A 57671-nucleotide genomic window follows, 5' to 3' on the forward strand; every position below is an offset into this window, starting at 1 on the left:
GGCCTCGATTATTCCTTCGCCGACCCGGCGGATGGACCGGCCTTCTTCGTGATGATGTTCGTCTGCATCCCGGCCGCGGCCTTTCCGCTTTGGCTGGAGCTGACCTACAACCCGCCGACCTGGGTGCATCTCGTCACCACGCTGCCGCTGATCCTGCTGACTTGCATTCCGCCGCTCCAGCCGCTGAAGGGCTGGCTCGTCGCCTCGCAATTCTTCCACAAGGCCGAGGAAGGCCGGCTCGCCCGCCCGACGCCGCAGGACAAGCCGGCGGCCTGATCCTGACAAGGCTGTTTCAACAGCTGCTGATCTGCGACGGAACCACGGCGTCATCCCCGGCTTGACCCGGGATCCATGCCGGAGCGCTTCCGGTCGAGGTTCAGGCATGGATCCCGGCTCTCCGCTTCGCTCCGGCCGGGACGACCCGCGTTTCCGCAAAAAGGCAACGCCTCTACCCGGTTTCAGAGTGTTCGGCGCGCCTCTTGTCGCTCCATTTCATTGCCTGCGATGAGCTTCGCTAGAAGCCGGAGCGCTTCGGCCAGCCGCGCCCGTTCCGGTATCGCCCCCAGTGCGATCCGGATCGCGTCCGGAGCCTGGCCCCCCGTGCTGAACGCATCTGCCGCCATGACGCCGAGCCCGGCCATCCGGGCACGCTCGATCAGGCGGCTGCGCTCCCAATGCGCGGGCAGCGGCTGCCAGACATGCAGCGCATAGGGATGGCCCTGCATCGTCTCGGGCAAAATCCCTCTCGCCAGTATTTGCCGCTCGACCGCTTCGCGCCGCACGCCCTCCAGCAAATCCTTGGCCACGCCGATCCTGATCCAGTGCGCGGCAAGTGCCGTCATCAATGGCGCGGGCATCAGGGCTGTCGCGCGCAGTGCGGCGAGGAAGGGCGCATCGTCGGCTCCCTCGGGCATGACGATGAAGGCCGTGCGCAGGCCGGGCGTCAGCACCTTCGACAAGGTCGCGACATGCCAGGTCCGCTCCCGCGCCAGCGCAGCGAGCGGCGGGGGCGCATCCCCGGCGAGCAGGCTGTAGGGATCGTCCTCGATCAGGATGAGGTCGCGCCGCCGGGCGACGGCGACGAGTTCGCGGCGGCGCTGTTCGCTGATCGTGATGCAGGTCGGATTCTGCAGCGTCGGTGTCAGCGCGAACAGCCGCGCTCCGAAGCGGATGGCAGCCTCGTCGAGCGCGTTCGGGAGCGGGCCGTCGGCATCGCTCGCGACAGGAGCCATGGTAAGCCCATGTTGCCGGGCCGCGCCGATCAGGCCGGGATAGGTCAGCGGTTCCGTCAGGATCGTATCGCCGGGGCGGGCCAGCAGAGAGAGGAGGGCGTTCAGCCCCGTCTGCGCTCCCGGCACGACGGCGATGCGCTGCGGCGCAAGCACGCCCATCAGCGGCGCGAGCCAGGCGGCTCCGGCAGCGCGTTCGGCCAATGATCCGGCCCCGCCATGATAGTTCATCAGCTGGTCGGCATCGCTGCGCGCCAGGATCTCGGCGATGCCGCGCTGCATCAGCTCGCCCAGTCGCAGCCCCTTCGGCGCCGGCGGGATCGTCATGCTGAGGTCGAGCGCCGGCCCCTCCTGCTCCTGCCGGACCGAGATGAAGGAGCCGCGCCCGGTCACGGCGTCGATCAGCCCGCGTTCGCGGGCTTCGCCGAAGGCGCGGGTCACCGTGGTGAGATCGACCGCGAGATGATCGGCCAGCTTGCGCTGCGGCGGCAGCCGGTCGCCGGGCCGGAGTAGCCCCTTGGTCACGGCCTGTTCGAGCTGCGCGACGATCTGCAGGTAGCGCGGCCCTGCCGCCGGATCGAGCCGGCCGATCCAGCGGATCGCTTCATCGCCTTCGACCATCGCAGCGCGGGTTTCCATACATTCGCAGGATTGTAGGTATCGCTTAGCTCGACCGGCGCCTTCGCGCCAGTTATATCGTGTTGCTCCCTTCCACGGTGATGCCCATGGCGATCAACGGCGGCTCCTGTAAAAGGGCGATGTCAGCCGGGACGGAGACAGGGAATGGCACGCCTGCGCCTCGATGCGCTCGACCGCAAGATCATCGCGGAACTGCAGATCAATTCGCGCCTTTCGGTGCAGGACCTCGCCCAGCGCATCGGCCTCTCCGCCTCGCCCTGCGCGCGCCGCATCCGCATGCTGGAGGAGGCCGGCGTCATCCAGGGCTATGCCGCGATCATCGACCAGACCAAGGTCGGCCTGCCGATCAGCGTCTTCGCCTCGGTCAAGCTGGAGCGCCAGCGCGAGGACGAGCTAGACCGTTTCTCGCAGGCCGTGGCGCGCTGGCCCGAAGTGGTCGACTGTTATCTGATGACCGGGCAGCGCGACTATCTCCTGCGCATCGTCGTGCGCGACCTGCCGGCCTATGAGCGCTTCCTCAAGGACAAGCTCACCCGCCTAGACGGCGTCGCCTCGATCGAATCGAGCTTCGCGTTGGGCCAGGTGAAGCGCTCCAGCGCCCTGCCGATCGCGGCAGTGGCGGAGGAGGATTGAGGGGAGTCGGACGGGCGGAGAAACACATCGTCATCCCGGGGCATGCCATCGGCATGAGCCCGGAACTCAGAACCGATACCGGATCTAAATGAAGCGGCGCGACTGCTGCGCTCTCGATAAGATGCATCGGTTCTGGGTTCCGGGCTCTTCGCTGCGCGAAGCCCCGGAATGACGATGGCAGCTGTTCTAACGCTCCGCCGAAGCCGCCCAGATGTTGATGCCGCCATCGACCGCATGCTTGTCGATCGCCGCCAGCTCGTCGGCGGAAAATTCCGGGTTCTTCAGCGCCGCGACGCAATCGGTCACTTGCTCCGGCCGGCTCGCGCCGATCAGGGCCGAGGTGACGCGTCCGCCGCGCAGCACCCAGGCGATCGCCATCTGGGCGAGGCTCTGGCCGCGCGCGCTGGCGATCTCGTTCAGCGCCGCGATGCTCCTGAGATTGTCCTCGCTCAGGAAACCTTCGCGGAAGGAAGGCGCCTTCTTGTCGGCACGGCTGCCGGCCGGCACGCCCTTGAGGTACTTGTCGGTCAGCATGCCCTGCGCCAGCGGCGAGAACACGATCGAGCCGATCCCCTCCGCATCGAGCGTGTCGAGCAGCCCGTCCTGCTCGATCCAGCGGTTGAGCATCGAATAGCTCGGCTGGTGGATCAGGCAGGGCGTGCCGAGCCGGCGCAGGATCGCGACCGCTTCCTGCGTGCGCTTCGAATTGTAGGAGGAGAGCCCGACATAGAGCGCCTTGCCCTGGCGGACGATGGCGTCGAGCGCACCCATCGTCTCTTCCAGCGGCGTGTTCGGGTCGAAGCGGTGCGAATAGAAGATGTCGACATAGTCGAGCTTCATCCGCTTCAGGCTCTGGTCGAGGCTGGAGATCAGGTATTTGCGGCTGCCCCATTCGCCATAGGGGCCGGGCCACATCCGGTAGCCGGCCTTGGTCGAGATCAACAGCTCGTCGCGATAATCAGCGAAATCTTGGGCGAGGATCTCGCCGAAGGCGGTTTCGGCCGAGCCGGGCGGGGGGCCGTAATTATTGGCGAGGTCGAAATGGGTGATGCCGAGGTCGAAGGCCGTGCGGCAGATCTCGCGCATATTGGTGCGGCTGCCGGTCTCGCCGAAATTCTGCCAGAGGCCGAGCGAGAGCGCCGGCAACTGCAGCCCGCTGCGGCCGCAGCGATTGTAGCGCATCGCGTCATAGCGGTTCGGATTGGCCATGGCCTGTCTCTCTCAATCGATTGAATGGTCGATAAGATGAAGGCCCGGTGGCTTTGCGTCCACCGGGCCTTGCGTCTGTCAGGTCGCTATCCGATCAGGCTGCGGCGTAGCCGACCGTGCCCTTGATCTCAAGGAACTCCTCGAGGCCGAAATCGGCGTATTCGCGGCCGTTGCCGGACTGCTTGTAGCCGCCGAAGGGCGCGCCCGCGTCCCAGGCCGGATAGTTGATATAGACGTTGCCCGAGCGCATCTGCGCCGCGATCTTGCGGGCGCGATCCTGCGAGCCAGACTGGACATAGGAAGCGAGGCCGTAGGGCGTGTCGTTGGCGCGCTCCACCACCTCGTCGTCGCTCTTGTAGGGCAGGATCGAGAGCACGGGTCCGAAGATCTCTTCGCGCGCGATCGTCATCTCGTCGGTGACGCCGCCGAAGACCGTCGGGCGGACATAGTAGCCGCGGTTCAGACCTTCCGGCCGGCCGGGGCCGCCGGTGACCAGCGTTGCGCCTTCCTTGATGCCGGCCTCGATCAGGCGCTGGATCTTCTCGTACTGCACCTCGCTGACGACCGGGCCGAGGAAGACGCCGTCCGCCGAGGGAGCGCCGACCTTGAGCGGCTCGGCGACCTGCTTGGCGATGGCGAGCGCTTCCTCATGCAGCTTCTCGGGCACGAACATCCGGGTCGGCGCGTTGCAGGACTGGCCGGAGTTGCGCATCACGCTCTCGACGCCGAGCTTCACCGATTTCTTCAGGTCGGCATCGTCGAGGATGATGTTGGCCGATTTGCCGCCGAGCTCCTGATGCACGCGCTTGACTGTGTCCGCCGCCGCCTTGGCGACGAGGATGCCGGCGCGGGTCGAGCCGGTGAAGGAGACCATGTCGACGCCCGGATGGCGCGAGATCGCCTCGCCGACCGTCGGGCCATCGCCGTTGACGAGGTTGAACACGCCCTTCGGCACGCCGGCCTCATGCATGGCTTCCGCGAAGATGATGGCGTTGAGCGGTGCGATCTCGGAGGGCTTCAGCACCATGGTGCAGCCGGCGGCCAGCGCCGGCGCGACCTTGCACATGATCTGGTTGAGCGGCCAGTTCCACGGCGTGATCATGCCGACGACGCCGATCGCCTCCTTGGCGATCAGGGTGGTGCCGCGCAACTCCTCGAACTCGAAATTCTCGAGCGTCTCGATCATCTTGGCGAGATGGGCGGTGCCCATCGCGGCCTGCGCGCGATGCGCCAGCTCCTTCGGCGCGCCCATTTCGCGCGAGAGCGCGTCGGCGATGTCGTCGTAGCGCTTCTTGTAGGCCTCTGCGAGGCGGCGCATCAGCGCGAGGCGCTCGGCCTTCGAGGTCGCGGCGAAGGCCGGGAATGCGGCGCGGGCTGCGGCGACGGCCTTGTCGACATCGGCCTGCTCGCCGAGGGCGATGGTGGCGAAAACCTCCTCGTTGGACGGATCGACGACGCCCAGCGTGCGCTTGCCGGAGGGCTGCACCCACTGGCCATCGATGTAGAATTCGAGCTCATGCGACATGGTCTGGTCTCCCTGATCGTGTCTTGGCTCAAAGGCGCGCGAACCCGGCCGGGAAGCGGCCGTTCGTCCATGCCCTGAGCAAGGAACTGTCGATGCCGGACGCGAACGGGCGGCCTTGCGCGATCATGCATCGCCGGCCGCCATCGACGCCTTCGTCTGACAGGTGGCACGTTAGGGGGGCGGCGCGCGCCTGTCACGGGGCGCCGTGTCGCATTTGCGGATGGCGGCCATGCAGCGGCGATCCTTGTCGAAAGTGCTGGGTGGTGTGGGCAGCTTCCAGAGATGATGTTGCCGGAGCCTCAGCCGTCATTCCGGGGCAGGCCGCAGGCCTGAGACCGGAACCCAGAACCGATGCCGTTATTCATTTGATCGGTGACCCAACAGCGCCTTCGTGGAGACCGTATCGGTTCTGGGTTCCGGGCTCTTCGCTGGCGCGACGCCCCGGAATGACGGGGGAGCCACGACAGGCCGGCGACGAACTGCCCATAGCGCCTACAGCCGCGCCTTGACGCTGCGCGGCGTCGCCAGCAGCAGGCTGGTCTCGCTGTTGGTGACGCCGGGGATCAAGCGGATGCGCCTGAGCACTTGGTCGAAGGCGATCAGGTCGGAGGTGCCGAGCTCGACCACGAGGTCCCAGTTGCCGTTGGTGGTGTGGATGCTGGAGACCTCGCTGAAGCCGCTCAGCGCTGTGGTGACCGCGTCCGCCGCCTGGCCGGCGATCTCGATCATGGTGATGCCGCGCACCGGCAGGTCGATCGCGTCCGATCGCAGGATCACTGTGAACCCGATGATCTCGCCCGACTGTTCCAGCTTCTCCAGCCGCGAGCGCACCGTCGCCCGCGTCAGGCCGAGATCGGCCGCGAGGTCCGAGATGCTGCGGCGCCCGTCATGGCGCAGCAGGGTGATGAGGCGCTGATCGATATCGTCCATTGTCCATATTGGATAATCACCTTTGCCGATCCGATCAATCTTGGCATCGATCAGGTCAATCTGGCTTCTATCGCCTGCCGCTCAAAACGCGGATAATGGGTCTTTCATAAGAACAGCGCGGGGACCCATGATTCAGCAGCTCAACGTCGTGCCTTTCGTCAGCGTCGACCACATGATGAAGCTGGTCCATGCGATCGGCATCGAACGCGTGCTGTCCGATATCGCCGGCTATATCGAGGACGATTTCCGGCGCTGGGAGATCTTCGACAAGACGCCGCGCATCGCCTCGCACAGCCTCGAAGGCGTGATCGAGTTGATGCCGACCAGCGACGGCAAGCTCTACGGCTTCAAATACGTCAACGGCCACCCCAAGAACATGAAGGCCGGGCTGCAGACCGTCACCGCCTTCGGCCTGCTCTCCGACGTCGCGACCGGCTATCCCGTGCTGCTCTCGGAGATGACCCTGCTGACGGCGCTGCGCACGGCGGCGATGTCGGCGGTGGCGGCGAAGCACCTCGCGCCGAAGAACGCCGCGACGATGGCGATCATTGGCAATGGCGCGCAGTCCGAGTTCCAGGCCTTCGCCTTCCGGGCGCTGCTCGGCATCGACGATCTGCGCCTTTACGACGTCGACCCGGCCGCGACCGAGAAATGCGCCCGCAATCTCGCGCGCCACGGCTTCAGGATCACCCGCTGCGCCACCGCCATGGAGGCGGTCGAGGGCGCGGAGATCGTCACCACCGTCACGGCCGACAAGCAGTATGCGACGATCCTGACCGACAACATGGTCGGTGCCGGCGTCCATATCAACGCGGTCGGCGGCGACTGCCCGGGCAAGACCGAGATCCACCGCGATGTGCTGCTGCGCTCCTCGATCTTCGTCGAATACCCGCCGCAGACCCGCATCGAGGGCGATATCCAGCAGCTCGATGCCGATCACCCAGTCGAGGAACTCTGGAAGGTCATCGCCGGTGTCGCGCCGGGCCGCAGCGACGCCCGGCAGATCACGATGTTCGACTCGGTCGGCTTCGCCATCGAGGATTTCTCGGCGCTGCGCTACGTCTATGAGCGCATCCGCGAGGCCGGCACCTATATCGACCTCGACCTGATCGCGGATCCCGACGATCCGCGCGATCTCTTCGGCATGCTGATGCGCGCCGCGCCGAGCGCCGTGGTCGCGGCCTGAGAGCGAGGTTCAGAACTTCGCGCTCAGGAAGGCCCTGACCCCGCGGCCCGGCAGCACCACCTCGTCCTTGCGGAACGAGACGGCGTCGCGGATCGTCTCGTTGAGCAGATTGGTGCCGTTGACGCCGGCCGTCAGCTCCACAGGGCCAAGCGGACTCTCCTTGATCTTGAAGCGATAGCTCAGCTCGGCGTTCAGCAGGTTGTAGCCGTCGGTCGTGGTTTCCTCGGGAGCGGTGCGCTTCTGCGAGAAGGCGTGCAGCAGGGTGACGCGCGCCTGCCAGTTTTCTCCGCCGCGCCAGAACAGGCCGCCACCGAGCCGCTGCGGCGGAATGCGCGGCACGTTCTCGCCGCCGGAGAACTTCGCGCGCACGATGTCGTATTGTCCTTCGATGCCGAAGACGTGTGGGCCGATCGCGAAGAGGTCGTACTGCGTCTTCAGTTCGCCGCCGAGGAAGGTCGCGTTGCGCTGGCTGTAGACGACCTGGGTCAGCTCGTCGCCGGTGCCGCAACTAGCGAACTCGTCGTCGCAGCGAATGCCGGTGACATGCCGGTAGATGAAGCCCTCATAGCGCGTCGCATAGAGGGAGGCGTCGAAGCGCCACGGGCCGGCGCTGCGGCGCAAGCCGAGTTCCACCGTCTTGGCGGCCTCCTTCCTCAGGTTGGGATCGCCGATCTCGAAGGTGCCGGGCGCATCATGGGCGCCGCGCGAGAACAGCTCGGCGGCCTTCGGTGCCCGCTCGATATAGGAGCCGGTGAGGCTCGCCACGAAACCGTAGGGCAGGTCCTGCAGCAGGCCGATGCTGGCGCTGAGCGGCACGAAACGGCGCGTGCGCGGATCGTCCGTCGGGTCGCCGGAAGCACCGAGCAGATCGGCGGGGAAGATCGCGCCGGTGCCCGAGACGCGGGCATAGTCGATGCGCCCGGCTGCCTGCAGCTTGGTGCCCGGCAGAAGCTGAAGCTCGTTGAAGTTGTAGAGCGCGGCGGTCTGCGTCGTAGCCGGCAGCAGCAGGCCGCCGGCCTCGCCCGCCGTGCCGATCTCCTGCCGGCCGAATTGCACGCCGAAGGCGGAGGTCAGGCGGCCGATCCCGATATCGACCGGCTTGAGCTGCGCCTCGACGCGGCCTTCGACCTCGCGGTTCTTGAAGGTCGCGGCGGTCTCGAACAGGCCATCGCCGTTCAGGCCTTTCTCGTCATGGCGATAGACCGAGCCGCCGACCCAGTAGCGGATGGTGTCGATGAAGCCGCCGTCGATTTGGAACTCGCCCTTGCTGGCCAGCCTCGTCTGCTCGAGATCGATGCGGGTGCGGCTCTGCGCGGCGTCGTTGCCGGGAATGCCGTAGAGGCTGGTGAAATGCGAAAGCGAGAAGCCGATGAAGCCGTTCGGCAGGAAATATGTGCCGCCGATCGCCTGCCCGTCCGAGCGGGAGAAGCTGTTGAACTGCCGGCCGCCGGGAATGCGGTAGTCCTCGGCATTGCGGTGATAGATGTCGCCATGGATGACGAACTGGCCGGAGCGGGCATCGATCAGCACCGAATTCTCGAAGCCGTTGTCGACGGAGGAGACCGATGAGCGCGTCTCGGCATGGAAGCCCGGAGCGATCAGCATGGAGGGAATGCGGTTGTTCTCGACGCTCACGACGCCGCCGATCGCCTGCGAGCCGTAGCGCAGCGTGCCCGGACCGCGGATCACCTCGATGCGCTGTGCCGCCAGCGGGTCGATCGGCACGCCATGATCCTCGCCGAGGTCGGAGACGTCCTGCGAGCCGATGCCGTTTTCCTGGATGCGCACCCGGACATTATCGAGGCCGCGGATCACCGGCCGGTCGGCGCCACCCGGCGCGAAGCCGGAATTGGTGATGCCGGGCTCGTTGGCGAGCTGGTCGCCGAGCGTGCGCCCGCCATTGCGCAGGATGTCCGGCGCGGTCAGCACCGTCACCGACGAGAAGCTGCGGTTGAGGGGCACGGTGTCCCCGCCTGCCTGCGCGGCCTCCGGCAACACGCGCGGCTGGATCGGGCTCGGCGCGGTGACGGTGATTTCCGGGAGAATGATCGCGCCTTGTGCCAGCGCGCCCGAGGACAGGAGAGAGCCGAGGGCCGTGCCGGCTGCAAGGTGGGCGACAAGGCGAGTGTCAAGGCGCGCGGCATGGCGCGGCCGGAAGCGAGGCTGGGTCATCTGATATCTCGATTGGGCAGGGAGGGCGCCGGCTTTGCGGCGATGACGGAACGGTCAGGCCGCCTGGCGGTCCCAGCTCGGGAAGGGGTCTTCCAGCCTCAGCATTGACTGCGTCAGCCCCGTTGACGTGTTCCCGGTCAGGCAGGCGTCGAGCTCGGCGCGTATCGCCGCCTCGTCCATCTCCGGCCCGCCGATGAAGACCATCTCCTGGCGCCGATCGCCCCAGGCCGTCGACCAATGCTTGCGCATCATCGACAGGAACTCCTCCGAACCCGGCCAGCGCTCCCTGGGCACGGCGGCCCACCAGCGCCCCATGCCCTCGGTGCGGGTGATGCGGCCGGCAAGCGAATATTCGCCGACCCAGTATGGCCGGCTCGCCAGCCAGAAATGCCCCTTGGCCCGGATCACGCCGGACAGGCGCTTGCCCATGAAATCGTGGAGCTTCAGCGGGTGGAACGGCCTGCGTGCCCGGTAGACGAAGGAGCGGATGCCGTATTCCTCGGTCTCCGGTACATGGTCGCGGAAGCCGTAGAGCTCCTTGTGCCAGAGCGGGTGGGTCTGTGACTTCTCCTCGCTGTAGAGCTTGGTATCCAGCACCTCGTCGAGCGGCACGCGGCCGAAATCGGCCTCGACGATGCGGGCGTCGGCATTGAGCCCGCGCACCACCTGCCTGACCTTCTCGAGCTTCTGCGGCGAGACCTCGCCCGCCTTGTTGACGACCACGACATCGGCGAACTCGATCTGCTCGACCAGTAGGTCGACCAGCGTGCGCGCATCGCCTTCGCCGGCAGTCTCGCCGCGATCGCCGAGGAAGTCGCGGCTGTCGTAATCATCGAGCAGATTGAGCGCGTCGACGACTGTGACCATCGTGTCCAGCCGCGCGACATCGTCGAGCGAGCGGTCCTCTTCGTCGCGGAACGAGAAGGTCGCGGCGATTGGCAGCGGCTCGGCGATGCCGGTGCCCTCGATCAGCAGGTAGTCGAACTTCCTCTCCTCGGCGAGGCGGCGCACCTCGGTCAGAAGGTCGTCGCGCAACGTGCAGCAGATGCAGCCATTGCTCATCTCGACGAGGCTTTCCTCGGTCTTGGAGAGGTTGGCGCCGCCTTCGCGCACGAGATCGGCGTCGATGTTGACCTCGCTCATGTCGTTGACGATCACGGCGACGCGCTTGCCCTCGCGGTTGTTGAGGATGTGGTTGAGCAGCGTGGTCTTGCCGGCGCCGAGGAAGCCCGCGAGGACCGTGACCGGCAGGCGCCGATCGACGAGGAGGGAGGGGTTGGCCATCGGAAAGGTCCGGTCCGATGAAAGGTAATTTGTTACATTATAACATTACTTGAATGTCAACCGCCGTTCGTCTGGCAGCTCTCTGCCGATGCATCGTGGTTGAGGGGGTGTCAGGCCGGTATGTGCTGCGCCGCCGTCAGCGCCAGGAATGCCGCGGCCGCCTTGGCCAGGTAGCGCTCCTTGTGGCGCAGCGCGAGGAAGCGGCGCTTCGGCAGCGGCAAGGCGACAGTGGCGAGCCGCCCGGCCGCGATGGCGTTGGCGGCGACGAGGCGGGAGATCGCGGTGGCGCCTGCACCGGCGGCGACCGCGGCGCAGATCGCCTCGTTCGACGGCAGTTCGAGCGCCACAGCGAGATCGGCAGGCACGAGCCCGAGCCGGGGCAGCGCCGCCTCGAACATGGCGCGCGTACCAGAGCCGGGTTCGCGCAGCACCCACGCCGCCTGCTTCAGCGCGGAGGGGATCGGCGGTGCGCCCGTCCAGGGATGGCCGGTCTGCACGATAATCACGAGTTCGTCCTCGGCGACGGCGGTGATGGCAAGGGCGGGATCGTCGATCTCGCCCTCGATGAAACCGAGATCGGCCGCTCCGTCATGGATGGCGGCGCTGACCGTCTCGGTGTTGCCGATGGAAAGCGTGATCGCGATGCCGGGATGGGCGTGGCGGAATTGCTGGATCAGCGGCGGCAGCCAGTAATTCGCCACCGTCTGGCTCGCCATCAGCGCCAGCGAGCCGCGCGCCAGCCCGGAAAGATCGGAGAGCACCGCTTCCGCCGCCGCCGCGCGCGCCAGCACGGCGCGGGCTTCGGTCAGAAACAGCCGGCCCGCCTCGGTCAGCGCGATCCGCCGTCCGATGCGGTCGAACAGCCGGGTCGCATAGCGCGCCTCCAGCGCCGCGATCGCCGAGCTCACCGCCGACTGGGTGAGGTTGAGCGCGCGGGCGCCCTGCGTCAGGTGCTCGCGCTCGGCGACGGCGACGAAGATGCGGAGCTGTTCGAGCGTCATGCGCCGCAGCTTACGCGGCGAGCTTCACCAGCAGAAGGCTGAAGCAGGCGATGAACAGGAAGGCGGCGAGCCCAAGAAGGAGCGGGCGCAGGCCCTTGGCCTTGAGCTTGCGGATATCGGTTTCCAGCCCCATCGCGGCCAGCGCCATCGAGAGCAGGAAGGTGGTCGCCGTCACGATGCCGGTTTTTACGTCGCCGGGAACCGCGATCAGGCTGTTGAGGCCGACCATCGCTATGAAGCCGAGCACGAACCAGGGCATCGGCGCTTTGGCCTGCGTGCCGGCATCGCCGCCGCGGCGCGCCCGACGGGTGGCCATCAGGCCGAGCGTGATCACGACGGGGGCGAGCATCATCACCCGCGAGAGCTTGGCGACGGTCCCGAATTCGCCCGCCTGCTGCCCACCCTGGAAGGCGGCGGCGACGACCTGCGCGATCTCGTGGATCGAGGCGCCCGTCCACAAGCCGTAGGCGTGGGCATCGAGATGCAGCAGCCCGGGCAGCAGCGGATAGGCGAACATCGCGATCGAGCCGAAGACGGTGACGCAAGCCACCGCATAGGCGACGTCCTCGTCGGGCGCCCGCGTCACGGTGTTGGTCGCGATCACGGCCGAGGCGCCGCAGATCGAGGTTCCCGCCGCGATCAGCTCGGTCAGCTTCGGCTCGACGCCGATCCGCCGCCCGAGCCAGGTGGTGAACAGGAAGGTCGAAACCAGAGTCAGCCCGATCACGGCGATGCCGCTCAGCCCGACATCGAGCACCTGCGTCACGGTGAGCTGCAGCCCGAGCAGGATGATGGCGAAGCGCAGCACCTTGCGCATGGCGAAGGCGACGCCGGCCTTGGCGATTGCCGGCGTTCCCACAAGATTGTGGAAGCCGATGCCGATCAGGATGGCGAGGATCATCGGGCTGAAGCTGCCGACGCCCGGAAGCTGGCGCAGCGCGAAGCCCGCCCCAGCAATCACGGCGGCGAGCAACAGGCCGGGGCCGATGGCGAGCCAGGACGCGCCGGCCGTTGCCGGGACCGGCTGCGCGAGGCGTTGCGAGGCGTAAGAGGACATTGACCAGCTCTCCGATGCTGATCATGGAATAATTTTCTACCTTCGATCGATCCAACTCATAATATCGAATGAATCGTTCGATAAGGTCGAACGGATACATTTACTCGCTGAGATACGGGTGTTCGCTGATTATGCGCAGAACCACCCCGTCATCCCGGGCTTGACCCGGGATCCATCGTAGGGCTCCGGAGCTTTGCGATGGATCCCGGATCTCCGCTGCGCTGCGTCCGGGATGACCGCGCTTCTATGAAAACGTAATGCGCTCTACGCCTCCGCCAGAAACGACAGATAGGCCGGATTCTCGCTCTCGCTCCAATAGGGATAGCCGAGCGCATCGAGGCGCTTGGCGAGCTGGCCGCGCTCGGCTTGCGGAATCTGGATGCCGGCGAGCACGCGGCCGTAATCGGCGCCGTGGTTGCGATAATGGAAGAGGGAGATGTTCCAGTCGGCCGAGAGACTGTTCAGGAACTTCAATAGCGCGCCCGGCCGCTCCGGGAACTGGAAGCGGAAGATCAGTTCGTCACCAAGCCCCGGCGCCTTTCCGCCGACCATGTAGCGGATATGCAGTTTGGCGAGCTCGTTGTCGCTCATGTCGAGGACCGGATAGCCGTGCTCGGCCAGCATCGCGATGATCTGGCGCTTCTCGGCCTCGCCCTCGTTGAGCTGCACGCCGACGAAGATGCGCGCGGCCTTCGCGTCGGAGTAGCGGTAGTTGAACTCCGTGATGGCGCGCCGGCCGAGCAGATGGATGAAGGCGCGGTAGCTGCCGGGCTTTTCGGGGATCGTCACCGCCAGCAGCGCCTCGCGCTGCTCGCCGATCTCGGCCCGCTCCGCGATATGGCGCAAACGGTCGAAATTCATGTTGGCGCCGCTGTTGATCGCGATCAGCGCGCCCGTCCGCTCGGCATGGCGCGCGGCATAGGCCTTCAAGCCGGCGAGGCTGACGGCGCCGGAGGGCTCGGCGATGGCACGGGTGTCCTCGAAGATGTCCTTCACCGCCGCGCAGATCTCGTCGGTCGAGACGGTGACGACCTCGTCGAGCAGCTCGCGGCAGAGCCGGAAGGTCTCCTCGCCCGCCTGCCGCACCGCGACGCCGTCGGCGAAGAGGCCGACCTGGTCGAGCACGATGCGTTCCCCCGCCGCGATGGCGCCGGCCATGGAGGCGGCGTCCACAGGCTCGACGCCGATCACCTTGATCTCCGGCCGTAGGAACTTCGCGTAGACCGCGACGCCAGCGGCGAGCCCGCCGCCGCCGATCGGCACGAAGATCGCCTCGATCGGGTCGGGGTGCTGGCGCAATATCTCCATGCCGACAGTGCCTTGCCCCGCGATAACGTCGGGATCGTCATAGGGGTGGACGAAGGTCAGGCCCTTCTCGGCCTCGAGCTTGCGGGCATGGCCGTAAGCCTCGTCGAAATTCTCGCCATGGAGCACGACGCGCCCGCCGAGGCTGCGCACCGCCTGCACCTTGATGTCGGGCGTAGTGCGCGGCATCACGATGGTGGCCTTGATGCCGAGCTTGCGCGCCGCCAGCGCCACGCCCTGTGCATGGTTGCCGGCCGAGGCGCAGATCACGCCGCGCTCGGTCGCCTCTGGCGCGAGCCCGGCGATCTTGTTGTAGGCGCCGCGCAGCTTGAACGAGAAGACCGGCTGCAGATCCTCGCGCTTCAGCAGGGCGCCGCCACCGATGCGGGCCGAAAGTCGCGGCAGCGCGTCGAGCGGGCTCTCGATCGCGACGTCGTAGACGCGCGCCCCGATGATCTTGCGGATGTAGTCTTGCATGGCAGTCCGTCCTTCCAGCCGGCGATAATTCGCCCGGCCGGGATGTCAATCGCCGATACGGCGTGCGGCGCGGGGCTGCTCATGCGGGTCATGCGCCCGGCGGGATTGCCAAGCCTCCGGCAGGCGGCGAAACCGTTGCGCGAAACAAGGCGCCGCGAAGCGACGGCGTCACAGAGGTGGAGACGACGGATGAGCTGGGGCAATCGCGATTTCATGGTGCCGGGCCGCCCGGTGGCGGTCGGTGATCGCGGCATGGCGGCGACCTCGCATCCCGCCTCGACGCTGGCCGCCGTCGATATCCTGCGCGCCGGCGGCAACGCCATCGATGCCGCCATCGCCGCCGTCGCGGTCCAGGCGGTGGTCGACCCGCATATGACCGGCATCGGCGGCGACTGCTTCGCCATCTACGCGCCGGCCGGCGGCAAGATGGTCGCGCTCAACGGCTCGGGCCGCGCCCCGGCCAAGGCCGAACTCGGCTGGTTCCTCGGCCAGGGCCTGACCGCGATCGCGCCGGATTCGCCCCATGCGGTCACCGTGCCCGGCGCCATCGACGCCTGGTGCCGTCTCGTCGAGGACCATGGCAGCAAGAGCCTGGACGAGATCTTCGCCGCGGCGATCCGCGCCGCCGAGGAGGGCTTCGTGGTGACGCCGCGCGTCGCGCTCGACTGGAACCGCTACAAGGGCCGCATCGAGAAGCATGGGCTCGGCAACGCCGTCTACCTGCCGGGCGGCAAGGCCCCGGCCATCGGCGACAGGATGGTCCATCCGGCGCTCGGCAAGACGCTGCGCCGCATCGCTCGCGAGGGCCGCGCCGCCTTCTACGAGGGCGAGATCGCCGAGGAGATTGTCGCGGTCCTGAACACGGCCGGCAGCGTGATGGCGGCGGAGGACCTCGCCGCCGCGAAGCCGGATTATGTCGACCCGATCGGCGCCGACTTCCGCGGCCATCGCCTGTGGGAATGCCCGCCGAACGGCCAGGGCATCGCAGCGCTGCTGATCGCGCGCATCCTCGACGGCTACGACTTCAAGGGCGACAAGCTCAGCGAGGCTGACCGCATCCATCTCCTCGCCGAGGCGAGCAAGGCCGCCTATCGCCAGCGCGATGCTCTGATCGCCGATCCCGCCATGAGCCCCTTCGATACGCAGGCTTTCCTCTCGGATGAGTTCGTCGGCCGCATCCGCAGCCGGATCAGCCTGGAGAAGGCGGCGGCGCCGGACATCTTCGACATGCCGCTGCACAAGGACACGATCTATCTCTGCGTCGTCGACCGCGACGGCAACATGGTGTCCTTCATCAACTCGCTGTTTTCCGCCTTCGGCAGCGGCATCTATGCGGCGAAGGCCGGCGTCATGCTGCAGAACCGCGGCTCCGGCTTCCGCCTGATCGAAGGGCATCCGAACGCCATCGCGCCGCGCAAGCGGCCCTTCCACACCATCATTCCGGGCATGCTGGCCAAGGATGGCAAGGCGGTGATGCCGATGGGCGTGATGGGCGGCCAGTATCAGGCGACCGGCCATGTCCATTTTCTCTCCGGCATCCTAGATCGCGGCCTCGACCCGCAGCAGGCTTCGGACGCGCCGCGCAGCTTCGCCTTCGACGGCAAGCTCTCGCTGGAGCCGACGATCGCAGCCGATGTCGCTGCCGATCTGAAGGCGCGCGGCCATGATGTGGTCTGGGCCGAGGAGCCGCTCGGCGGTTGCCAGGCGATCTGGGTCGACCATGCGCGCGGCGTGATGTTCGGCGCCTCCGACCACCGCAAGGACGGCTTCGCGCTGGCGGTCTGACGGCCGCTGAGCCTCAACCGCCGCATGCCCTGAAACCCCGTGCGCCCGCCGAGGCGCACGGTGTTTTTTTGGGCTCAGGCGGCGCCGATCGCGTTCGACGGCGTCTGGCGGTCGGTGATCTGCTGGCCGAACAGGCTGCCCGCCAGCTCGACGGCAAGCCGCGCCGTCTGGCCACGATCGTCGAGGAAGGGGTTGAGTTCGACGATGTCCATCGAGCGCACCAGCCCGGAATCGTGCAGCAGCTCCATCACGAGATGCGCCTCGCGATAGGTCGCGCCGCCCGGCACGGTGGTGCCGACGCCCGGCGCCAGCGGCGGGTCGAGGAAATCGACGTCGAAGGAGACATGCAGCACACCGTTCGCCGCGCGCACCTTCTCGATCACCTGGCGGATCAGGATGCCGACGCCATGCTCGTCGATGGCGCGCATGTCGGCGATGTCGACACCGCGGGCCTTCACCGCCGCCTTCTCGAGCGGGTCGATCGAGCGGATGCCGAACAGGCTGAGCTGCTCCGGCGTGATCGAGGCGCGCGGCTCGGCGCCGAGCAGGTCGTCGAGGCCGGCTTCGCCGCAGAGGAAGGCCGAGGACATGCCGTGCATGTTCCCGGAGGGTGAGATCGCAGGCATGTTGAAATCCGCGTGCGCGTCGAGCCAGAGCACGAAGAGCTTGCGGCCCTGCTCCTGCCAATGCCTCGCGACGCCGTTGACCGAGCCCATCGACAGGCTGTGGTCGCCGCCGAGGAAGATCGGGGTGGCACCGGTGCGGGCGAGTTCATAGGCGCGGGCGCTCAGCGCGCGCATCCAGGCGGCGATCTCGTGGTAGAAGCGGGCATTCTCGGGCGCCGGGCCGTCGACGGCTCTGAGGTCGCGCGGCAGGATGTCCCCATGGTCCTCGACCGCATAGCCGAGCTCTTCCAGCACCGGCACGAGGCCGGCCGTGCGCAGGCCGGCCGGGCCCATCAGCGCGCCGCGGCGCGAGGCGCCGACCTCGATCGGGGCGCCGAGCAGGGCGATGCGGCCCTGGGAAGCGGGAGCGTTCGCGGAAGTGGCGGTCATGCTGGCGGTCCGTGAGTATGGTCTTGAAAGAGCGCTGCGCGCTGAATGCCCCGTCATTGGCGCATCGGGGCCTGCCTGTCGAGGCTCGCGCCTGCCTGACGATCTCGCCGTCATTCCAGGCTTACCCGAAATCCATCGTAGAGCGCGGTGTCCCGTGATGGATTCCGGATCGGCGCCGCTTGCGGCTTGTCCGGAATGACGGAGTCTTTCCGATGAAGGACGTATGCCCTAGCCGAGGCCGAGGACGCCGCGCAGCTTAGACAGGTCTTCGGCCAGCGTCGTGATCATCGCCGCGAGCGCCTTGCGGTCGGCCTCGCTCAGCTTGTCATAGGTCTCGAAGCCGCCATCCCCGAGCTTGTATTTCGCCAGCGTCTTGTCGACGGTCGCGAAATTCGCGTCGATCTTGGCCGCGAGCGCCTTGTCTTCCTTGGCGACGAGAGGGCGCAGCAGGTCGACGATGGTCTTGGCGCCGTCGACATTGGCCTGGAAGTCCCAGAGGTCGGTGTGGCTGTAGCGGTCCTCCTCACCGGAGATTTTGGTCGCCGCGACCTCCTCGATCAGCGCCGCCGCGCCGCCGACCATCTTGTCCGGCGGAACCGTCAGCCCCTTGATCCGGCCCTGCAGCTCGGTGACGTCAGCCAGCAGCTTGTCCGCGAAGGGGGCGAGGCCCTCCGTGCTGTTCCTGGCGAAGAGCCCGTATTCGATGCGGTGAAAGCCGGTGAACTCCGGGTCCTCCTCCTTCTTCTCATGGTCGTCGGCGCGCGAGTCGATGCTGCCGTCGAGATCGCTGAAGAGTTCGGCAATCGGCTCGATCTTCTCGTAGGAGACCCGCGTCGGCGCGTAGAGCGCCCTGGCCTTGGCGAGGTCGCCGGCCTTGACCGCATCGGTGAAGGTCTTGGTGTCCTTCACGAGCTGGTCGACGCCCTTCGAGACATAGATCTTGTACTCGGAGACCGGTGCCACGAGGTCGAGCGGCGAGGCAGCGAAGGCCGGTGCCGCCACGACGGTGGCGATCATGCCGGCGCCTGCCAGCCATGCGAAACGCAAGCTCATCCTAGTCTCCTGTCTTGCGGGGGGAAGTCGAAACCGATGCCGGGGCGATGCCGCGCGCGGCCGCGATCAGCCCGGCGCCGAGATGGCTGGCGGCATCGGGCACACCGGGCAGGGCGAAGAAATAGCCGCCGCCGACCGGCTTGATGTATTCCTCCAGCGGCTCGCCATCGAGCCGCTTCTGCACGGCGATGAAGCTGCGCTCCAGATCCTGCTGGAAGCAGATGAAGAGCAGCCCCATGTCGAGCTGGCCGGCGCGGGTGACGCCGTTGGAGTAATTGAACGGACGCCGCAGCATCCGGCTGCCTTCCGTCTCCGGCCGGCGCGGATTGGCGAGCCGGATATGGGCGTCGAGCTTCGTGCGCTTGCCCTCGGGATCGTCGGCATAGGCGGGTTCGTCGTATTCGCGCCTGCCGCCGAAGGGCGCGCCGCTCGCCTTCTCGCGGCCCATGATCGCTTCCTGCTCGCCAAGCGGCGTACGGTCCCAGCGCTCGACGAAATTGCGGATGATCCGCACCGCCTGGTAGCTGCCGTCATGGGCCCATTCCGGCTCGCCGGAGCCCGGCCGCACCCAGACGAGATAGTCCATCAGCGCCTTGTCGGTGGCGTCGGGGTTGGCGGTGCCGTCGCGGAAGCCCAGCAGGTTGCGCGCGCTTTCCGCCGGCTCGCCCGGTTTGGATTGGCGCACCGGCACCGTGCCCTCCTGCTTCCAGCGTAGCAGGAGCAGATCCGGGGCGTTCTTCAGGATGTCGCGGAGCGCATGGATGTTGGTGTCGACCGTGTTGGCGCAGAACTGCAGCAGCAGGTCGCCATGGCAGAGCGCGCCGTCGAGCGCGTCGTTGCGGAAGCGCTTCATCCGCTGCAGGTGCTTCGGCCTGAGCGGGCCGAGGCCGAAGCGCTCGTCGAAGAGCGAAGCGCCGAGCGCCACGGTCACGGTGAGATTGTCCGGCGCGATGACGGGGCCGAGGATGCCGCTATCCGGCGGCGGGAAGCCCGGATCGGCTGTTGGAGCCGGCCCGCCCTGCATCAGGAAGGCGATGCGCTCGGTCAGGAGGCGCAGGAGCCGTTCGAGCTCGTCGAGCGAGGTCGCGGTGACGTCGAAGGCCGCGATGAGCCCGGTCGCCGGGCGCGGCGTGACGATGCCGGATTGATGGACGCCGTGGAAGGGCTGGCGCTGGGCGGTGGCGTCGCTCTCGGGGGCCGTCGCCGGGTTCTGTGCCGGTTCGGTCGCCGCCTGCGCCAGCGAGGCGCCGCCGAGCGCTGCCGCGCCGCCGGTCAGCAGCGATCGCCGCGAGGGCGTGAATCCTTTGTCAGGCCGGGTCACGATTTGCGCTCCGTTTCAGGCAGCGCGAGCGCCCGACGCATGGCCGCGAGATTTTCGGAGAGGGAGAGGATCGCGCCGCGCGGCCTGGCATCGCCGGCAAGCGCGGCGAGTTCGACCTTCGTCCGCGCCGCCAGATCGGGGTCGATGCGCGCCGTCAGCGGCAAAAGCAGCCGCGCGATGTCCCTTGCCGCGCTGATGCCCTCGGGCGAGACCGTGTCCGCGTCCTGAGGCGACAGGAGGGCGATCGCGCCGGCCAGCATCGTGTCCGGCAGGATCGTTCGCTGGCCGAGTGCGGCGCGAAACGCCTCGGCGGCTTGCCCGATCTCCGCAGGAGCCGTCGCCGTATCGCCGGCGAGGGCGTCCTGCACCTTTCCGTGGAGCGTTTCGAGTTCGGCATCGCCCGCTGTCGCCGGCCGCAAGCCGGGCAGTAGCGCGACGGCATCCCGGCGAGCCCTGTCGGCGCCCTGTGCATCGCCCGCGCTCTCAGCCTTATCGAGAGCGTCGAGTGCCGATCCGAGAGCGGCCGAGCGCTCGCTCAGGAAGGCGCGGTATTCGGCGGCGGGGCCGACCATGTCCATCAACGTCAGGGCCGGGCGTGGCTGCGCCGTCGAGGCTTGCACGATCAATCGGCCGCGCGGCGCGCTCAGCAAACCGCAGGTGATGGCGTATTCGCCTGGATGCAATTGCGTCGTCAGCCGGCGCGATTGGCCCGGCGCGATGTTCTCGCGCTCCTCCAGCACCATGACGCCGTCCAAAATCTCCCATTCCAGCACGCGCTCGCCGCGATTGGTCACGACGAAGCTCGCCTTGCCGGCGGGAATGGCCAGCGTCGCCGGCTCGCAAGTCCGGTCGGTGATCGCCACCGCGATGTCGGTGGTTCCCGCTTCGGCCGCACGCCGGCTGCCGGTGGCCGCCGCATAGACGAAAGCGGTGACGCCGCCGCCGACCATCAGCAAGGTGACGGTGCCGGCCAGCCTCAGGCGCGGCGAACGCCGGATTTCGGGGCGCGGCGCGGCGGCTGCCGTCTGCTCCCGTCGGCCGCCGGCGAGGAACAGGACGAGCATCGGGATCAGGAAGGCGAAATAGGCGATCACTTCGCCGAGCGCAGCGCGCTCCTGGTAGCCGAAGAAGCCCGACAGAACCGCGCCGAGAGCGCTGTCGGCCGGCAGCACCGTGCCGAGGTCGTAGAGGGGCTGCTGGAGTTGATTCCAGATGCCGGCCTCGTGCAGGGAGCGCACGGCATTTGCCACGAGCCCGGCTGCGACGAACAGGATCAGGATGCCGGTCCAGCGGAAGAAGACGCGCAGGTTGAGCTTCACGCCGAGCGCATAGATGGCATAGCCGGCGGCAAGTGCGAGCAGGATGCCGAGCCCCGCGCCGAGCGCAGGCGCCCAGCCGCCGTTCTGCTGGAAGATCGCGAGCAGGAAGAAGACCGATTCCAGCCCCTCGCGCACCACGGCGAGGAAGGCGAGGCCGACCAGCGCGAGCCCCTGGTGTTCCCCGGAAAGCGCCGCGTCGACCCCGGCCTGCAGCTCGCCCTTGATCGAGCGCGCCGCCTTGCGCATCCAGAAAACCATCGAGGTCAGCAGCGCCGCCGCGATGAGCCCGACGATCGCCTCGAACAGCTCCTGCCCGCGCTGGGGCAGTTCGCCCGCGACGATGTCGAGCGCAGCACCCGCCGCGAGGCTCACCGCGCAGGCGAGGCCGACGCCCAGCCAGAGCGCCGGCAGCCATTCGCGCCGTCCGGTCCGGACCAGATAGCTCGCGACGATGCCGACGATCAGCGCGGCCTCGATGCCTTCGCGGAGCATGATGAGAAACGGTACGATCACGGCGAGCCAGGCCCGGTTGCGCGTCGCGATCAGGCTATTCGCGGCGCAGACGTCTTGTGCCTAGGCAGCGATGGCGCCAGGGTCAATCAAATCCTATCAGTTTAGAATTATCGTAAACTTGTGAGATGGCGCGGATACTTGCATTTTCCTTGAGCGGAACGCTTCGGCTGCTTGCGAGAAGGCGGAACGCGGCGCAGCGCCGCGTTCCGCCGAAGGCTCAGCGCCGCTTCAGCAGGATCATCTTCTCCTGCGTCATGTCATGCATGGTGTAGGGGATGCCGCCCGTGCCGTAGCCCGAACTGCGCCGCCCGGCGAAGGGCATCCAGTCGGTGCGGAAGGTGGTGGGGTCGTTGACCATCACTGCCGAGGCGTCGAGCCGGTTCGCGGCCCGCAGCGCGACGTCGATATCCTGCGCGAAGATGCTGGCCTGGAAAGCGACGGGCAGCGAGTTTGCCCGCGCGATGGCGTCGTCGAGCTTGCCGTAGCGATAGATCGCGACGACCGGGCCGAAGACCTCCTCGGTGGAGATGCGGGCTTCCGCCGCCGGGTCGATCAGCACGGCCGGCTCCAATGTCGTCTCCGACAGGCGCTTGCCGCCGGTCGCGAGCCTGGCCCCGCCCTTCACCGCCTCGTCGATCCAGGACGCCACGCGGTCGGCCTCCTTCGGGATGATCAGCGGGCCGACTTCGGTGTCCTTCAGCGTCGGGTCGCCGGTGCGCAGCTTCCTGACGCGCGCGACGAGCCGCTCGGTGAAGTCGTTGACGATGGCGTCGTGCACATAGATGCGCTGCGTCGACACGCAGACCTGGCCGGCATGGTAGTAGCCGCCCTTCACGATCGGCTCGATGATCGCGTCGAGATCGGCGCTCTTGTCGACGATCGCCGGCGCGACGCCGCCATGCTCAAGCGCCGAGCGGGCGCCATGAGCGAGCTTGGAGTGCAGATACCAGCCGACCTTGGCAGAGCCGATGAAGCTGAGGAAGGCGATGCGCGGATCGGTGGCGAGCTTTTCCGCCAGCGCCGTCTCGGTCGGGACGAAGGTCTGGCACCAGGCTTCCGGCAGTCCGGCCTCATGCACCAGCTTGACGAAGTCGATGCAGGAGAGCGGCGTCGTGCCGGCCGGCTTGATGATGACCGGGCAGCCCACCGCGATAGCCGGCGCGACCTGGTGGACGATCAGGTTAAGCGGATGGTTGAAGGCCGAGATCGCCGCGACGATGCCGATCGGCTCCTTGGTGGTGAAGGCCCAGCGGTCAGCCGCGGCGGCGGAGAGCCCCATCGGAATCTCGCGCCCGGCGAAGTTGCGCAGTTCGTCGGCGGCATTGTTGACGCCGTCGACGGCGCGGTTCGCCTCGACGATCGCGTCGGGCAGCGGCTTGCCGCCCTCGCGCGCGATCTGCATGGCGAAATGGTCGCGCTTGGCCTCAAGCAGACCCGCCAGCTTGCGCAGGATCGCGATGCGCTGATGCGGTTTCAGCCAATTGTCGCGGTCCTTGAAGACCTCTTGCGCCGCCTTGAGCTTGCGTTCGAGCGCGGCTTCGTCGTCGGTCTCGATCTCGGTGATCGGGGCGCGGTCATAGGCTTGAACAACCTGAAGCATGGTTCTTTCTCCAGAATAAGACGTCTTGGCTTCTTCCTGCGAGCCCTCATCCTGAGGAGCCATTCCGACGGAATGGCGTCTCGAAGGATGCTCCATGAAGCTCCGGAACCGGCTGGAGCATCCTTCGAGACGCCGCGTGCCGCGGGTTCTCAGGATGAGGGCTGCCAGTTGGAGAAGGGCGTTTAGGCCAGATCGACGTCCGGCACCTTGTTGCGCAGTTCCTCGACGAGGACGCGCGTGTTTTCGGAATAGTCGATGGGGCAGTCGACGAGATGGACGCCGCCGCCTTTGAACGCGGCTTCCAGCGTCGGCACCAGCGCCTCGGCAGAGGTCACGCGCGAGCCCTTGGCCCCATACGCCTCGGCATAGCGCACGAAATCGGGGTTGCCGAAGGTCATGCCGTAATCGGGGAATTTGTCGACCGCCTGCTTCCAGCGGATCATGCCGTAGGCACCGTCGTTGAGCACGAGCACGATGAGGTTGAGGCCGAGCCTCACCGCTGTCTCCATCTCCTGCGAGTTCATCATGAAGCCGCCGTCGCCGCAGACGGCCATGACGCGCCGGCGCGGATGCAGCATGGCCGCCATCATCGCCGAGGGCAGGCCGGCGCCCATCGTCGCCAGCGCGTTGTCGAGCAGCAGCGTGTTGGCGACATGGGTGCGGTAGTTCCGCGCGAACCAGATCTTGTACATGCCGTTGTCGAGGCAGACGACGCCGTCCTCAGGCATCACCGCGCGCACGTCATGGACGAGCCGCTGCGGCGTCACGGGGAAGCGGTCCTCCTCGGCGCGGGCGTTGATCTTGGCCAGGATCTTCTGTCGCAGTTCCAGCATCTGCTTCTGCTCGGGCAGCTTGCCCTCGAGTCTGTCCGCCAGCGCGGTCACCGTGGCGCCGATATCGCCGATGACCTCGGCGTCGGGATGATAGACCTGTTCGACATTGGCCGACTGGTAGCCGACATGGATCACCTTCGGCCCTCCGGCATTGCGCATCAGGAAGGGCGGCTTCTCGATCGTGTCGTGGCCAACGGCGATGATAAGGTCGGCCAGCGCCACCGCCTCGTGGACATAGTCGCCCTCGGAGAGCGCGGCGGTGCCGATATAGAGGTTCGAGCCGCCGGTGACGGCGCCCTTGCCCATCTGGGTGTTGAAGAAGGGCAGGCCGGTCCGGCGCACGAAGGCGGAGAGGGGCTCGACGAGGCGCGGCCGGTTGCCGGCGGCGCCGATCATCACCAGCGGCCGCTTGGCGGCGAGGATCATCTCGGCCGCGCGGTCGAGCGGCACCGCAGAAGCGACCGGTTGGTCGAGCGGGTGCACCGGGATCAGCGGGATGTCCTCGATCTCCTCGGCGGCCACGTCCTCGGGCAGTTCGAGATGGACCGGCCCCGGCCGCTCCTCCATCGCGACGCGGAAGGCGTCACGTACCACCGAGGGAATGCTGGCAGGGCTGACGATCTGGCGCGTCATCTTGGTCAGCGGGCGCATCGAAGCGACGACGTCGACGATCTGGAAGCGCGCCTGCTTGGCGGTCATGATCGCCTTCTGCCCGGTGATCAGGATCATCGGCATCGCGCCGAGATGGGCATAGGCCGCCCCGGTCGAGAAGTTGAGGGCGCCGGGGCCGAGCGTCGCGATGCAGACGCCGGGCTTGCCGGTCAGCCGGCCATGCGTGGCGGCCATGAAGGCGGCAGCCTGCTCGTGCCGCGTCAGCACCAGCTCGATCTTCGATTTGCGCAGCGATTCGACGACGTCGAGATTCTCCTCGCCGGGAACGCCGAAGACGCGATCGACGCCCTCGTTCTCGAGCGCCTCGACCAGAAGATCGGAACCCTTCTTCATTGTCCGTCGCCTTTCCGTGGAAGCGGCCTCGCCTGAACGGCAAGGCTAGGCGTTCGACGTAGGAAGGCAACAGCGCAGCCGTCAGGCCGCCCAGCGCATGGCTGTTCTGCCGGGTGGTTTCAGGCCGCTTGCCGCAAGCCGACGAGGAACGGCGAGAGCGCGACGTCGCGGCCCTGCACCGTGACCAGCGTGTTGCAGGGCAGGGCCTGCCAGCATTCGCGGGCGGCATCGACCGGCTCCGAGGCGACGACGACGCTATCGGGCCGTGCGCAGACATAGAGGCTCGGCGGCTTGCTGTCGGAGGACCAGCGCACGGCATGGATCATCTCGCCATCCGCCAGTGCAGCCGCGCAGCGCAGCGGCTCGCGCGTTCCGGCTTGTTCCATCAGGGCGAGCACGTCGGAGAGCGCGGCGGCGAGCGCCTCGCCCGGTGCCATGCCGCCGGCGATATGGGCCAGGACAAGCAGGAAAAGCGCTTCGGAATCGGTCGTGCCGGCGCGGACGCTGTAGAGGGAATCCGGGATCAGGGCCTCGAGCCGCCTGCGGATCAGGCCGTAGCCGCCGATCTGGCCGTTATGCATGAAGAGGTAGCGGTCATGGACGAAGGGGTGGCAGTTCGCGCGCGTCGTCGCGGTGCCCGTGGCAGCCCTGACATGGGCGAAGAACAGGTGCGAGCGCACCTGCCGGGCGATCGAAAGCAGGTTCTCGTCCGACCAGGCCGGCCTGACCTCGCGGTACTGCCCGGGCTCGGGCCGCTCGCCATACCAGCCGACGCCGAAGCCGTCGCCATTCGTTCCGGTCTTGGCTTCCTCGGCGTGGAGCGACTGGTGGATCAGCGAATGGCAAGGCGAGGCGACGAAGTCCTCGAGAAAGACGGGGGCGCCTGAATAGGCGAGGAAACGGCACATCTCGGCCTCGAATCAGCCGGGTGGAAACGATCGAAGGGAATATTGTTCTCTGAATATGAATGCAGACATAACGAATTTTCTAGCGGCCGTTGGCCCGGACGACGAATGCGCCGCATTCTGTGGCGCGAAAATGGGCAGCCGCGCGGGTCCGCCTTTCGTCCAAGGGATAAGAGCCGCATAGTCTTGCGTGGCACGCACCGCTCCTATACCGATCCTGCCCGTAAACAGCGCATAATCACTGCCCCGGAACGATGTATCCGGCGCGTAGCGCCTCTCGACGGGAGCGGGAATGTGAAGGGCCTCCTTGCAGTCAGCCGGGTCATCGACGCGGTCAATGGCTTCATCGGCAGAAAAGTCGCCTGGCTGATCCTTGCGGCAGTGATCGTCGCGACGGTCAACGCGATCATCCGCAAGGTCTTTAACGTCTCGTCGAACGCCTGGCTCGAACTGCAATGGATGCTGTTCGGCGCGGTCTTCCTGATGTGTGCCTCCTGGACGCTGCAGGTGAAGGAGCACATCCGCATCGACATCGTGAACAGCATGCTGCCGCAGCGCGTCCGCCAGTGGATCGAGCTGCTCGGCCACATCTTCTTCCTGATGCCGTTCTGCCTGCTGATCGTCTACCATTCCTGGCCGTTCTTCCTGCGTTCCTACGCCATCAACGAGCAGTCGCTCTCGGCCGGCGGCCTGCCGCAATGGCCGGCCAAGGGGCTCGTCCTCGTCGGCTTCGTGATGCTGACCTTCCAGGGCATCTCCGAGATCATCAAGCAGGTCGCGATCATCCGCGGCGATCTTGAGGATGCCGAGGTCGCCCTGGGCCACGCTGCGGCGGCCGAGGCGGAAGCCCAGCGTCTGCTCGAACAAGCCAAGGAACAGGGCCTCGCTTCGTGAGAGGCCCGCAAGAAGTCCGGAACCGTCCCATGCTCGCTCATCGCCTCTCGCGCGCCGCCGGCCTGCTGCTCGCGCTCACGATCCTCGCCTTCTTCAGCCTCCACACCGGCGACGCCTATGCGGCGGGCGGCGGCATCGGCGACTTCCTGCGCGTCAACATGGCGCCGGTGATGTTCGCCGCCCTCGTGGTCTTCCTGCTGCTCGGCTATCCCGTCGCCTTCGCGCTGGCCGCCAACGGCCTGCTCTTCGCGCTGGTCGGCATCGAGCTCGGCCTGTTCCAGGAGAACTTCCTGCAGGCGCTGCCGGAACGCATCTACGGCACGATGAACAACGACGTGCTGCTGGCGATCCCGTTCTTCACCTTCATGGGCCTGATCCTCGAGCGCTCCGGCATGGCGGAAGACCTGCTCGACACCATCGGCCAGCTCTTCGGGCCCGTGCGCGGTGGCCTCGCCTATGCGGTGATCTTCGTCGGCGCGCTGCTGGCGGCCACCACCGGCGTCGTCGCGGCGTCCGTGATCTCGATGGGCCTGATCTCGCTGCCGATCATGCTGCGCTACGGCTACGACCGGCGCCTTGCCTCCGGCGTCATCGCGGCCTCGGGCACACTCGCCCAGATCATTCCGCCCTCGCTCGTCCTGATCGTGTTGGCCGACCAGCTCGGCCGCTCCGTCGGCGACATGTATGAGGGCGCCTTCATCCCCGGCCTCGTGCTGGCCGGTCTCTATGCCGGCTATGTCTTCATCATCACCATGATCGCGCCTTCGCGCGCGCCGGGCCTGCCGCCCGAGGCGCAGACGCTGCGTGACGCCGATGGCCAGACGCGCCGGCTCTCGCTGCTCGTCATCACCATCCTCTCCTTCGCCATCGCCTACGCCTATATGAAGCTGTTCACCAAGGTGACGGCGGGCTCGGACTTCGTTGTGCTGACGATGTCGATCGCGGTCGGCGTGTCCTTCGTTATCGCGCTGCTCAACAAGCTTCTCGGCCTCAAGCTGCTCTCGCGCATGGCCGAGCAGGTGGTGTTCGTGATGGTGCCGCCGCTGGCGCTGATCTTCCTCGTGCTCGGCACGATCTTCATCGGCGTCGCCACGCCGACTGAAGGCGGCGCCATGGGCGCGGCGGGCGCGATCCTGCTCGCCTGGGGCAAGAAGCGGATGACCTTCGACCTGCTCCGGCAGGCGGTCGAATCGACGGCCAAGCTCTCGTCCTTCGTGCTCTTCATCCTGGTCGGCGCGCGCGTCTTCTCGCTGACCTTCTACGGCGTCAACGGCCATGTCTGGGTCGAGCATCTGCTAGTCGGGCTGCCCGGCGGCGCGACGGGCTTCCTGATCGTCGTCAACGTGATGGTCTTCCTGCTCGCCTTCTTCCTCGACTTCTTCGAACTCGCCTTCATCATCGTGCCGCTGCTCGGCCCCGCGGCGGAGAAGCTCGGCATCGACCTGATCTGGTTCGGCGTCATCCTCGGCGTGAACATGCAGACCTCGTTCATGCACCCGCCCTTCGGCTTCGCCCTGTTCTTCCTGCGCTCGGTCGCGCCGAAGAACCCCTACAAGGACAAGGTTACCGGCAAGATGATGGAGCCCGTCACCACCGGCCAGATCTATTGGGGCGCCGTGCCTTTCGTGGTGATCCAGTGCATCATGGTCGCGCTGGTCGTGCTCTTCCCGCAGATGGTCATGCACTATAAGGCCTCCGCCATTCAGCTCGACCAGAAGGCGATCGACAAGCAGTTCGACTCGATCCAGATCCCCGGTCTCGGCGGTCCGGGTGGCTTCGACTTCAACGCGCCGCCGTCGATCGGCGCGCCGCCCAAGCCGTAAGGCAGGCTGCGCCATGGGGGCTGTCGTCGGTCGAGGGGTCGCCGCGATCCTGGTCGCCGCCTCGGCGATGGCGCCTGCCAGTGCCTGGGCGGCGGGCGATATCGGCGGGGCGACGATGGGCGGCGGCTGGGCACTGCCCTTCGCCGGCATGCTGCTCTCGATCGCGCTCGGTCCCGTGCTGTTCCCGCATCTCTGGGAGCTGCACTACGGCAAGTTCGCGGCCTTCTGGGCCCTGCTCACGCTGGTGCCGCTGGTGTTGCTGCGGGGGCTCGATCCTGCTCTCGGGGCGCTGCTCCATACCGCGCTGCTCGACTACGTTCCCTTTATCATCCTGCTCTTCGCGCTGTTCACGATCGCGGGCGGCATCCTGATCTCCGGCAATTTGCACGGCACGCCGCTGACCAACACGGTGCTGCTCGCGATCGGCACCGTGCTGGCGAGCTTCGTCGGCACGACGGGCGCCTCGATCATCATGATCCGGCCGGTGCTGCGCGCCAATGACGCCCGGCGCTTCAACGTCCATGTCGTCGTCTTCTTCATCTTCCTCGTCTCGAACATCGGCGGCTCGCTGACGCCGCTCGGCGACCCGCCGCTCTTCCTCGGCTTCCTGCGCGGCGTCGACTTCTTCTGGACGACGACGCATCTGTTCCCCGGGACCGGCTTCGCGGTCCTCGTGCTGCTGGCGCTGTTCTACGCGCTCGACAGCTGGTTCTTTCGCAAGGAGGAAGGTGCTCCGAAGCTCAAGGACCCGACGCCGGACCGGGCCATCAAGCTCTGGGGCAAGGTCAATATCCTGCTGCTGGGCGGCGTCATCGCCGCGATCCTGATATCGGCCAACTGGAAGCCGGGCGTCGCCTTCACCGCGCATGGCGTGCCGGTCGAGGGGCAGAACCTGCTCCGCGATGTGATCCTGCTCGTTCTCGCAGGCCTCTCGCTCCGGCTGACGCCGAAGCCGGTCCGCGCCGGCAACGAGTTCAGCTGGGGGCCGATCAAGGAGGTCGCCAAGCTCTTCGCCGGCATCTTCGTCTGCATCATCCCGGTGCTGGCGATGCTGCAGGCGGGCCGCGAGGGCGCCTTCGCGCCACTGGTCGGCCTCGTCACCAACGCCGACGGCAGCGCCAATACCACCGCCTATTTCTGGCTGACCGGTGCGCTCTCCTCGTTTCTCGACAACGCGCCTACCTATCTCGTCTTCTTCGAACTGGCGGGCGGCGATGCCAGGGAGCTGATGACCAGCGGCGCTCTGACCTTGGCGGCGATCTCGGCCGGTGCCGTCTTCATGGGCGCGAACAGCTATATCGGCAATGCGCCGAACTTCATGGTCTACGCCATCGCCAAGGACCGCAAGGTCGCGATGCCCAGCTTCTTCGGCTACATGCTCTGGTCGGGCGCGATCCTGATCCCGCTGTTCGTGGTGCTGACGCTGCTGTTCTTCCACTAGGCGAGGGGCGTCATCCCGCACGCGCCGCAGCATGCAATGCTGCTGCGCAGATGCGGGACCGTCCTACGGAAAGGGGCGCCTCTTTCTGCGCGCGGTCCCGTGTCTGCGCGCCGCAGCGCGCACGGGAAGACAGCGGCGTTATGGCCGCCCGGCCGGAACGCCTTCCCTGATCTTCGCGGAGAACAGCGGGTCGTCGAGCGAGAGCGTGCGCGCGTGGTCGCCGATGCGGGCAAGGCGCACGAGCTCGTCGAGCGGGATGTCCTGCCGGATCGCGCCGATCTGCTGGAGATAGCCCGGCAGATATCCGGAGAGCAGGACACGCGGATCGAGCGGCAGCGAGAATTTCCAGCCCGGCGCGACGCTGCCGACGAGGTGGTAGACCACGGTCGTGCAGTTGGTCGTCAGCGTATTGTACCAGCGCGGCTTGGCCGCGAGGTCGTTGATATCCGCGATATAGGCGAGCAGCAGGTCGCGTGCCTGTGTAGCAGAGGCGCTGAGGCGGAAGAGGCGGGCATCCTCGCGCCGGGCATGGGTGCGCAGCCCGACGATGTCGCGCTCGTCTGCGGCCACATAGGCCATCTCGTAGCTGCGGAAGAAGCCGGCGAGAGCGGACCAGTCCTCGCCCCTCTCGCGGCGCACCTCGATCGAGAAGGTCAGCGGCACCGAATCCGAGAAGGTGAAGCTGACCAGGAGATGCGCGATCGCCTCGCCCGACCAATAGGTCAGGAAGACGTCGGCGCCGGTGATCGCTGCGAAGTTGTAGCGGCGCGTCTCCCAGCGCTGGTCGTAGTCCTCCTCCGTGCGCCAGCGGAAATGGCGCAGGTTCGAGACGGTCAGCGCATCGCCCTCGCGCGCGATTGTCGGTAAACGCGCGAGTTCGGGAATCCAGTCGCGGTCATGCGAGGGCTGGAAGCTGTTCCACCAGGAGAGCAGGCCGACGAAGACCATGACGAAGCCGAGCGGCAGGCGCGCGTCGCTCGTCCAGACGCCGATGAGGCCGGCCAGTGCCGCGATGCCGAAGCCGATCGCCGCGACGATCGCCATCGCGCCCGAAAGGCGGAACAGCAGGAAGCCCGCGCCCCAAAGCGCTGCGGCGAGGATGGCGAGGGTCAGGAGGAGCTTCAGCACAATGAAAAAGAGGCGGCCCATGGCCGCCTCTCGTAGCACAGGTCGGACGCCTTGGCGTCAGGCCGCGAGGTAATTCGTCGGTGCCGCCGCCTTCACCGCATCGTCGACATGGTCCTCGAACTTGGCGAAGTTCTTGGCGAACATGCCGACGAGGTTTTTAGCGGTCTCAGCGAAGGCGGCTTTGTCGGCCCAGGTCTTCACCGGGTAGAGGATGTGCGGCTCGACGCCGGGCACCGAGCTCGGCACCGCGAAGCCGAAATACGGATCGCGGCGGAAATCGGCGCGGTTGAGCGAGCCGTCGAGCGCAGCCGAGAGCAGGCGGCGCGTCACGCGGATCGGCATGCGCCGGCCGGTGCCGTATTGGCCGCCGGTCCAGCCGGTATTCACCAGCCAGCAATCGACATGGTGCTTGTCGATGAAGTCGCGCAGCAGATTGGCGTATTCGGAAGGGTGCCGCGGCAGGAAGGGCGAGCCGAAGCAGGTGGAGAACTCGGGCTCGACGCCGGTGAGGCCGCGCTCGGTGCCGGCAACCTTGGCGGTGTAGCCGGAGAGGAAGTGATACATCGCCTCGGCCGGGGTCAGCTTGGCGATCGGCGGCATCACGCCGAAGGCGTCGGCCGTGAGCATCACGATGTTCTTCGGGATGCCGGCGCGGCCGGTGCGAGAGGCGTTGGGGATGAAGTCGAGCGGATAGGCCGAGCGGGTGTTCTCGGTCTTCGACTGGTCGTCGAAATCGACCTCGCGCGTCACCTTATCGAGCACGACGTTCTCCAGCACCGTGCCGAAGCGCAGCGAGGCGGCGTGAATCTGCGGCTCGGCCTCGGCCGAGAGGCGGATCGTCTTGGCGTAGCAGCCGCCCTCGAAGTTGAAGATGCCTTCCTTCGACCAGCCATGCTCGTCGTCGCCGATCAGGGTGCGGTCGGGATCGGCGGAGAGCGTCGTCTTGCCGGTGCCGGAGAGGCCGAAGAAGATCGCGGAATCGTCCTTGGGGCCGACATTGGCCGAGCAGTGCATCGGCACCACGCCCTTGGTCGGCAGCACGTAGTTCAGATAGGTGAAGACCGATTTCTTCATCTCGCCGGCATAGGCGGAGCCGCCGATCAGCACGATCTTGCGGGTGAAGTCGATGGCGATCACGGTCTCGCTGCGGCAGCCATGGCGCTTCGGATCGGCCCGGAAGCTCGGCAGATCGACGATCGTCATCTCCGGAACGTAGGCGGCGATCTCGTCGCGCGCCGGGCGGATCAGCAGGTTGCGGATGAAGAGCGAGTGCCAGGCCATCTCGGTATAGACCCGCGCCTTGACGCGGTGAACCGGGTCGGCGCCGCCATAGAGATCCTGCGCGAACAGCTCCTTGCCCTCGGCATGGGCCAGGAAGTCGGCGAGCAGGGTCTCGAAATGCTCGGGGCTCAGCGCATTGTTGTTGTCCCACCAGACGGTGTTCTCGGTCAGCGCGTCGCGCACCGTGAACTTGTCCTTGGGCGAGCGGCCGGTATGCGTGCCGGTGTCGGCGCAGAGCGCCCCGCCGCGTGCGAGCCGGGATTCGCTCCGGCTCAGCGACTCCTCGTAGAGCTGTGGCGCTTCGAGATTCCAGTGCACGGCCTTGAGCTTGCGGAAGCCGAAGCCCTCGGCACCATGGGCGGCATTGAACTGACCGATCGTGTCCACTGAATTCCTCCAAGGCCGGCCGTTGCTGTGGGCGGCCCATTGTCGAAACGAATACGCCGGGCCGGCGGAAGGCCCGGGCGTCGAGGCGGAGGCCATGAGGCCTTGCCCGGTCTTTAGAGCCATGATGCCTCAGGCTCAAGTCATTGGAAAAGCCCGGCCTCTTCGGATGTTTTGCTAAATCGATTGAAAGTCGACTGTGGTAAATCCCCGGATCGTGCCGGGCGGGCATGATACGGTCGGCGACCCGCCTTGGCCCACGGCACCGTCAGGCGGCCTGCGCCCGCGCCTTGCCTGCGAGTTCTCCGAGAATCCGGCGCAGGGCCCCAGGGCCGTCGACGGAGGCAGGGAAGGGCAGGCGCAGCGCGGCGCTGCCCAGCGCCATGTCGAGTCCGTCCGGGTCGAGGCCGATGGCGCGCCAGTTGCCCGCCTTCGCGCCGAGAAGCCGCGTCGCATAGAGCCCTATCGCATCCTTGTGATCCTCGTTCATGTGCTCGACCGCGCCTTCCTCGACATCGGCGAGGGCGGCCGCATGGGCCGGATCGCTCATGAGATCGGCGGGGGAGGGCGCATAGGCCCGGGCGAAGCCGCCATTGAGACTGACGCCCTCGATCGCCAGGGCAAAGAAGCTGAAATCGGGGAAATCGGCGTAAAGCGCGGATTTCGGCTGGCGCGCCAGATAGCGGCGGCGAATGCGGACGCCCTCCGGTGCCTCGCGGTCGATCTTGCGGGCGCTGACCTTCAGGGTGAGGCGGGCATGGGCGAGCGGGTCGCCCTTGCCGCCGGGCGAGATCAGCAGCGAGGCGCGGGGATCGGCGGCGAGGTTGCGGGTATGGGCGGCGAGGCCTGAGATCAGGATGACGGGCGCGCCGTCGATGTCGGTGGCGAGCCCGACCAGGCTCGCCGAGGGGTAGCCGTCCGGCCCGATCGTGGCCAGCGCGGCCGAGCGCGCACCGCGCAAGAGCCCCTTGGCCTCGCCGCGAACGGCATCGTCCATCGGCTGGATCACGTCTTTGGCCATGGAACCTCTCTTCGGTTTTCGGCTTGTGATACGGGGACATAGGCAAATCGCCACGCTCGGGCTAGATTGCCGCCACGCTTTGGCCTCTCTCGCACGAGAGTGAGCAGATTTATTGCAACGAGCCGAAGAGGCCTTTGACTTATGCCAACGATTGCGCTGGTCGACGACGACCGCAACATCCTGACGTCGGTTTCCATCGCCCTCGAAGCGGAGGGCTATCGCATCATGACCTATACGGACGGCGCCTCCGCTCTCGACGGGCTGAAGCAGAACCCGCCCGACCTCGCGATTTTCGACATCAAGATGCCGCGCATGGACGGCATGGAGCTGCTGCGCCGCCTGCGCCAGAAGTCAGACCTGCCCGTGATCTTCCTGACGTCGAAGGACGAGGAGATCGACGAGTTATTCGGCCTGAAGATGGGCGCCGACGACTTTATCCGGAAGCCGTTCTCGCAGCGCCTGCTGGTCGAGCGCGTCAAGGCCATCCTGCGCCGCGCCGGCGCCAAGGACGCGACCGCGACCCCACGGGCCGAGGACGCCAAGGCGCTGGAGCGCGGCCTGCTGCGTATGGACCCCGAGCGCCATACCTGCACCTGGAAGGGCGAGCCGGTCACGCTCACCGTCACCGAGTTCCTGATCCTGCAGTCGCTGGCGCAGCGCCCCGGCGTGGTGAAGAGCCGCAACGCCCTGATGGATGCGGCTTATGACGACGAGGTCTATGTCGACGACCGCACCATCGACAGCCACATCAAGCGCCTGCGCAAGAAGTTCAATCAGGTCGATGTCGATTTCGACATGATCGAGACGCTCTACGGCGTGGGCTATCGCTTCAAGGAAGTCTGAGGCAAGGAAGGCTGGGGATTCGCACCGCACCAGGTGCGTGACAGCTCTCGAGCGGGAAGCAAGCCGCAGCCATGGCAACCGTCGACAACGAGGCTCGTGTGTCATCGCCCGCCGCCGGCTGGCGCGGGGCGATGCGCCGCCGCTTCGGCCTGGCGTGGCGGCGCATGGCGCGCGCGGTCTCGGCGCGGGCCGCCTCGAGCCTGACCCGGCGCATCCTCGTCCTCAATCTCGGCGGCCTCGTCGCGCTGCTGCTCGGCTTCCTCTATCTCAACCAGTTCCGTGAGGGCCTGATCGAGGCCCGCGTCCAGAGCCTGCTGACCCAGGGCGAGATCATCGCCGGCGCGATCGCCTCCTCCGCCACCGTCGAGATCGACTCGATCGCCATCGATCCCGACAAGCTGCTGCAGCTCCAGGCCGGCGAGAGCGCCGGCATCGCCGAGGATCCGCTCGATTTCTCGATCAACCCGGAGAAGGTCGCGCCGCTGCTCCGCCGGCTGGTGACGCCGACCAAGACCCGCGCGCGGGTCTACGACAAGGACGGGCTGCTCACCATCGACTCGCGCAGCCTCTATTCGCGCGGCGACGTGCTGCGCCTCGACCTGCCGCGCGTCGGCGAGCCCGACGAGCCGCCGCTGCTGGAGCGCACCTGGAACATGCTGCGCAACCGGCTCGGCAAGGCCGATGTCCCGACCTATGACGATTTCGAGAACGCCAACGGCAGGTCCTATCCCGAGGTCGCCCGCGCCCTGAACGGCGCCCCGGCAAGCGTCGTGCGCGTCAACACGCGTGGCCAGACCATCGTCTCGGTCGCCGTGCCGGTGCAGCGCTTCCGGACGATCAAGGGCGCGCTGCTGCTCTCGACGCAGGGCGGCGACATCGACGCGGTCATCGCCTCCGAGCGCTTCGCGATCTTCCAGGTCTTCGCGGTGGCGGCAGGCGTGATGATCGTGCTCTCGGTCCTGCTCGCCGGCACCATCGCGGAGCCGATCCGCAAGCTGGCCGACGCGGCCCAGCGCGTGCGCCGCGGCGTCAAGTCGCGCGAGCAGATCCCTGATTTCAGCAGCCGTCACGACGAGATCGGCCACCTCTCCGGCACGCTGCGCGACATGACCAAGGCGCTCTACAGCCGCATCGAGGCGATCGAGAGCTTCGCCGCCGATGTCGCGCATGAATTGAAGAACCCGTTGACCTCCCTGCGCAGCGCCGTCGAGACCCTGCCGCGTGCCAAGACGGAGGATTCGCGTTCGCGCCTGCTCTCGGTGATCCAGCATGATGTGCGCCGGCTCGACCGGCTGATCTCCGACATCTCCGACGCTTCGCGCCTCGATGCCGAGCTCGCCCGCAACGATTCCGCGCCGGTCGATGTCGCCCAGGTCCTGGAAGCGGTGGTGACGATCCAGAACGAGACCCGCCGCGAAGCGCAGGCCAGGATCGAGCTGACCAGTGATCGGCGCAGCCAGCGCCCGGGCGGCGATTCCTTCGTCGTGCTCGGCCATGATTCGCGGCTCGGCCAGGTCATGGTCAATCTCATCGACAACGCCCGCTCGTTCTCGCCGCCGGACAAGCCCGTGCGCGTCGTGCTCTCCCGCGTCGCCAACGACGTGCTCGTCACGATCGAGGATGAGGGACCGGGCATCGAGCCGCATGCCCTGGAGCGCATCTTCGAGCGCTTCTACACCGATCGCCCGAATGAGGGTTTCGGCCAGAATTCCGGCCTCGGCCTCTCGATCTCGCGGCAGATCATCGAGGCCCATCGCGGCTCCATCCGGGCGGAAAACCGGCTCGGGCCGGTTGGACCGGATGGCGAGGCACCCCGGATCGGCGCCCGCTTCATCGTCTGCCTGCCAGCGGCCTATACGCATGCCGCCTGAGACATCCGTGGGCTCGGGATCGAATGCCGGCAGTCGGGTCCACGCGACCGTGGTCGCGATCGGCGAGGCTGGCGTGCTGATCCGTGGCGCTTCCGGCAGCGGCAAGTCCTCCGTGGCTCTGGCCCTTGTCGGCCTCGCCAGCCAGTCCGGCCGCTTCGCGCGGCTGGTCGCCGACGACCGCGTGGCGCTTGCCGCGGGCGGTGGCCGATTGCTTGCCCGCCCGGTCGCACCGCTCGAGGGTATCGTCGAGCGGCGCGGCCTCGGCCTGACGCCGGAGCCTTTCACCGGAGCGGCTGTGGTCAGGTTGCTCGTCGACCTGATCGGCGAGGAGCCCGCGCGCATGCCGGAGCCGGAAGAACTGGTCGACAATCTCGCCGGCATCGACCTGCCGCGGCTGCGGGTCTTTGGACGCACAGGTGACGAGCGGCTTGTGCTCGCGGCTCTCGACTTATTCACAGAGCCCGGCCCGTAGCCGCGATTTTGACAAGTTTAACGGCTGGCACCTTGCGATTATCTCGCACCTGCCGCATAAACCGCGACCTTGTCCGGGCGCCGATGGGCGCTCTCCGGTGCTGGATTGAATGATCGGACTGGTCCTTGTGACTCATGGGCATCTGGCGACGGAATTCCGCGCCGCGCTCGAACACGTCGTCGGCCCTCAGGCGCAGCTGGCGACCATTGCCATCGCTCCCGATGACGACATGGAGAGCCGCCGCCGCGACATCATCGCCGCCGTCGAGCAGGTCGAGAACGGCAGCGGCGTCGTCATCCTGACCGACATGTTCGGCGGCACGCCCTCCAATCTGGCGATTTCGGTGATGGAGCCCGGCCGCGTCGATGTGGTCGCCGGCGTCAACCTGCCGATGCTGATCAAGCTGGCCAGCGTGCGCGAGGAGAAGACCCTCGACGAGGCGGTGACCAGTGCGCAGGATGCGGGCCGGAAATACATCACGGTCGCCAGCCGCGTGCTGGCCGGCAAGTAGGCGGGCGCGATCGGGGAGGGCGGCTTGGACGAGGATTGTGACTGCCCCGAAGTCGAGATTCCCGCCGGGGCCCTCTACGGCGAATTCGAGATCGTCAACAAGAAGGGTCTGCACGCCCGCGCCACGGCGAAATTCGTGCAATGCGCCGCCCGCTTCGATGCCGACATCACGGTGAGCCGCTGCGGCGAGACCGTAGGCGCAACCTCGATCATGGGCGTCCTGACGCTCGGTGCCGGCATCGGCTCGACGATCACCATCGTCGCCAAGGGCACGGAGGCGAAGCCGGCCCTCGACGCGCTTGCGGCCTTGATCGCCGACAGGTTCGGCGAAGGCGAATGACGCGAGCTGCGACGGGCGCAGCTTTCGAGTTCACCAACCATGCCCTGGCCATGATGGCGGAACGCTCCATCGAACGCGCGTGGGTGGAGCTCACCGTGCTTGAACCGGATCAGGTCGAGCCCGATCTCCGCAATCCCGAAGTCACCAGAGCATTCCGGACCTTGCCAGAGCGCGACGGGCGCGTGTTGCGTGTGGTATACCGGCGAAYCGATACCCATTTTCGCATCATCACGATGTTTCTCGATCGAGGTCGCGGCAGATGAGAACGACCTATGACGCGCAGGTCGATGCGCTTTATGTGCGGTTTGCCGAAAGCAAGATCGTTGAAAGCGAGGAAGTGCGGCCGGGCATCGTTTTCGACTTCGACGATGCGGGGCGCATCGTTGGTGTCGAGATTCTCGATGCGTCCGAGCATCTGGCGAAGGACGCCGACCTGTCGCATCTCAGCGCGGCCTGAACCTTCGCGAAGATTGATATAAAGACATCTTTATATCTTTGATTGCCTTCCGCTCCGGTCGCTGCTAGAGAACCGCCCACGTTTCAGGTGGCAGGATTGGAGCTCCCCCGTGTCGGATTACGTCGTCAAGGACATCGCGCTTGCGGATTATGGCCGCAAGGAAATCAACATGGCCCAGGACGAGATGCCGGGCCTGATGGCCGTCCGTGCCGAGAACAAGGGCAAGGCCCCGCTCAAGGGCGCCCGGATCGCCGGCTGCCTGCACATGACCATCCAGACCGCCGTGCTGATCGAGACGCTGAAGGAACTCGGCGCCGACGTCCGCTGGTCCTCCTGCAACATCTTCTCGACCCAGGACCACGCCGCCGCCGCGATCGCCGCGACCGGAACCCCCGTCTTCGCCATCAAGGGCGAGACGCTGGAGGAGTACTGGGAGTACGTGCTGAAGACCGCGACCTGGGGTGACGGCGGCACGCCGAACATGATCCTCGACGACGGCGGCGATCTGACCATGCTGATCATCCTCGGCGCCGAGGCCGAAGCCGGCAACGCCGCCTTCCTCGACAAGCCGGGCAATGAGGAAGAGACGATCTTCTTCGCGCTGATCAAGCGCCAGCTCAAGGCCAATCCGGGCTGGTTCACCAAGACCCGCGCCGCGATCAAGGGCGTCTCCGAGGAGACCACCACCGGCGTGCACCGCCTCTACGAGCTCGCCAAGGCCAGCCGCCTGCCGTTCCCGGCGATCAACGTCAACGACAGCGTCACCAAGTCTAAGTTCGACAACCTCTATGGCTGCCGCGAGTCGCTGGTCGACGCCATCCGCCGCGGCACCGACGTCATGATGTCGGGCAAGGTCGCGGTCGTCGCCGGCTATGGCGACGTCGGCAAGGGCTCGGCCGCCTCGCTGCGCCAGGCCGGCTGCCGCGTCCTCGTCACCGAGGTCGATCCGATCTGCGCCCTGCAGGCCGCGATGGAAGGCTATGAGGTCGTGACGATGGAAGACGCTGCCCCGCGCGGCGACATCTTCTGCACCGCCACCGGCAACCTCGACGTCATCACCGTCGACCACATGCGCGCGATGAAGCACCGCGCCATCGTCTGCAACATCGGCCACTTCGACTCGGAGATTCAGGTCGCCGGCCTGAAGAACTTCAAGTGGGACAACGTCAAGCCGCAGGTCGACGAGATCGAGTTCCCGGACGGCAAGCGCATCATCCTGCTCTCGGAAGGTCGCCTCGTGAACCTCGGCAACGCCACGGGCCATCCGTCCTTCGTGATGTCCTGCTCGTTCTCGAACCAGACGCTCGCGCAGATCGAGCTGTGGAACCACCACGCCAAGTACGAGAACAACGTCTACACCCTGCCGAAGCACCTCGACGAGAAGGTCGCGGCGCTCCACCTCGACAAGGTCGGCGCCAAGCTGACCAAGCTCAACGACGCCCAGGCGAAATACATCGGCGTGCCGCAGTCCGGCCCGTTCAAGCCCGAGCACTACCGCTACTGACACGCGCCAAGGCGCGATGTTGCCAAGGCCCGGCTCTCGCCGGGCCTTTTTTTATGGCTGTGCTTTTGCTGATTCACTTGGCGGGACGCTACTAATTGTATGTCGGCGACCCAATGAATCTACCTCTTGATATTTTTCGATGACGGCCGAGTGCCGCCTCAAAATCTCTCCGTTTACCGGCGATTAAGCACTTCCTGACGGACTCCAGCGATGATTAGAGTGGGACTGATTCGGGCTTCCGCCATGGTGCGACCGGGTCGAAAGCTCTGATGTGATTGGCGTGGTGGCGAGCGTGCATCGGCCCCCAGGAGACGGCGATTCTCGCCGGCTCTCCAGGCCGATTCCGACGAGCCTCGTGGACAGGGCGGGGATACCTGCCGAGAGATGATGGGCGCAGGATGAGACGGTCGAGGCGACAGGGGCGGGGAAGCGGCTGGAATCCGCACGCATGGCTGCCTGCCCTGACTGCTTCGGCCACGCCCGTTCTGGCGCAGGATCAGTGGCTGGCGCCGATACGGGTCGACATCATGAACACGGGCGCGCTGTCCCTCATTCTCGCCGGCCTTACGGTCTTCGCCACGACCACCTCGCTCGTCTATGTGCGCGAACGGACGCGCTGGCAGAAGCGCGAAGCCAAGCTGGCGGCCGACCTCGAGGCTGCCCGCAGCCATCAGGAACGCCTCTCGATCCTGCTCGCGGCCGATCCCCAGGTCGTGGTGAGCTGGAATGGCCGCGACGCGCAGCCCGTCTTCGAAGGCGATAGCGGCTTTCTCGGCGCGCCCGGGGCAGCGCTCGCCCTCGCTTATGGCAGCTGGGCCGCGCCTGCCGACGCCAAGCGGCTGGAACTCGCGACTGACGCGCTGAAGGAGCGCGGCGAGGCTTTCAGCTTCACGCTGCGCAGCAAGGGTGGCCCCTTCATCGATCTCGAGGGCCGGCCCGTCGCCGGCCGTGCGGTGATCCGCTTCCGCGAGGTCACGGGTGAGCGGGCGCAGGTCATGACGCTGCGTGGCGAGCTGGAGCGCGTCACGGCCGATCACGCGGCTCTCGCCCATCTGCTCGCGGGGCTGCCGCACCCGGCCTGGATGCGCAATGCCGATGGCCGCCTGACTTGGGTGAATGCCGCCTATGCCCAGGCGGTCGAGGCTACCGACGCGACGACGGCGGCGAAGGGTGGGCTGGAATTGCTCGACCGGGCCGAGCGCGAAACGGCTTCGCGCGCAAGGCGGGATGGCAATGCCTTCGCGGTGCGGGCGCCCGCGGTGGTCGCCGGCCAGCGCCGGACCCTCGATATCATCGAATTGCCGGTCGCAACGGGCTTTGCCGGCTTTGCTACCGATATGAGCGAATTGGAGGCGGTGAGGGCTGATCTCCAGCGCCAGATGGACGCCCATGTCCGCACGCTCGACCGCCTCAAGACGGCGGTCGCCGTGTTCGACGGCTCGCAGCGCCTCGTCTATCGCAACTCCGGCTTCGACACGCTCTGGTCGCTGGAATCGGGCTTCCTGGACGCCCTGCCGACCGATGGCGAGATCCTCGACCGGCTGCGCTCCGAGCGGCGATTGCCGGAACTCGGCGATTACCGCAGCTGGAAGGCGGCCGCGCAGGCGGGCTACACCGCGACACGCGCCAGCGAGGACTGGTGGTATCTGCCGGACGGGCGCACCGTCCATGTCGTCGCCAGCCCCAATCCGCAGGGCGGCGTCACCTATCTCTACGACGACGTCACCGAGCGCTTCACGCTCGAATCCCGCTTCAACGCGCTCTCTCGCACCCAGCGCGAGACCCTCGATTCGCTGCGCGAGGGCGTCGCCGTGTTCGGCTCGGACGGGCGGCTCAAGCTCTCCAACCCGGCCTTCGCCCAGTCCTGGCGCATTCAGGGCGGCGATCTCGCGGCCAGCGCGCCGCATATCGACGAGGTCATCCGGCTCTGCCGGCCGCTCTTCCCGCAGGAAGACGTGTGGAGCGAATTGCACAGCGTCGTCACCGGCGTGCGCGATGCGCGCGAGGATTATCGCTGTCGCATGGAGCGCCGCGACGGCACCGTGCTCGACATGGCGGCCGCGCCGCTGCCGGACGGCGCGACCCTGATCTCCTTCGCCGACGTCACCGCCAGCGTGAATGTCGAGCGGGCGCTGACCGAGAAGAACGACGCGCTGGAGAAGGTCTCGCGGCTGCGCGAGGATTTCGTCCATCACGTCTCCTACGAGCTGCGCTCGCCCCTCACCAACATCATCGGCTTCGCGCAGCTGCTGGGCACCGAGACGGTCGGCCCGCTCAACGAGAAACAGCGCGATTATTCCGCCCATATCGTGCGCTCTTCGGGCGCGCTGCTCGCCATCATCAACGACATTCTCGACCTCGCCACCATCGACAATGGCGCGCTGACGCTCGAGATCCAGGATGTCGACGTCGCCGACACCATCGCCCAGGCGGCGGCAGGGCTGCATGACCGGCTGACCGACAGCAAGCTCGAACTGAAGGTCGAGATCGACCCGCGCACCGGCCCGCTGCGTGCCGATGGCAAGCGCCTGCGCCAGGTGCTGTTCAACCTGCTTTCCAATGCGATCGGCTTCTCGTCGGCCGGCCAGACCGTCACCGTGACCGCGGCACGGCAGGGCAGCGACATCCGCATCACCGTCGCCGATCAGGGCCGCGGCATCCCCGCCGAGGTCAAGGAGAAGGTGTTCGAGCGCTTCGAGAGCCATTCGCTTGGCTCCAGCCATCGCGGCGTCGGCCTCGGGCTGTCGATCGTCCGTTCAATCGTCGAGCTCCATGGCGGCCATGTCGAGCTCGATTCCACGCCGGGGAAAGGCACCCGCGTCATCGCCGTCTTCCCGGCGCAGGGCGTGTCGCTCTCGGACGCTGCCGAATGACGGAAGAAGCCCGCAAGGCCGGTTCGCACCGGCTCATGCTGGCGGACGAAGCGGCGACGATCCGCCTCGCCGCCGATATCGCAGCCAACCTCAAGCCCGGCGACATCGTCGCGCTCTCCGGTCATCTCGGCTCCGGCAAGTCGCTGTTCGCGCGCGCCATCCTTCGCGAACTCGCCGACGACCCCGCGCTCGAGGCGCCGAGCCCCACCTTCACCCTGGTCCAGAGCTACGACACGCTGCGCGGCACGGTGCTGCATGCCGATCTCTACCGGGTCCGCTCGCCGGACGAGCTCGACGACATCGGGCTGATCGAGGATGTCGAGCGCCTGATCACCCTGGTCGAATGGCCGGACCGGGCCGGCACGCGCCTGCCCGCCGGCCGCCGGCTCGACATCGTGCTCGACGTCGATCCCGACAATCCCGAGACGGGCCGCATCGCCGATCTCTCCGGTGGCGTGCTCTGGAAGCAGCGCCTGGTCATCGCGGTGGCCTCGCGCCGCCTGATCGACAATGCCGGCTGGGGCGAGGCGCGGCGCGATTTCATGCTCGGCGACGCCTCGACGCGCGCCTATGAGCGATTGACGCGGCCGAACGGCGAAACGGCGGTGCTGATGATCTCGCCGCAGCGCCCGGACGGCCCGCCGATCCGCCTCGGCAAGCCCTACAGCGCTCTCGCCCATCTCGCCGAGAGCGTCGACGCCTTCGTCGCGATGGATCGCGGGCTGCGCTCGCTCGGCTATTCGGCGCCGGATATCCTCGCCGAGGATCTGACGGCCGGCCTGCTCATCATCGAGGACCTCGGCAGCGAGGGCGTGATCGATGCCGATCGCCAGCCGATCGCCGAGCGCTACGAGGCGGCGGCGCGGCTCCTCGCCGATCTCCATCGCCACACCTTGCCGACGATCCTGCCCGTGGCGGAGGGGCGCGATCATTCGATTCCCCCATATGACCGGCAGGCGCTCGCGATCGAGACCGAGCTGATCCTCGAATGGTATGCGCCGCATATCGCCGGCGTCACGCTGCCGGCGGTGACGCAGGCCGAGTTCGCCCGGATCTGGAGCAGGCTGTTCGACGAGATCCTCGCCCAGCCCAGCACCTGGACGCTGCGCGATGTCCACTCGCCCAACCTGATCTGGCTGGAGCAGCGTGAGGGCCACGCCAGGCTCGGCCTGATCGACTTCCAGGACGCGGTGCTCGGCCACCCGGCCTACGACCTCGCCGCGCTCGGCCAGGATGCGCGCATCGACGTGCCGGCTTCGCTTGAGCTCAGATTGCTCGCTGCCTATGGTTCGGCCCGTCGTGCCGATACGCCCGATTTCGACCTCGCGGCTTTCGCCCGCGCCTATGCGATCCTCGGTGCCCAGCGCAACACCAAGATCGCCGGCATCTTCGCGCGCCTCGACAAGCGCGACGGCAAGCCCGGCTATCTCAAGCATCTGCCGCGTATCGAGGCCTATCTGCGCCGCAATCTCGAGCATCCGGCCCTGGAAGAGCTGAAGGCCTGGTATCAGGCGCATATGCCGAAGCTGTTCGAGACCGAAGCGGCGGACTAACCTCGAGCCGATCGATACGGAGATTCGCGTGACTTCAACCGCTTCGCCTCCGATCCGCCGGGCGATGGTGCTGGCGGCCGGGCTCGGGCAGCGCATGCGCCCCATCACCGACACGCTGCCGAAGCCGCTGGTGCAGATCGGCGGCAAGGCGATGCTCGACCATATGCTCGACCGGCTGGCCGATGCCGGTGTCGAGGAAGCCGTGGTCAACGTCCACCACCTCGCCTGGCAGGTCGAAGCCCGTCTCGCCGACCGTAGCCAGCCACGCATCACCATCTCGGACGAGCGCGCCGAATTGCTGGAGACCGGCGGCGGGGTGAAGAAGGCGCTGCCGCTGCTCGGCGCCGCACCGTTCTTCCACGTCAACTCCGACGCGCTCTGGCGCGAGACGGGGCGGCCCGCCATGCAGGCGATGGTGGAAGCCTGGGAGCCCGAGCGGATGGACATGCTTCTCCTGCTCGCCGATCGCCAGACCAGCATCGGCTTCGACGGCGCCGGCGATTTCTTCCTGGGCGATGACGGCCGCCTCGCCCGGCGCGGCAGTGCAGCGAGTGCGCCCTGGGTCTATGCCGGCGTCGCCATCCTGAAGTCGGAGCTCTTCGCCGATACGCCGGACGGTCCCTTCTCGCTCAACCTGCTCTTCGACCGTGCCATTGCCCGCGGACGCCTGTTCGGCGAGCGGCTGGATGGGCGCTGGCTGCATGTCGGCACGCCCGACGCGATCGCGCCGGCCGAGGCCGCCTTCGCCGCGCAAGCGGTCGATGCCTGAGCTCAATCTCTTCAGCATCCCCGCCGGAGCGCCCTTTCTCGACGTGCTGGCGCAGGCGATGCTCGATGGGCGGCTCGGGCCGATCCACGACCCGGCCGATCCGGCAGCGATGGCACGGGCCACGCTCTTTCTGCCGACGCGCCGCGCCGCCCGCGCCTTCACCACGATCCTGGCCGAGAAGCTCGGCGGCAAGCCGCTGCTGCTGCCACGCATCGTGCCGCTGGGCGATGTCGACGAAGCCGAGACGGCGCTGATCGGCTCCGGCGCCTGGTCGGGCGGGCGCATTGCCCCGATCGATCCGCTCAAGCGCCGCATGCTGCTGACACGGCTGGTCGATGCCTGGGGCCGCAGCGCCAACCGCAGCCATCTCAGGCTCGACCCCGGCGAGCCTTCGCTGGTGCCGGCGACGCTGGCGGAGGCCTATGGCCTCGCCGGCGATCTCGCCGCCTTGCTCGACCAGTTGCAGACCGAAGACGTGCCGGTCGAGAAGCTGGCGGCGCTTTACGCGGCCCGCTTCGACAAGGTCTGGCAGCTGAATGCCAGCTTCCTCGCCATCCTCGGCGATGCCTGGCCGCAGATTCTCGACGAGCAGGGCGCGATCGATCCGGCCGAATTCCGCAATCGCATGTTGGCGGCCGAGCGCGAGCGGTTGCTGGCCGGCGGGGCGAGGGGGCCGATCATCGCCGCAGGCTCGACCGGCACCGTCCCGGCGACCGCGCGGCTGCTCTCGGCCATCGCCCGCCTGCCGAACGGGGCGGTGGTGCTGCCCGGCATCGATCTCGGATTGGACGAGCGCGCCTGGAACGCCATCGCCGCGGAGCCCGCGCCTTCGCATCCGCAGGCGGCGCTGCACCACCTGATGGAAACGCTCGGTGCCGAGCGCGACGACGTGCGGGAGCTGGCGGCGCCCGATGCCGCCCGCAATGCGAGGGGAGACCTTCTGCGCGAAGCGATGCTGCCGGCCTCCGTCACCGAGCTTTGGGCCAGCCTCGATCAGCGCATCGCGCCCGGTGAGGCGGAAGCCGGTTTCGCCGGTCTGCGCATCGTCGAGACGGCCGACGAGCGCGAGGAAGCGCTCGCTGTCGCCATCGCGCTCCGCGAGACGCTGGAGCGGCCGCATGCGCGAGCCGCGCTCGTCACGCCGGATCGCGGCCTTGCCGAGCGCGTCGCCGTCGAGCTGGCGCGCTGGGGCGTCGAGGTCGACGATTCCGCCGGCATGCCGCTGGCACGCTGGCCGGCCGGCTCGCTGCTGCGGTTGATCCTGGAGGCGGCGCTGGGGCAGATGACGCCGGCATCGCTCGTGCCGCTCTTCGCCCACCCGCTCTGCCGGCTAGGCCTCTCCCGTGAGACGCTGGCGCGCGGCGCGGCCGCGTTGGAAATCGGCTGCTGGCGCGGCAACGCGGTCGGACGGGGCCTGGCGGGCCTGCATGTCGCGCTCGGTCAATGGGATGAGCTGCGCGAGCGGGGACATGTTCCCCGTCCGCGCAAGCGGCTGACGGCGGAGGACGCGGCCGCCGCAGCCGTCGTGCTCCATGCGCTGGAAACCGCCTGCGCGCCGTTGCTCGAAGCGCTCTTTCTCGACCAGCCGTCATTGGCGTCGGTCGTCATGGCCGCGCGCAAGGCGGTGACGGCGGTCGGCATGACGGAGGCCGGCACGCCACTCGCCTTCCTCGGGCCGGATGGCGAGGCGCTGGCCGGGCTGTTCGACGAGCTCGCCGGTGCCGAGGCCGTCATGCCGCCCGGTGGGCGGCCGCAGGATTTCGTCGCAATCCTCGACGGGCTGCTGGCCGAGCGGGCGGTCAAGCGCGCGACGCCGGGCCATCCCCGCGTCGCGATCTGGGGCCTGCTCGAGGCGCGCCTGCTCGAAGCGGATCATGTCGTGCTGGGCGGCCTCAACGAGGCGGTCTGGCCGCCGCAGACCACCACCGATTCCTTCATCAACCGGCCGATGCGCGCCGAACTCGGCCTGTCGCCGCCGGAACGCCGCGTCGGCCAGACGGCGCATGATTTCACCCAGGCGCTGATGGCCCCGCAGGTGACGCTGACGCGGCCCCGCAAGGTCGGCGAGGCAGAAACCATCGCCTCGCGCTTCTGGCAGCGCTTGCAGGCGGTGACGCCGAAGGCGGTCTGGAGCGCGGCGCTCGATGAAGGCAAGCGCCTGCGTGGGCTTGCTGCCTTGCTGAGCGCTCCCGCCGACGTGAAGCCGATCGCCCGCCCGGCGCCACGCCCGCCGCGCGCGCTGCAGCCGCTCTTGCTCAGCGTCACCGAGGTCGAGACGCTCTACCGCGACCCCTATCAGATCCACGCCCGCAAGATCCTGAAGCTCGACGCGCTCGATGGGCTGATCGAGGACCCGACCGCGCAGGATCGCGGCCGGCTGCTGCATAACATCGTCGAGAGCTTCACCAGGACCTATCCCGAGCAAATGCCGGCCGATGCGCTCGGGCAATTGATCGCCATCGGCGACAGGCTGTTCAGGGATTATGACGACGTGCCGGAGGTGCGCGCCTTCTGGTGGCCGCGCTTCCTGCTCACGGCCGGACATTACATCCGCTGGGAGGAGCGCCGCCGGGGCGGCATCGCAGGCATCGGCGTCGAGCTTTTCACCGGCGCGAGCTTCACGCTCGCCGACGGCAGCAGCTTTCGCCTGAGCGGCCGGGCCGACAGGATCGAGCTGACGCGCGAGCCCGCACTGCGCATCGTCGATTTCAAGACCGGCGCGCCGCCGAGCAAGGCGCAGGTCGAGAAGGGTTTCGCGCCGCAATTGACGCTGGAAGCCGAGCTAGCGGCGCGTTCCGGCTTCGAGGGTCTCACCGGGCCGACGCCGGTCGAGGCTGTCATCTACATGAAGCTCCACCACGATCCGAAAGGTTGGACCAAGGACAAGCCGCTCGATTTCGGCGACGAGACCCTGGCCGATGTCGCAGCCCGCCATCTCGAGAATCTGCTCGGGCATCTCGACGCACTGCGCTCAGGACGCGAGGCCTTCGTCTCGCGGCGCGCTCCCGACTACATCCGCTACGCCAGCCCCTACGACCATCTCGCCCGGGTCAAGGAATGGTCCGCCGCGCCCGGTGGCGAAGAAGGAGGCGAGGCGTGAAGCCGGGCTGGATCGTCCCGTCGCTGACCAACCAGCGCCAGGCGCTGGCCGCCGATCCCGGTCTTTCCGCCTGGGTCTCGGCCAATGCCGGCTCGGGCAAGACCCATGTGCTGGTCAACCGCGTGCTGAGGTTGCTGCTCGATGGTGTGGCGCCGAGCCGCATGCTCTGCATCACCTATACCAAGGCGGCGGCGGCCAATATGGCGAACCGCATCTTCAAGGCGCTGAGCGCCTGGGCGACGCTGGATGAGGCTGTCCTTGCGAAGGAGCTGACCAATCTGACCGGCCGCGCCCCGGCCGCTGCCGAGCGGGCCAAGGCGCGCCGCCTCTTCGCCGAGGCGCTGGAGACGCCGGGCGGCCTACGCATCGAGACGATCCACGCCTTCTGCACCCGCGTGCTGCAGGCGGCGCCCTTCGAAGCGAATGTGCCGCCGCGCTTCGAGGTCGCGGACGATCTCGCCCAGGCCGAGATGCTGCGCGAGGCGCGCCGCGAGCTGCTGGCGCTCGTTGCGGCGAACCCTGGCGGAGCCGAGGCGAAGGCGCTCGACTTGCTGGCGCAGCTTGCCGCGCAGGACTCGTTCGAAACCATGGTGCAGGAGGCGCTGCGCCAGCGCGCCCTGTTCAGCGACGAGAACGGCCGCGCCCGCGATCCGCGGGAGATGCTGGCCGGCATCTCCGCCTTCCTCGGCATTGCGCCGGACCTCGAAGCCGATACGATCAGGCGGGTCTTTCGCGCCGAATTGTCCGCGCTGCCCGGCCTCCAGACCCTGATCGAGGCGCTCCACGCCGGCAGCGCAACGCGCCAGACCGTGGCCGCCAATCTACGCACGCTGCTCGCCGGGCAGGATGATGGCGACCCCATCGCCTTCTGCCGGCGCGGCTTCATCACCGAGGCCGGCACGATCAACGCCAACATCCGCGGCAAGGGCAAATCCGAGTTCGAGGGGGCTCTGCTCGCAACGCTGGAAGCGCTCGCCGCCTGCCTGATGACGGCAGCCGATGAACTCAACGCCGTGGCGATCCGAGACCGCAGCGCGGCGCTCGCCTTGCTGGTCACGCGCATGCTCGCCTCCTACCAGCGTCAGAAGAGCCTGCGCTCGCTGCTCGATTATGACGACCTCATCGCTCGCACGCGCTCGCTGCTGGAGCGGGTCGAGGCCGCCTGGGTGCTCTACAAGCTCGACGCCGGCATCGACCACATCCTGCTCGACGAGGCGCAGGACACCGGCGAGGCGCAATGGGCGATCCTGCGCAAGCTCGCCGAGGAGTTCACCGCTGGCGGCGATCTCCGCGCGAAGCCCCGCACCATCTTCGTCGTCGGCGACGAGAAGCAGTCGATCTACGGCTTCCAAGGCGCGGCACCGGCCGCCTTCGGCGAGGAGCGCCGCGCGCTGGAAAAGCGGATCGAAGCCGCCCAGCTGGATTTCGAGGCGATCAGCCTCAACACCTCCTTCCGCTCGGCGCCGGACATCATGCAGGCTGTCGATGCCGTCTTCGCTCTGCCGGAGCATGCGCGCGGCCTCGTCTTCGATGGGGCGGCGCGCCCCGAGATGCACGACACGGTCCGCCGCAGCGCGCCCGGCACGGTCGATATCTGGCCGATCGCGGCCAACGACACGGGCGAGCCGCCGGACGCCTGGACCACGCCCGTCGACGCGCCCGAGCGGCGCAGCGGCACGGTCAAGCTCGCCGAGCGCATCGCGCGCACCCTGCAACGCTGGCATCGCAACCGCCGCGACGATCGCGGCAACCCCTTCTCCGCAGGCGACGTGATGATCCTGCTGCGCCAGCGCGGCGCGCTGTTCGAAGCGATCGTCAAGGCGCTGAAGGATGCCGGCGTCCCCGTCACCGGCCGTGACCGGCTGACGCTGGCCGAGCATCCGGCCGTCGAGGACCTCGTCGTGCTCGGCCGCACGCTGCTGCTGCCCGATGACGATCTGACGCTGGCTACGGCGCTGAAGACGCCGCTCATCGACCTGAACGACGACGATCTCCTCCACCTTGCGCCCGGCCGCGCCGGTTCGCTGCGCAAAGCCTTGCAGGAGGGGGCTGTTCGCGAGCCGCGCTATGCCGCGGCCGAGGCAAAGCTGACTGAGTGGACGCGGGAGGCGGGGCGCTGCGGGCCGTTCCGCTTCTTCGCCGGTCTGCTCGGCCCTGGCGGTGGACGCAATCTCGCGCTCGCCCGGCTGGGCGCGGAGTCCGGCGATGCGCTCGATGCCTTCCTCAATGCGGCGCTCGACCATGAGCGCCGCTACGGCCCCTCGCTGGCGGGGTTCCTCCAGCACGTCACCGGCAGCGCCGCCGACGTGAAGCGCGATCTCTCGGCCAGTGCCGGCGAGGTCCGCGTCATGACGGTCCATGGCTCGAAGGGTCTTGAGGCCAAGGTCGTCATCCTCGCCGATCTCGGCATCGAGCCCAGCGCCAAGCGCCTGCCGAAGATCCTGGCGGTGTCCACGCCACGCAACAGCCTCGTGCCGATCTGGCCTCCGGCGAGCGCCGAGGACACGCAGGCGACGGCTGCGGCAAAGGCTCTCGTCGTCGACCAGATGGTCGAGGAGCATCACCGTCTGCTCTATGTCGCGATGACCCGCGCCGAGGACCGCCTGATCGTCTGCGGCACGCAGCCCAAGGGCGAGGCGCCGGCCGGAAGCTGGTATGCGATGATCGCGGAAGGGCTGGGGCAGTCCGACGCCGGTCTGAGCGAAATCGGCGAGGGCGAGGAGGCGATCCTGCGCTTCGCCGTGACGCCACCGCAGCCGTCGCCCGATGTCGAAGAGCGGCCGGCCGAGCCACTCCCGCTTCGCCCGGATTGGCTGGCGAAGCCCGTTATCCGCGAGGCCGAGCCCGCCCCGCCGCTGAAACCGTCGAATGCTCTGTCCGCCGCGGACGGCGAGGAGCGGCCGGGTGACGGGCCGTTCCTGGCGGAAGCTGCGGCTGCCGGCCGGCTGGCGCATCTCCTGCTGCAGCTCCTGCCCGATGTCCCTGCCGAGCGCCGCGTTGAAACGGCCGAGGCACTCGCGGATGCGCGCGGCGGCGCGCTGTCATCGGAACGGCGGGCGCGCATCGTCGCCGAAGCCCTGGCCCTGCTGGACGCGCCCGGCCTTTCCGAACTCTTCGCCGAGGGCGCGCTGGCGGAGGTCCCCGTCGCCGGTGCCATCCAACTGCCTGACGGCACGTCGCGGGCCATTTCCGGGCGGATCGACCGGCTCGCCGTCACTCTGGACAGCGTCATCATCGCCGATTTCAAGACGACCGCCCGGCCGCCCGAGCGTGCCGATTCGATCCCGGTAGGAACGCTGGCGCAGCTCGCCGCCTATGCCGCGCTGCTGCGGGTGATCTATCCCGGATGCGCGATCCGCACGCTGGTGGTCTACACCGCGAACCTCGTTCATTTCGAACCCGACGGGGTGCAGCTCGACGCGGCGCTACTCGCCTTGGCAGGCGCCGCGCCGGGCGGTAGCGTGAGCGCCCCCGGCGGACCGTCCCGATCATGAAGCTCCTGCCATCCCTGCTGCTGCGCCCCCGCCTTCTGGCGGCCCTGGGGGCTGGCGTGGGCCTGGCAGCCGTGCTGCCCGGCGACTGGCGCTGGGCGACGCGGCTGCTGATCGCCTGGGATGTCGGCGCGATCCTCTATCTCGGCCTGTTGGCCTCGACCATGTTCTCCGAGTCGGTCGATCAGATCCGGGCGCGGGCCGAGCGGCAGGACGAGGGCGCCTTCGCCATCCTGATCATCTCCTGCTTGGCAGCGAGCACGAGCCTGGTCGCCATCGTGCTGCAGCTCACCGGCATCGGGTCGGTGCCGGCGCCCGATCGCGGCCTGCATCTCGCGCTCGGGGGCGTCACGATCCTGTGTTCATGGACGCTGCTGCACGCCTTCTTCACGCTGCACTATGCCGGCGTCTACTACCGCGGCGGCAAAAAGGAGCCCTGCCTCGATTTTCCCGGCGAGACCGATCCGAACTATGTCGATTTCCTGTATTTCTCGTACACGATCGGCTGCACCTCGCAGACCTCGGACGTCGGGGTGACGACGCGCGAAGCGCGGGCGGTCGTGCTGCTGCATTCGATCCTCGCCTTCGTCTTCAACACCTCGATCCTGGCGATGGCGATCAATGTCGGGGCAGGCCTGGTCTCAGGTGGCTCGTGACGCGTCGGCCTCGCCTCTGCCCTGCGGCGCACGCGCCTTGACCGGAGAGGCGGGCGTTCATAGCTTCGCTGGCGAAGGGTGGCATTGCCGCCCATTGAAACCGAAAGGCGGCCAGTCATGGCAACGAGCAAGGTAACCGATCAGAGCTTCGAGGCCGATGTCCTCAAGTCCTCCGAGCCGGTCGTCGTGGATTTCTGGGCGGAATGGTGCGGTCCCTGCCGCATGATCGGCCCGGCGCTCGAGGAAATCGCGACCGAGCTCAACGGCAAGGTCAAGATCGTCAAGATGAACGTCGACGAGAATCAGCAGATCCCGGCCCAGTTCGGCATCCGCTCGATCCCGACGCTGATGCTGTTCAAGGACGGCAAGCTCGCTTCGCAGAAGGTCGGCGCGGCGCCGAAGAGCGATCTCTCGCGCTGGATCTCCGCCGCCGTCTGATCGGCGCGCCCTGAAGACAGAAAAGGCCCGCTTCCGTGAGGAAGCGGGCCTTTTCGTTTTTGGTCGGATCAGCGGGCCGTCAGGCGCGGCTGTCCTTGTCGATCGCGAAGGCGCCGGCGCCCGCGAAGACGAGATAAAGGAAGACGAAGCAGTACAGGATCGCCGCGTCGCCGCCGTTTGCGACGGGGTAGAAGCTCTTCGGCGCGTGGCCCATCCAGTAGGCGAAAGCCATCTGGCCCGAGAGGACGAAGGCGGCGATGCGGGTCTGGAAGCCGACCAGGACCAGAAGGCCACCGACCAGCTCGAGCACGCCTGCGTACCAGTACATGGTGAAGGCTGGCGGCAGGGAGCCGTTGGGCGGCAGCACGGGGAAGCCGAACAGCTTCTGCGTGCCGTGAGCGATGAAGATCAGCGCGGTGACGATACGCAGGACGCCAAGGAAATACGGCGCGTAGCGGTTGAGCGACTGCATGCTGTGCCTCTTTATGGAAGGGATCGAACGAGTGTTGAAACGGCTTCGACAACCGGAGTAGCTGAGCGATCGAGCGTGACGATGTGCTTGTAGGCGAGCGGTTCGATTTTGCGCAATATCCCGTTTGATGACGTTTTCGTTTGCGCATTTGCAAGTTTGATCACGATCTCGCGACGGCTGTGTCCTCAACGCCGCGGCGCACGCTTAACCACCCCTTAAAAGCGCCATGTTTGAATCCTGTGTGACCTGACCGCATTGCAGGCGGCATGTCGGCCGGAACGGGACAGGGATGAACGACCGGATCAAACGAGGCGAGCGGCGCGAGCCGTCCTTCGATCATGAGAGCGGCGAAAGCCGCGACGATTTTGACATGCGCGTTTCCGACGACGACCGCCCGCTACACCGTCACCGCGCCGCGGCACGCCCGCAGCCGCGCAGCCAGCCGGTGCGCAACAAGCGCAGCGGGGGCGGAGGCGGCGGCAAGCGTCGTGGACGCCGGCGCCGCTCGCTGCTGGGCGGCCTGTTCTACTGGACGATGGTGCTCGGCCTGTGGTGCGCCATCGGGCTCGGCGGCTTCATCGCCTATCACGCCTCGCAGCTGCCGCCGATCGACCAGCTCACCGTGCCGAAGCGGCCGCCGAACATCGCGATCCTCGCGGCCGACGGCTCGCTGCTCGCCAATCGCGGCGAGACCGGCGGGCGCACCATCACCATCGGCGAGATCCCGCCCTATCTGCCGAAGGCCTTCGTCGCGATCGAGGATCGGCGCTTCTACGACCATTTCGGCATTGACCCGATCGGCATCAGCCGCGCGCTCGTCACCAATCTGCGCGGGCGCGGCGTCGCCCAGGGCGGCTCGACGCTGACGCAGCAGCTCGCCAAGAACCTCTTCCTGACGCAGGAGCGCACGGCGGCCCGCAAGATCCAGGAGGCGATCCTGGCGCTCTGGCTGGAGCGCACCTACACCAAGGACCAGATCCTCGAGCTCTATCTAAATCGCGTCTATTTCGGCTCCGGCGCCTATGGCGTCGAGGCGGCGGCGCAGCGCTACTTCAACAAGTCGGCGCGCTCGGTGACGATCGCGGAGGCCGCTATGCTGGCCGGCCTCGTCCAGGCGCCATCGCGCCTCGCGCCCAATCGCAATCCCGACCTCGCCGAGAAGCGGGCCCAGCTCGTCGTCGCTGCCATGGCCGACCAGGGCTTCATCTCGCAGGCGGCGGCCAAGGGCGCGCTCACCGCGCCCGCCGAGGTGCCAGAGCGGGTCGGCGCCGGCTCGGTCAACTATGCCGCCGATTACGTGATGGATGTCCTTGACGACTTCATCGGCGCCGTCGAGGGCGACGTCACCGTGCTCACCACGATCGATACCAAGCTGCAGGGCTCGGCCGAAACGATCCTGGTCGATGCGCTCTCGGCTCAAGGGTCGAAGCTCAACGTTTCGCAGGGAGCGGTGGTTTCGCTCGCTCCGGACGGCGCGATCCGGGCCCTGATCGGCGGGCGCGACTACACCAAGAGCCAGTTCAACCGCGCCACCGCCGCGCATCGCCAGCCGGGCTCGTCCTTCAAGCCCTTCGTCTACCTGACCGCGATCGAGAAGGGCATGACGCCGGACACGATCCGCGACGACTCGCCGGTCTCGATCAAGGGCTGGGAGCCGGAAAACTATTCGCGCACCTTCCGCGGCCCGGTGACGCTGCAGACCGCCTTCGCCCATTCGCTCAACACGGTCGTCGCGCGGCTGATCCAGGAGGTCACGCCGCGCGAGGTGATCCGCACGGCCCAGCGCCTCGGCGTCACCTCTCCGCTGCAGCCGAACCCGTCCCTGGCGCTCGGCACATCCGAGGTGACGCCGCTGGAGATGACCGCGGCCTATGCCAGCTTCGCCAATGGCGGCCAGTCGGTGCTGCCCTATGTCATCCGCGAGGTCCGCTCGACCAGCGGCAAGGTCGTCTATGCCCGCAAGGCGAATAATTTCGGCCCGGTGATCCAGCCGCAGACGCTGTCGATGATGAACACCATGTTCCATGGCGTGATGACCGGCGGCACCGGCAGCAAGGTCAACCTCGCGGGTTGGGAGGTCGGCGGCAAGTCCGGCACCACCCAGGATTATCGCGACGCCTGGTTCGTCGGCTTCACCGGGCGCCTCGTCACGGCCGTCTGGGTCGGCAACGACGACAACTCGACCATGAAGCGCGTCACGGGTGCAGGCCTCCCGGCCGAGATCTGGGGCAAGTACATGAAGGCCGCCCATGCCGGCGCCCAGCCCGTCCCGCTGCCGGGAGGCTTCTGGCAGGGCGCGCCGAAGACGATCTTCGGGGATGGCGCGCCGGTGGCCGACGCCGGCGCTCCGGCGCCGGTCCAGCCCGCGAGTTCGGATCGCGCCTGGGTCAGGCCCGCTCCGCAGGAGCGCAACTTCTTCGAGCGGCTCTTCGGCGGCTGAAGAACCTCACCGTCATTCCGGGACGGCCCGCAGGGCCGAGCCCGGAACCCATATCCGCGGGTGCTTCAGGAAAAGCCTGCGGAACAAGCCGCCTCGTCATGCCAAACTGCGGTTATGGGTTCCGGGCTCTTCGCTGACGCGAAGCCCCGGAAAGACGGCGCGGTGCGTCGGAATGCAGGACGGTCTAAGCCTTCGCCGTCCGGATCGCGCGCGTCGCCCGGAACAGCACCAGCGCGGTCACGCCCAGCGCCGACATCACCAGCGGCAGCGGCAGCGCGGCGTTCTTCAGCAGATGGCCGACGAGCAGCCCGACGCAGGCCGAGAGCAGCATCTGGCAGAGCCCGTTGAAGGACGAGGCTGCGCCGGCCCGGTCCGGAAACGGCATCATCGCCGATGCCTGGGCCTGGGGCATGGCCAGGCCGACGCCGCAGGCATAGATCGCCATCGGCACGACGACGCCCGCCGGTCCGCCCAGCCCGGTCAGGACGCCGACCAGCATGGCCAGTCCGCCACCGGCGAGGCAGCCGACGCCGATGGCGATGACGCCGTCCATGCCGCGCCGCCCGACGAGGCGCTGCGCGATGATCGTGCCCGCGATGTAGCCGAGCACGCCGAAGCCGAAGGAGAAGCCGTATTCCACCGGCGTCAGCCCGTAGATGCCGATCAGCACGAAGGACGAGCCGGAGATGAAGGCGAAGAGCCCGGCATAGGCCAGCGCCGTCAGGGCGACATAGACCCGGAAGGCGCGGTTGTGCAGCAGGAAGCCGAAGCCGCGGAAGATCGCGAGCAGCGAGAGCGGCTGCGGCGAGCGCGCGCGCAGCGTCTCCGGCATCACCGTGACGATGACGATCGCGAGGCCAAGAGCAAAGACGAGTGAGGCGAGGAAGGTCGAGCGCCAGCCGAAGGCGACCTGAAGCACGCCGCCGATCACCGGCGCGACCGCCGGCACCAGGCCCATGATCATGCCCATCCGTGCCAGTTCGCGCCCCGCGCGCGGGCCATCGTAGAGATCGCGCACCATGGCGCGGCCGAGCACGATCGGGCCGGAGGCGCCAAGCGCCTGCAGCGCCCGCGCGGCGGTCAGCGCGCCGATCGAAGGCGCGAGCGCGCAGGCGAGCGTCGCCAGTGCGAAGAGACCCAGGCCCGCGAGCAGCACGGGCTTGCGCCCCAGCCGGTCGGAGAGCGGCCCCCAGAAGATCTGCCCGGCCGCGAAGCCGAACAGGAAGGAGGAGAGCGTCGCCTGCGCGCCGGCGACATCGGTCTCCATCACCTGCACGATCTCGGGCAGGGACGGCAGGTAGAAATCGGTCGAGAGCGGGCCGAGCGCCGTCAGCATGGCGAGGACGGCGGTCATCGCCAGCGTATCGGGACGAAGCTTCATGGGCGGCCTCCGGCGCAGCCGGAGCGGGCCGCGCGCCCCTGCTACGACGTCAGCCGGTCATCCGGCAATGGCGGGCTGCGCCGGGCCGTCCTGTGTCTCGCCATGATAGGCGGTCGCCCGCATCGAAGGCCTCTGCGAGAACGCCTCGTACCAGCGCGTCAGCCGGGGCCGCCCGGCGCGGAAATCCGGCAGCGCGCGGAATTCGAGCCAGGCCAGCGCCGTAGCCAGCCCGATATGGCCGATATGGACCGGCTCGTCGAAAGCCCCGTCCTGTTCCAGCAGGTCGTAGGATGCCACCAGCTTCGTCGTCTGGCCCTCGCTCAGCGGCGGGTATCGCAGATGCTCCGGCCGCCGCGCCGTCTCCCAGCGCAGCGCGATGCCGGCGTCGCACAGCCCCTGCGCGACGGCATGCAAACGCAGCGCCTGCCAGCGCGGCTTGCCTGCGATGGGGATCAGTCTCGGCCCGCCATGCAGCCCGTCGAGATAGTCGCAG

General features: G+C 67.6%; 45 protein-coding genes and 1 pseudogene (2 of these 46 cut by a window edge). 23 read left to right on the forward strand and 23 right to left on the reverse strand.

Annotation, left to right across the window (positions count from 1 at the left end):
* Positions 1-276: the 3' portion of a DUF983 domain-containing protein gene (locus AC1DVA_RS14140; protein WP_265051660.1), read on the forward strand. It extends 126 nt beyond the left edge of the window; only the last 276 of its 402 coding nucleotides appear in the window; the start codon falls outside the window, past its left edge; its stop codon occupies positions 274-276.
* A gap of 182 nt (positions 277-458) precedes the next feature.
* Here the strand turns inward: AC1DVA_RS14140 and AC1DVA_RS14145 are convergent, their stop codons facing one another.
* Positions 459-1850, reverse strand: a complete 1392-nt coding sequence (locus AC1DVA_RS14145) for an aminotransferase-like domain-containing protein (protein ID WP_476806253.1) — start codon at positions 1848-1850, stop codon at positions 459-461.
* A 162-nt stretch (positions 1851-2012) separates the two neighbouring features.
* Between AC1DVA_RS14145 and AC1DVA_RS14150 the strand changes: the two genes are divergently transcribed.
* Positions 2013-2501 carry an Lrp/AsnC family transcriptional regulator gene (locus AC1DVA_RS14150; RefSeq protein ID WP_265051662.1) on the forward strand — a complete coding sequence of 163 codons (489 nt, stop codon included), beginning with the start codon at positions 2013-2015 and terminating at the stop codon, positions 2499-2501.
* A gap of 186 nt (positions 2502-2687) precedes the next feature.
* Here AC1DVA_RS14150 and mgrA read toward each other — a convergent pair whose 3' ends face one another.
* The 3 genes from mgrA to AC1DVA_RS14165 form a co-directional block, all read right to left on the reverse strand.
* Positions 2688-3710: an L-glyceraldehyde 3-phosphate reductase gene (mgrA, locus tag AC1DVA_RS14155; RefSeq protein ID WP_265051663.1), complete on the reverse strand. Its 1023-nt coding sequence runs from the start codon at positions 3708-3710 to the stop codon at positions 2688-2690.
* Between the two features lie 94 nt (positions 3711-3804).
* Positions 3805-5235, reverse strand: a complete 1431-nt coding sequence (locus AC1DVA_RS14160) for an aldehyde dehydrogenase family protein (RefSeq protein ID WP_265051664.1) — start codon at positions 5233-5235, stop codon at positions 3805-3807.
* Between the two features lie 492 nt (positions 5236-5727).
* On the reverse strand, positions 5728-6165 hold the full coding sequence (locus tag AC1DVA_RS14165) for an Lrp/AsnC family transcriptional regulator (RefSeq protein ID WP_265051665.1): 438 nt from the start codon (positions 6163-6165) through the stop codon (positions 5728-5730).
* Positions 6166-6292: 127 nt separating this feature from the next.
* Between AC1DVA_RS14165 and AC1DVA_RS14170 the strand changes: the two genes are divergently transcribed.
* On the forward strand, positions 6293-7351 hold the full coding sequence (locus tag AC1DVA_RS14170; RefSeq protein WP_476806254.1) for an ornithine cyclodeaminase: 1059 nt from the start codon (positions 6293-6295) through the stop codon (positions 7349-7351).
* Positions 7352-7360: 9 nt separating this feature from the next.
* Here the strand turns inward: AC1DVA_RS14170 and AC1DVA_RS14175 are convergent, their stop codons facing one another.
* The 5 genes from AC1DVA_RS14175 to ilvA form a co-directional block, all read right to left on the reverse strand.
* Positions 7361-9523 (reverse strand): TonB-dependent receptor, encoded by a 2163-nt coding sequence (locus AC1DVA_RS14175; protein WP_476806255.1) that lies wholly within the window; start codon positions 9521-9523, stop codon positions 7361-7363.
* Positions 9524-9577: 54 nt separating this feature from the next.
* Positions 9578-10807: a GTP-binding protein gene (locus AC1DVA_RS14180; protein WP_476806256.1), complete on the reverse strand. Its 1230-nt coding sequence runs from the start codon at positions 10805-10807 to the stop codon at positions 9578-9580.
* Positions 10808-10917: 110 nt separating this feature from the next.
* Entirely contained in the window at positions 10918-11808 is an 891-nt protein-coding gene (locus tag AC1DVA_RS14185) for a LysR family transcriptional regulator (RefSeq protein ID WP_265051669.1), read from the reverse strand.
* Positions 11809-11818: 10 nt separating this feature from the next.
* On the reverse strand, positions 11819-12865 hold the full coding sequence (locus AC1DVA_RS14190; RefSeq protein WP_476806257.1) for a YeiH family protein: 1047 nt from the start codon (positions 12863-12865) through the stop codon (positions 11819-11821).
* Between the two features lie 264 nt (positions 12866-13129).
* Positions 13130-14647 (reverse strand): threonine ammonia-lyase, biosynthetic, encoded by a 1518-nt coding sequence (ilvA, locus tag AC1DVA_RS14195; RefSeq protein ID WP_476806258.1) that lies wholly within the window; start codon positions 14645-14647, stop codon positions 13130-13132.
* A gap of 189 nt (positions 14648-14836) precedes the next feature.
* On the opposite strand from ilvA, the gene ggt reads away from it, so the two are divergent.
* The gene (ggt, locus tag AC1DVA_RS14200) at positions 14837-16432 is read left to right on the forward strand and encodes a gamma-glutamyltransferase (RefSeq protein WP_476806259.1); all 1596 of its coding nucleotides are present in this window, start codon (positions 14837-14839) and stop codon (positions 16430-16432) included.
* Between the two features lie 74 nt (positions 16433-16506).
* Here the strand turns inward: ggt and rocF are convergent, their stop codons facing one another.
* From rocF to AC1DVA_RS14240, 8 genes and pseudogenes are all read right to left on the reverse strand, one after another.
* Positions 16507-17487 carry an arginase gene (gene rocF, locus AC1DVA_RS14205; RefSeq protein WP_265051673.1) on the reverse strand — a complete coding sequence of 327 codons (981 nt, stop codon included), beginning with the start codon at positions 17485-17487 and terminating at the stop codon, positions 16507-16509.
* 228 nt (positions 17488-17715) lie between these two features.
* The gene (efeO, locus tag AC1DVA_RS14210) at positions 17716-18540 is read right to left on the reverse strand and encodes an iron uptake system protein EfeO (protein WP_476806260.1); all 825 of its coding nucleotides are present in this window, start codon (positions 18538-18540) and stop codon (positions 17716-17718) included.
* Position 18541: 1 nt separating this feature from the next.
* Positions 18542-19864 (reverse strand): iron uptake transporter deferrochelatase/peroxidase subunit, encoded by a 1323-nt coding sequence (gene efeB / locus AC1DVA_RS14215; protein ID WP_476806324.1) that lies wholly within the window; start codon positions 19862-19864, stop codon positions 18542-18544.
* Positions 19858-20811, reverse strand: coding sequence for a cupredoxin domain-containing protein (locus AC1DVA_RS14220; protein WP_476806325.1), 954 nt, complete (start codon positions 20809-20811; stop codon positions 19858-19860). Before AC1DVA_RS14220 ends, efeB begins: the two co-directional genes overlap by 7 nt.
* A 60-nt stretch (positions 20812-20871) precedes the next feature.
* Positions 20872-21693: pseudogene (gene efeU / locus AC1DVA_RS14225) on the reverse strand (iron uptake transporter permease EfeU); the annotation flags it as partial.
* A 217-nt stretch (positions 21694-21910) separates the two neighbouring features.
* The gene (locus AC1DVA_RS14230) at positions 21911-23293 is read right to left on the reverse strand and encodes an aldehyde dehydrogenase family protein (RefSeq protein ID WP_476806261.1); all 1383 of its coding nucleotides are present in this window, start codon (positions 23291-23293) and stop codon (positions 21911-21913) included.
* 182 nt (positions 23294-23475) lie between these two features.
* Positions 23476-25131 carry an acetolactate synthase large subunit gene (locus tag AC1DVA_RS14235; protein ID WP_265051677.1) on the reverse strand — a complete coding sequence of 552 codons (1656 nt, stop codon included), beginning with the start codon at positions 25129-25131 and terminating at the stop codon, positions 23476-23478.
* A 119-nt stretch (positions 25132-25250) separates the two neighbouring features.
* Positions 25251-26039, reverse strand: a complete 789-nt coding sequence (locus AC1DVA_RS14240) for a class II glutamine amidotransferase (protein WP_265051678.1) — start codon at positions 26037-26039, stop codon at positions 25251-25253.
* 291 nt (positions 26040-26330) lie between these two features.
* On the opposite strand from AC1DVA_RS14240, the gene AC1DVA_RS14245 reads away from it, so the two are divergent.
* From AC1DVA_RS14245 to AC1DVA_RS14255, 3 genes are all read left to right on the forward strand, one after another.
* Positions 26331-26930 (forward strand): TRAP transporter small permease subunit, encoded by a 600-nt coding sequence (locus AC1DVA_RS14245; protein ID WP_265051679.1) that lies wholly within the window; start codon positions 26331-26333, stop codon positions 26928-26930.
* Positions 26931-27088: 158 nt separating this feature from the next.
* Positions 27089-28753, forward strand: a complete 1665-nt coding sequence (locus AC1DVA_RS14250; RefSeq protein ID WP_442865053.1) for a TRAP transporter large permease — start codon at positions 27089-27091, stop codon at positions 28751-28753.
* A gap of 13 nt (positions 28754-28766) precedes the next feature.
* The gene (locus tag AC1DVA_RS14255; RefSeq protein ID WP_476806262.1) at positions 28767-30194 is read left to right on the forward strand and encodes a sodium:proton antiporter; all 1428 of its coding nucleotides are present in this window, start codon (positions 28767-28769) and stop codon (positions 30192-30194) included.
* A gap of 138 nt (positions 30195-30332) precedes the next feature.
* On the opposite strand, the gene AC1DVA_RS14260 is transcribed toward AC1DVA_RS14255, so the two are convergent.
* The 3 genes from AC1DVA_RS14260 to AC1DVA_RS14270 form a co-directional block, all read right to left on the reverse strand.
* The gene (locus AC1DVA_RS14260) at positions 30333-31343 is read right to left on the reverse strand and encodes an Lnb N-terminal periplasmic domain-containing protein (protein ID WP_476806263.1); all 1011 of its coding nucleotides are present in this window, start codon (positions 31341-31343) and stop codon (positions 30333-30335) included.
* A 36-nt stretch (positions 31344-31379) separates the two neighbouring features.
* Positions 31380-32990 (reverse strand): phosphoenolpyruvate carboxykinase, encoded by a 1611-nt coding sequence (locus AC1DVA_RS14265; protein WP_265051681.1) that lies wholly within the window; start codon positions 32988-32990, stop codon positions 31380-31382.
* A gap of 265 nt (positions 32991-33255) precedes the next feature.
* Positions 33256-34008, reverse strand: a complete 753-nt coding sequence (locus AC1DVA_RS14270; protein ID WP_265051682.1) for a HugZ family pyridoxamine 5'-phosphate oxidase — start codon at positions 34006-34008, stop codon at positions 33256-33258.
* Positions 34009-34149: 141 nt separating this feature from the next.
* Between AC1DVA_RS14270 and AC1DVA_RS14275 the strand changes: the two genes are divergently transcribed.
* From AC1DVA_RS14275 to trxA, 15 genes are all read left to right on the forward strand, one after another.
* A complete protein-coding gene (locus AC1DVA_RS14275; protein WP_265051683.1) occupies positions 34150-34851 on the forward strand; it encodes a response regulator transcription factor in 702 nt (233 codons plus the stop codon).
* Positions 34852-34982: 131 nt separating this feature from the next.
* On the forward strand, positions 34983-36722 hold the full coding sequence (locus AC1DVA_RS14280) for a stimulus-sensing domain-containing protein (protein WP_476806326.1): 1740 nt from the start codon (positions 34983-34985) through the stop codon (positions 36720-36722).
* A gap of 7 nt (positions 36723-36729) precedes the next feature.
* Positions 36730-37194 (forward strand): HPr kinase/phosphorylase, encoded by a 465-nt coding sequence (locus AC1DVA_RS14285; RefSeq protein ID WP_476806264.1) that lies wholly within the window; start codon positions 36730-36732, stop codon positions 37192-37194.
* 109 nt (positions 37195-37303) lie between these two features.
* Entirely contained in the window at positions 37304-37705 is a 402-nt protein-coding gene (locus AC1DVA_RS14290) for a PTS sugar transporter subunit IIA (protein WP_265051685.1), read from the forward strand.
* Positions 37706-37729: 24 nt separating this feature from the next.
* Entirely contained in the window at positions 37730-38044 is a 315-nt protein-coding gene (locus AC1DVA_RS14295; protein ID WP_442864887.1) for an HPr family phosphocarrier protein, read from the forward strand.
* On the forward strand, positions 38041-38307 hold the full coding sequence (locus AC1DVA_RS14300) for a DUF4258 domain-containing protein (protein WP_476806265.1): 267 nt from the start codon (positions 38041-38043) through the stop codon (positions 38305-38307). The genes AC1DVA_RS14295 and AC1DVA_RS14300 overlap by 4 nt, the downstream gene beginning before the upstream one ends.
* On the forward strand, positions 38304-38501 hold the full coding sequence (locus AC1DVA_RS14305; RefSeq protein ID WP_265051687.1) for a DUF2283 domain-containing protein: 198 nt from the start codon (positions 38304-38306) through the stop codon (positions 38499-38501). The genes AC1DVA_RS14300 and AC1DVA_RS14305 overlap by 4 nt, the downstream gene beginning before the upstream one ends.
* A gap of 109 nt (positions 38502-38610) precedes the next feature.
* Positions 38611-40005 (forward strand): adenosylhomocysteinase, encoded by a 1395-nt coding sequence (gene ahcY / locus AC1DVA_RS14310; protein WP_265051688.1) that lies wholly within the window; start codon positions 38611-38613, stop codon positions 40003-40005.
* A 527-nt stretch (positions 40006-40532) separates the two neighbouring features.
* Positions 40533-42878 carry a sensor histidine kinase gene (locus tag AC1DVA_RS14315; RefSeq protein WP_265051689.1) on the forward strand — a complete coding sequence of 782 codons (2346 nt, stop codon included), beginning with the start codon at positions 40533-40535 and terminating at the stop codon, positions 42876-42878.
* Positions 42875-44431, forward strand: coding sequence for a tRNA (adenosine(37)-N6)-threonylcarbamoyltransferase complex ATPase subunit type 1 TsaE (tsaE, locus tag AC1DVA_RS14320; protein ID WP_476806266.1), 1557 nt, complete (start codon positions 42875-42877; stop codon positions 44429-44431). Before AC1DVA_RS14315 ends, tsaE begins: the two co-directional genes overlap by 4 nt.
* Before the next feature lie 64 nt (positions 44432-44495).
* Positions 44496-45200: a nucleotidyltransferase family protein gene (locus AC1DVA_RS14325; RefSeq protein ID WP_476806327.1), complete on the forward strand. Its 705-nt coding sequence runs from the start codon at positions 44496-44498 to the stop codon at positions 45198-45200.
* The gene (gene addB, locus AC1DVA_RS14330) at positions 45193-48300 is read left to right on the forward strand and encodes a double-strand break repair protein AddB (protein WP_476806267.1); all 3108 of its coding nucleotides are present in this window, start codon (positions 45193-45195) and stop codon (positions 48298-48300) included. Before AC1DVA_RS14325 ends, addB begins: the two co-directional genes overlap by 8 nt.
* The gene (gene addA, locus AC1DVA_RS14335; protein WP_476806268.1) at positions 48297-51794 is read left to right on the forward strand and encodes a double-strand break repair helicase AddA; all 3498 of its coding nucleotides are present in this window, start codon (positions 48297-48299) and stop codon (positions 51792-51794) included. The genes addB and addA overlap by 4 nt, the downstream gene beginning before the upstream one ends.
* Positions 51791-52447: a DUF1345 domain-containing protein gene (locus AC1DVA_RS14340; RefSeq protein WP_265051694.1), complete on the forward strand. Its 657-nt coding sequence runs from the start codon at positions 51791-51793 to the stop codon at positions 52445-52447. Before addA ends, AC1DVA_RS14340 begins: the two co-directional genes overlap by 4 nt.
* Positions 52448-52564: 117 nt before the next feature.
* A complete protein-coding gene (gene trxA, locus AC1DVA_RS14345) occupies positions 52565-52885 on the forward strand; it encodes a thioredoxin (RefSeq protein WP_038366779.1) in 321 nt (106 codons plus the stop codon).
* A gap of 79 nt (positions 52886-52964) precedes the next feature.
* On the opposite strand, the gene AC1DVA_RS14350 is transcribed toward trxA, so the two are convergent.
* Entirely contained in the window at positions 52965-53357 is a 393-nt protein-coding gene (locus AC1DVA_RS14350) for a DoxX family protein (RefSeq protein WP_476806269.1), read from the reverse strand.
* 289 nt (positions 53358-53646) lie between these two features.
* Here AC1DVA_RS14350 and AC1DVA_RS14355 point away from each other — a divergent pair, with 289 nt between their 5' ends.
* Positions 53647-55797 carry a transglycosylase domain-containing protein gene (locus AC1DVA_RS14355; protein ID WP_265051696.1) on the forward strand — a complete coding sequence of 717 codons (2151 nt, stop codon included), beginning with the start codon at positions 53647-53649 and terminating at the stop codon, positions 55795-55797.
* 184 nt (positions 55798-55981) lie between these two features.
* Here the strand turns inward: AC1DVA_RS14355 and AC1DVA_RS14360 are convergent, their stop codons facing one another.
* Both AC1DVA_RS14360 and AC1DVA_RS14365 read right to left on the reverse strand, forming a co-directional pair.
* Complete coding sequence (locus AC1DVA_RS14360) at positions 55982-57178, reverse strand: multidrug effflux MFS transporter (protein ID WP_476806270.1); 1197 nt, start codon at positions 57176-57178, stop codon at positions 55982-55984.
* 57 nt (positions 57179-57235) lie between these two features.
* Positions 57236-57671, reverse strand: the 3' portion of a protein-coding gene (locus AC1DVA_RS14365; protein ID WP_476806328.1) for a glutathione S-transferase family protein. Its footprint extends 209 nt past the window's final position; only the last 436 of its 645 coding nucleotides appear in the window; the start codon falls outside the window, past its right edge; it ends in the stop codon at positions 57236-57238.

The organism is Allobosea sp. P4_C6 (assembly GCF_056402015.1).

What these genes read in the sequence shown, in the direction of transcription:
- AC1DVA_RS14145 (WP_476806253.1), bottom strand. Translation starts at nt 1,850, where the DNA reads ATGGTCGAAGGCGATGAAGCGATCCGCTGGATCGGCCGGCTCGATCCG.
- AC1DVA_RS14150 (WP_265051662.1), top strand. Translation starts at nt 2,013, where the DNA reads ATGGCACGCCTGCGCCTCGATGCGCTCGACCGCAAGATCATCGCGGAA.
- mgrA (WP_265051663.1), bottom strand. Translation starts at nt 3,710, where the DNA reads ATGGCCAATCCGAACCGCTATGACGCGATGCGCTACAATCGCTGCGGC.
- AC1DVA_RS14160 (WP_265051664.1), bottom strand. Translation starts at nt 5,235, where the DNA reads ATGTCGCATGAGCTCGAATTCTACATCGATGGCCAGTGGGTGCAGCCC.
- AC1DVA_RS14165 (WP_265051665.1), bottom strand. Translation starts at nt 6,165, where the DNA reads ATGGACGATATCGATCAGCGCCTCATCACCCTGCTGCGCCATGACGGG.
- AC1DVA_RS14170 (WP_476806254.1), top strand. Translation starts at nt 6,293, where the DNA reads ATGATTCAGCAGCTCAACGTCGTGCCTTTCGTCAGCGTCGACCACATG.
- AC1DVA_RS14175 (WP_476806255.1), bottom strand. Translation starts at nt 9,523, where the DNA reads ATGACCCAGCCTCGCTTCCGGCCGCGCCATGCCGCGCGCCTTGACACT.
- AC1DVA_RS14180 (WP_476806256.1), bottom strand. Translation starts at nt 10,807, where the DNA reads ATGGCCAACCCCTCCCTCCTCGTCGATCGGCGCCTGCCGGTCACGGTC.
- AC1DVA_RS14185 (WP_265051669.1), bottom strand. Translation starts at nt 11,808, where the DNA reads ATGACGCTCGAACAGCTCCGCATCTTCGTCGCCGTCGCCGAGCGCGAG.
- AC1DVA_RS14190 (WP_476806257.1), bottom strand. Translation starts at nt 12,865, where the DNA reads ATGTCCTCTTACGCCTCGCAACGCCTCGCGCAGCCGGTCCCGGCAACG.
- ilvA (WP_476806258.1), bottom strand. Translation starts at nt 14,647, where the DNA reads ATGCAAGACTACATCCGCAAGATCATCGGGGCGCGCGTCTACGACGTC.
- ggt (WP_476806259.1), top strand. Translation starts at nt 14,837, where the DNA reads ATGAGCTGGGGCAATCGCGATTTCATGGTGCCGGGCCGCCCGGTGGCG.
- rocF (WP_265051673.1), bottom strand. Translation starts at nt 17,487, where the DNA reads ATGACCGCCACTTCCGCGAACGCTCCCGCTTCCCAGGGCCGCATCGCC.
- efeO (WP_476806260.1), bottom strand. Translation starts at nt 18,540, where the DNA reads ATGAGCTTGCGTTTCGCATGGCTGGCAGGCGCCGGCATGATCGCCACC.
- AC1DVA_RS14220 (WP_476806325.1), bottom strand. Translation starts at nt 20,811, where the DNA reads ATGGTCGGCGGCGGCGTCACCGCTTTCGTCTATGCGGCGGCCACCGGC.
- AC1DVA_RS14230 (WP_476806261.1), bottom strand. Translation starts at nt 23,293, where the DNA reads ATGCTTCAGGTTGTTCAAGCCTATGACCGCGCCCCGATCACCGAGATC.
- AC1DVA_RS14235 (WP_265051677.1), bottom strand. Translation starts at nt 25,131, where the DNA reads ATGAAGAAGGGTTCCGATCTTCTGGTCGAGGCGCTCGAGAACGAGGGC.
- AC1DVA_RS14240 (WP_265051678.1), bottom strand. Translation starts at nt 26,039, where the DNA reads ATGTGCCGTTTCCTCGCCTATTCAGGCGCCCCCGTCTTTCTCGAGGAC.
- AC1DVA_RS14250 (WP_442865053.1), top strand. Translation starts at nt 27,089, where the DNA reads ATGGCGCCGGTGATGTTCGCCGCCCTCGTGGTCTTCCTGCTGCTCGGC.
- AC1DVA_RS14255 (WP_476806262.1), top strand. Translation starts at nt 28,767, where the DNA reads ATGGGGGCTGTCGTCGGTCGAGGGGTCGCCGCGATCCTGGTCGCCGCC.
- AC1DVA_RS14260 (WP_476806263.1), bottom strand. Translation starts at nt 31,343, where the DNA reads ATGGGCCGCCTCTTTTTCATTGTGCTGAAGCTCCTCCTGACCCTCGCC.
- AC1DVA_RS14270 (WP_265051682.1), bottom strand. Translation starts at nt 34,008, where the DNA reads ATGGCCAAAGACGTGATCCAGCCGATGGACGATGCCGTTCGCGGCGAG.
- AC1DVA_RS14275 (WP_265051683.1), top strand. Translation starts at nt 34,150, where the DNA reads ATGCCAACGATTGCGCTGGTCGACGACGACCGCAACATCCTGACGTCG.
- AC1DVA_RS14280 (WP_476806326.1), top strand. Translation starts at nt 34,983, where the DNA reads ATGCGCCGCCGCTTCGGCCTGGCGTGGCGGCGCATGGCGCGCGCGGTC.
- AC1DVA_RS14290 (WP_265051685.1), top strand. Translation starts at nt 37,304, where the DNA reads ATGATCGGACTGGTCCTTGTGACTCATGGGCATCTGGCGACGGAATTC.
- AC1DVA_RS14305 (WP_265051687.1), top strand. Translation starts at nt 38,304, where the DNA reads ATGAGAACGACCTATGACGCGCAGGTCGATGCGCTTTATGTGCGGTTT.
- AC1DVA_RS14315 (WP_265051689.1), top strand. Translation starts at nt 40,533, where the DNA reads ATGAACACGGGCGCGCTGTCCCTCATTCTCGCCGGCCTTACGGTCTTC.
- tsaE (WP_476806266.1), top strand. Translation starts at nt 42,875, where the DNA reads ATGACGGAAGAAGCCCGCAAGGCCGGTTCGCACCGGCTCATGCTGGCG.
- AC1DVA_RS14325 (WP_476806327.1), top strand. Translation starts at nt 44,496, where the DNA reads ATGGTGCTGGCGGCCGGGCTCGGGCAGCGCATGCGCCCCATCACCGAC.
- addB (WP_476806267.1), top strand. Translation starts at nt 45,193, where the DNA reads ATGCCTGAGCTCAATCTCTTCAGCATCCCCGCCGGAGCGCCCTTTCTC.
- AC1DVA_RS14340 (WP_265051694.1), top strand. Translation starts at nt 51,791, where the DNA reads ATGAAGCTCCTGCCATCCCTGCTGCTGCGCCCCCGCCTTCTGGCGGCC.
- trxA (WP_038366779.1), top strand. Translation starts at nt 52,565, where the DNA reads ATGGCAACGAGCAAGGTAACCGATCAGAGCTTCGAGGCCGATGTCCTC.
- AC1DVA_RS14350 (WP_476806269.1), bottom strand. Translation starts at nt 53,357, where the DNA reads ATGCAGTCGCTCAACCGCTACGCGCCGTATTTCCTTGGCGTCCTGCGT.
- AC1DVA_RS14355 (WP_265051696.1), top strand. Translation starts at nt 53,647, where the DNA reads ATGAACGACCGGATCAAACGAGGCGAGCGGCGCGAGCCGTCCTTCGAT.
- AC1DVA_RS14360 (WP_476806270.1), bottom strand. Translation starts at nt 57,178, where the DNA reads ATGAAGCTTCGTCCCGATACGCTGGCGATGACCGCCGTCCTCGCCATG.